Origin of the sequence: Mucilaginibacter psychrotolerans, assembly GCF_004519315.1 — a bacterium.
Taxonomy (GTDB): Bacteria; Bacteroidota; Bacteroidia; order Sphingobacteriales; family Sphingobacteriaceae; genus Mucilaginibacter; species Mucilaginibacter psychrotolerans.
The window spans coordinates 1-57,671 of the sequence record NZ_SOZE01000016.1; the positions used below are offsets into that span (position 1 = coordinate 1).

Genomic DNA, 57,671 nt, shown 5'->3' on the forward strand with positions numbered 1-57,671 from the left:
ACTTCCTTAATAGGCCCTCATTAAAAACCTCATTACTAATAGATTGTAGTAAATTTCCCAACTTTTGTGTCTCGATTCTTGCGCTAAAATCATTTTTTTACCCTTAAGTTGACGGCTATGCTCTCAAGAGGGGATCTAAGAAAACTTCCGCGTACTCTTGATGTAAACGCAGGGTGATATTGCCATTACATCTGCGTTAAGGCTTTTTTATATGCCGTTTTTTTCGTTTCTTGCTGATGACGCAACATTTTAGCCCCTGCTTATGAATTTTTTGTCGCATTATTACTTCGACCGCGATGCTACGGACTGCTACTTTACCCTTGGTACCGTATTGCCCGATCTGTTGAAGAATGCCGATAAAACCATCGTACTGCATCCCGAAAAGCTAACGCACACAAACCCCAAAGTAAACTCCATTATCACGGGCTGGAACAAACATTTGCTGGTTGATAAATACTTCCATTCCTCGGAATTTTTCCTGCACCATTCGCATGCTTTGAAGAACTTGCTCAGGCCGGCTATTGAAGGTTCGCCGGTAAAGCCCTTCTTCCTGGGGCACATCGGGGTGGAGCTCATCTTAGATAGCCTGCTCATCACCACAAACAGAATCAGCGTCGACGATTTTTACGACCATTTAGATAGTTGCGACCTAGGCATCATCAACGAGTTCCTGGCTTTTGCAGGGATGAAGAACACGGAGGTATTCGGGAAATTTTACGAAGGGTTTAAAAAAAGCCGCTATCTGCATTCCTACGCCAACCTTGAGCAAGTTACCTATGCCCTCAAACGCATCTGCATGCGCGTATGGCGCGACCCATTTACGCCAGTGCACGAAACTGCAATGACGGAGGTTGTATTGTCTTACCGCCTTTTGCTGTTGGACAGCTTTATGGAGATTTATGAGGAGATAGGAGAGAAGTTAGGTAGTTGAAGTTTGATCGCGAGATGGATTATTCAGCGCAATCATTTAATCATTAAAATCAACGGTTCAGACAAATTTCCTGCGTTAGCGATAGTAGTGGAAACCCCGGAATGAAGCCCCGCTTCTATCAGCGGTACGGAATGAGGAGTTGCAACGAATAGCGCGGGCCGAAGGTAACGCCCTAATGCTCATAAATCTTGGTTGTAATAATAACTCGCTCAAACAAGAAGGCTTTGATTGTCAAACTGATTCGTTTCGAAATTCCGCTTGCAGATTCCTAACCCCCTCAAAATCTACCGAAAATTGGTGCCATCGTTATAATACTGTCTGTATCACGTCCCCTCCATCTTAATTCCCCACAAAAACCGCCTAAAAATCAATATTTAACACTAAAAATATTTTTATCTATAAAATTTATATCCGTACCTTTGCAGTCCCAAACGAGTGTTGGGAAAAAGGAGTAAAATTTATTAATGGCAAAAAAACAAGAAGCAGAAAAAGAATTAAAAGCTAAAGAAGCTGAACTGGGTACAGTATCGGCCTCGGCAGAAAAAGAAACTATTGAATCAGAAGCTGATTCGATATCAATCGAAGAGATCAAATCAAAGATCGCAGTTGCACCTCTGGAGGATTTTGACTGGGATGCAGATGACAAAAAATTTGGTAACTACAGCGATAGCGACCGTGAGAAATTAGAGAAATTGTATGATGGTACTTTCAGTTCTATCACCAAAGGCGAAATTATCACAGGTACTGTTGTAAACATCAACAGCAAAGACGTTGTATTGAACATCGGCTTCAAATCTGATGGTTTGGTATCTGTTTCTGAATTCCGTGATACGCCTGATCTGAAGATCGGCGATACGGTTGAAGTATTTGTTGAGTCGCAGGAAGATGCTAACGGTCAGTTAGTATTATCGCGCAAACGTGCTAAAACACAAAAATCATGGGAGCGTATTAATTCGGCTCTGGATAACGATGAAATCATCACCGGTTTTGTAAAAAGCCGTACCAAAGGTGGTTTAATTGTTGACATAATGGGCGTTGAAGCCTTTTTACCAGGTTCACAAATCGACATCAAACCTATCAGGGATTATGATGTTTACGTGGGCAAAACAATGGAATTCAAAGTTGTTAAGATAAACCACGAGTTTAAAAACGTTGTGGTATCGCACAAAGTGCTTATCGAAGACGATTTGGAAAACCAGAAAACAGAAATTGTTGCTAAGCTTGAAAAAGGCCAGGTATTGGAAGGTACCGTTAAAAACATTACCGATTTCGGTGTATTCATCGACCTTGGTGGCGTAGACGGCTTGCTGCACATTACCGATATATCATGGGGCCGCATAGAGCATCCACGCGAAGTATTGGCATTGGATCAAAAAATCAACGTTGTTGTGCTTGATTTCGATGACGAGAAAAAACGTATCGCTTTAGGCTTGAAACAACTTACACCGCATCCTTGGCAATCGCTTGATACCGATTTAGTAATCGGTTCTAAAGTAAAAGGCAGGATTGTTACCGTTGCTGATTACGGCGCGTTCCTGGAAATTATCCCGGGTGTTGAAGGTTTGATCCACGTTTCAGAAATGTCGTGGTCGCAAAACCTGCGCAACCCTCAGGAATTCCTGAAAGTGGGCGACGAAGTTGAGGCTCAGGTATTGACCCTTGATCGCGACGACCGCAAAATGAGCTTAGGTATCAAACAATTAACTCCTGATCCTTGGCAAAATGCCGGTACCAGGTATGCAATTGGTACTACTCACGTTGCTACAGTTAAAAACATGACCAACTTTGGTGTGTTTGTTGAACTGGAAGACGGCATCGACGGTTTAATCCACATCTCTGATCTTTCATGGTCTAAAAAAGTAAACCACCCTAACGAATTTACTAAGGTTGGCGAAAAATTGAACGTGGTTGTATTAGAGCTTGACATTGATAACCGCAAACTGAGCTTAGGCCACAAACAGCTGGAAGAAAACCCTTGGGATACTTTTGAAACTATCTTCACTATCGATTCGATACACGAAGGTACCGTGATCAAAGTAACCGATAAAGGCGCTATCGTAGCTTTACCTTACGGTGTTGAAGGCTTTGCCCCAACCAAGCATTTGGTAAAAGAAGACGGCAAACCTGTAAAAGCGGAAGAAGCTGCTGAATTCAAGATCATCGAATTCAACAAAGAGAACAAACGTATCGTTATTTCACACTCACGTATATGGGAAGAAGCTCGTGCTGACGCTCGTGTGCAGGAATTTGAAAACCGTAAGAAAGAAGCAAAATCTGCTAACAACGCGGTGAAGAAAGTGAAAGAATCTGTAGAGAAATCAACTTTAGGTGATCTTAGCGTATTGGCTCAGTTAAAAGAGCAAATGGAAGGCGCAGAAAGCAAAGCGGCTAAAAAAGCCCCTGCTGCTGCACCGGCTAAAAAAGCTGAACCTGAAGCTGCTGCCGAAACAGAAGAAACCGAAGAAGTTTAATCCTTCTGAACGTTTAAATACATTGAGCCCTCCCGAGCAATCGGGAGGGCTTTTTTTGTTAATAGAAATTCTATCTTCGAATTAAGAATGAAAAAGGAAAGTGAAATAAGCAGGTTGACAAGTTATTGGCTGCGACATAAGCCAACTGACGGAAATTTAGCTATAGATGAGTTAGGATGGGTGGAAATAGGTGAATTACTGGATGCCTTAACGCGTAGAGGACATGTAGTATCAACCGATGAGCTTTTTATTTTAAGCACTTCATTCGATAAAATACGATGGGAGTTTGACGGATCTAAAAAAAAAATAAGAGCTACCCACGGACATTCAATTCCAGTTACCATCGAAAAAACTGCTACACCACCCAGTGTTCTTTATCACGGTACCGCATTAAAAAGTTTGAAAGCTATAATAGATGGCGGCTTAAAGGCGATGAACCGTCAGTTTGTACATCTATCTTCTCAATATGATGCCGCCTTAGTCGTGGGCCAAAGGCATGGCAAAGCCCTTGTGCTGGAGGTTGATGCAGAGGGGCTACACCAGGATGGATGTACCTTTTATCAAACAAGTGATAATGTTTGGCTGATTAACGAAGTGCCCGCTAAGTATTTACAATTTGGCCCTTGGTATAGCACAAGCCCGGATGAGCCTGAACTGGTCAACGAACTAAAACGGGAGGTGGGACAGGGTCACTTGCTTTTTGGGAAGACCGAAAACCTAAAGGCCATCATGCGGCGGGTGGACCGGGATGATTGTTTGTTCATTGATAAACAGAGCCAGGAAATTTATGAAGTGCATTTAACGTGGAGCAAGGGAATAGAAAGTGATGCTCGCTTGCCGTCTATCACATATCATAAAAATTTGGACGATTGGCTAGCGACGGGCTTTTTGGAAGATTATCGCGATTTCTAAGTTTTCTTGCCGGGATATTCCTACTTGCCGAAATTAGTTTTATCAGCCCTAGCAGGTTTAGATATTACTACCTTACTCGTTTGATATCCAAAATTGCCATTCATATCCGTCCCTTCAATGGTAACCGTGTATGTCCCCGGCTTATCTGCTGCGTAGAAGGAAAGCGTAGCTTTGCCGTCTTTATCGGTGATTAAGTTTGGCTCCCAATGGATGGTTGGTCGTGGTTCAACCGGCGTGGTGCTGTTTACGGTATAGCGGGGCCGGTAAAATTGCCTCGGCAAGCAATAAGGAATTGGCCTGTAAGTCACTACATTGGGTGATATGCGGGTAAAATAGCTATTACCGCTGCGTGTGGTAACGGTAATGAATGTCCTCATCCCGTCGGCTATTTTAATATCCTTCACGTCATCTGCACCTAGGTAGCGCATCAGGTCTATCATGCTTTGCGGGTCGCCTATGGGGATGTCTGTCGTGGAAGGTGAGCCGACGGTCATCACATTGCTGCCTATTCCATCTACTATTATATCATATATCATATCCATGCCCTTCACAAGAGCCGGTTGGTCGTGCATGGTAGGTTTTCCGAATAAGCTTACTTTGTAAAGGAAACCTAGGCCAAAACCTTTTAATTTGCGCGATAATAGGTCATACAAACTCATCTTGCCGGCCTCCACCAGTTCAACTTCGGTAATCTCTTTTACCAGGGATCCCGTCATCCCTCCCGCACTTACATTGGGTTTTCGTTCTTTTATCTGGACTTCTTTCAATAGCTTTCCTTTTACCTCTTTCATATCTATGCCGGGCACACGCTCGGGTTGCGGGCGGTTAAAGTAGCCCAGCATCAGGCTATCGGTAAGGTGCACAAACCAGGGCATCGGGCGGATAGGGCTATCCTCAATTTTTGCGGACGTAAACGTGTTTAAATGGATATCAGCAGTAGATGCTTTATCTTTTTTGTTGTTAACCCTTAGGGTGTATGTTATGGTATCAAACACAGGCAGGTTGCGAAAGGTGAATTCGCCTTGCGCGTTGCTAACAGTGTCGTATAAAACAAGGCCGTGTTTTTTGCTTACCGAAAATAAATTGAGTTTAGCATCTTTCGCGGGTTTATTAAACAAAGCGCGTAGGTTACCTGTAAGGTTGTTATCGGGCTCGGCTGAATACTTAATCGGTTTGGTAGATGGTAGCATACTTACCCAGTCGTAAGCCGCCCAACCTTGGGCAAGCATTAAATTATCCATCGCCGCTGCTTTGCCGTCATCGGTAGCTGTAAAGTACCAGGCCGCGTCCTCCACGTAACCTTTCAGTTCCGAGGTAAGCAGCAAATGGCTTATAATATTGTCTGTACCAGCCTTACTATTAATATAGGCATCATCCGTTACCGAAACCGCGAAGCTGCCGATAATTGGAGCGCCCTGGGTATCGCAGGAATTCAGTGTGATGGAGACACTGTCTTTTGGCTGATGTATCGGCTGGCTGCTGGTAACATCCAGGTTAAGGCGGTCGTGATTATCGATAAAAACCCTTCGTTGGCATAATGGCATGCCTGCGTCATCCAGTATGGTAAAGCTGATAATTCCCGAGCTTAGCCCGTCCCTTGGCGAATGGATATTGCAATACCCTTTATTAAGATTAAACGGTACCGCAGCATATGTTTCGGTTGCCGACTGCACCATTAATTTGTATAACTTATTTTGTGCCGCAAGGCCAGCCGTTGCTCTTACAGAGATTAAAATAGAATCGGGAATTGACAAATTATCTACCCTTAGTGTTAGGCCCACAGGTGCAACCAATGGCAACATGGCTGTGTGGGCAATTCCATTTACCTGGTATTTTGCTGAATAGGTTTCATTTGCTACCGGCACCAGCATAAAAACACCCATGCCTTTATGCTTGCTGGTAAAGGCACTCACTTCACTGCCGTGGCTATCAACTATGGTGCCTTTAATATCTACAGCCAAACCGTCTTCGCCGATAGCTTTAAATGCCACACGCGATGCAAGCCCAGCAACCAACTGGCCGCCTTCGGGCATAAATTGCAAATCGATGCTTTGCATTGGGCCGCCGGGATAAAAAGGGAAATGGTATCTGTTTTTGGTGGTTTTATCGGTAATGATAAGTTCGAGTTTACGCGTATCTGCTTTAGCCGGCAGGATGAAATTAGCCGTGGTTTTCCCGCCATCAGATGTAAGGAAATTATTCTTGAATAAGGTTTTCTTGCCCTCGGTTAGCTTGATTTCAATATCCCGGTAGGGAATAATGGCCCGGGCTAGGGTGCTCAATTGTAATGCGAGGTTAACCTCGTTGCTTTTTGCGGTTTGTGTAATGGTATGCTGCTCGTTTACCAGCCAGCCGCCCTGGGTAGTTGGCTTGCCCACATAAAATTGCTTGCTGAAAAACACCTCACTGCCAAAATTCTGCATCCAGTTGCTGTAGGCGCGTATGGTGTAAAGTCCATCGCTTATGGCTTCGTTAAGGGCGATATGGCCCAACCCCAATCCCGATACCAGGGGGATAGTAAAGCGATTGACCACCTTACTGCTATCGTTAATGAGTTCGATATATATTTTACTGCTTAAGCGCGATGGCGTATAGGTTGCTGCGTTAAATAAATTGGCCTTAAACCAAATAGTATCAAAGGTGGTGTAATGCGGCCTGTCTAACTGGAGGTAAAGTTTTTCAACCTGGTTAAGCGTGCCTGTGGTATCTGTCGATTTAGCAGACTGTGCAAAAACTGCCGTGCTGCCGAAAATAGTGCACAGGCAAAACACGGCCCAAAACGCGGCTTTAATTGTATTAAGAAAATTAACCGTTTTTAGCATGGGCTTAGGCAGATGGTTTAGGTAAATATAGGCAATCGCATTTGAAAATCAATACTTGACTTTTTTCCTCAAAGCCGACAGTTTAAAAAACACAAAGGGCACAAAGTATAATCTCTGTGCCCTTATGCGGTTTGTAGTTGCGCAATTCCTTTGCGTACTTTGCTTAAATTATCCAGCTGTTACTTCAAAGCCGGGAATTTCGCCGCATCGAAGATGCTTTTCTGTAGTGCTACCTTCTCTATCTCCTGCCAGCTGCGCGGCGCATCTGCTGATAGGTTGATGCCTTTATCTTTGCCTATCTGTATATCGTCTTCTATGCGTACGCCTATGTTCCACCATTTGCGGTCGCATGGGCTGCCTGCGGGGATGTAAATGCCCGGCTCAACGGTAATTACCATACCTTCTAGAAGAGGACCGCCATATGAGCCTTTATCATGCACATCAAGCCCGATGTGGTGCGATACGCCGTGCGGATAGTATTTGCCTACTTCGGCGGCTGTTTTTATCAGCCCCAGTTTTATTAATCCGGCAGCAAGAACCTCGCGGGTTTTTACCTCCAATTGCGCGTAAGGTACGCCTGCTTTACACATCGCGAACACCGCTTCCTGCGCATCATAAACAATTTGGTAAATAGCTTTTTGCTCCACTGTAAACTTGCCGTTTGCCGGGAAGGTACGGGTAACGTCGGCGCTGTAACCATGGTATTCAGCGCCCACATCCATCAGCACCAGCTGGTTTTGCACGGCTGTGGCGTTGTTTTCTTCGTAGTGTAAAATACAGCCGTTACCGCCTGCGCCCACAATAGGTGGGTATCCTTCATCTTCGGCACCGTATTTCTTATGCACGTACAGCATAATGCCTTCCAGTTCACGCTCGCCCATTGCGGGGGTTACGGCGCGCATGGCTTCGGCATGTGCAATACTGCTAATCTGCACGGCTTTTTTGATCAGGGCCAGTTCTTCCGGGGTCTTTACGCCGCGCAATTCGGTTAAGGCATCATCGTAAAGTACGGTGCCGCCCATATCGGCTGCTACTTTAGCTTTAAAATCGGCCAGGGTTGCAGAATCGGGTTTGGCCACTAATGCCTGTATCAGGGTATTGTTTTTATAAGCATCCTGATCTAATTTGGGTTTTAGGTAGGCTAAAATTCGGTCGATATTTTTTGGCGTGCCGCGTTGGGCAATCAGGGTAAGGTCGGCAAGTAAGCCTTTATCTGCATCCTTAATGCCGGCCTTGCTTTTGAAAGTGCTTACCAAATCGCTCAGGCTACCTTTTGATATATCTGCGCCCACATCTCCGGGGATACCATCATATAAAATGGCACCGAATTTTTTAAAGTCGATAGCGAAAGCCGCAAATTCTGCACTGTTATAGGCATCCTTAAAACCAAGTTTGTTTTTTGCGCCTTCCACGCCTAATCGTTTTCCTGTCCATTGCTCACGGGCGGCATCGCGTTTCTGCACAAACAGTACCTCGTTGTAGGCATTGCTTCCGCTGCCCTGCATGTCCTTAAATACCAACAGCATAGCGTTCGGCTCTTTGTAGCCGCTAAGGTAATAAAGGTCGGGGTTTTGGTGGTACACGTAGTTTACGTCGTTAGAGAAAACCTGCTCGGGGAAGGCGAATATTACCGCTACAGAATTGGCGGGCATTTTATCGCGAAGGGCCTGTCGCCTGCCGGCGTGGAACTCCTTGCTCAGGTAATCGGTAGGGAGCTTTTCGATAACTTCGGTTTGCGAAAAGGCAGGTGCAATAGCAGTGCAGGTAAGCGCGGTCACCAGCGAAATTTTATAAAGCAGTTTCATTTGATTGTGAAAGATTAAAAATAACGGTTGAAGATAAAAATTAAATCCGAAAGCCCCACCCAACCCTCCCCGGAAGGGAGGGCTTTTTTTTAAGTCTCCCCTTCTGGGGGAGATTATTCACATTTTTCATTTTTTCTTTAGATGAGTTCATGAAGGCTGTGCCATTTAGAGGGGGCGTATTAATTTATTTTTTATCTTTGCCTAAATCCACCCAAACGATGCAAAATCTAACGCTGCTCGACGGTCAGAAATTTCAAATAACTATACAGCGTTTATGTCGTCAGTTAATCGAAAATCATAATGATTTTTCGGATTCGGTACTGATTGGTATACAGCCGCGGGGCATTTATTTAGCCTATCGCGTAGCCGAAGAACTCAGGAAAATACTTCCCGGAAGCAAAATACTGCAGGGCGATCTCGACATAACCTTTTACCGCGACGATTTCCGCAGGCGCGAAACACAGCTGGTACCCAATCAAACCAAGATAGATTTTATCATCGAAGGCAAGAAGGTGATTATGATGGACGATGTACTGTGGACCGGTCGCACTATCCGCGCCGCCATGGATGCCATGCAAGCCTTTGGCCGCCCCGAAAAGGTAGAGCTGCTGGCACTGGTTGACCGTAGGTACTCGCGCCACATACCCGTTGCGCCGGATTATGTGGGTATAGAAGTAGACAGCATCGCATCGCAAAAGGTTGTGGTAAGCTGGAAAGAAACCGATGGCGAGGATAGGATTGTGCTGGTATCTGAAACGAAGGAATAAAAGAAATAATATCGAATACCGAATTTTGAACTCCGAATAATGAAGTGTTTGAAGAGAAGGAAAGAACAAAAAAATGGCTAATAGCAAATACGATTTAGAGGAAAGGCTGATTGATTTTGCTGTTATGGTTGCTGACGTTGTTGAGAAGTTACCCACCACAAGACTCGGTAATTACATTGCAGGGCAATTGGTAAGGTCAGGTTGCTCGCCGGCCCTAAATTACGGCGAAGCACAATCGGCAGAATCCCGGAATGATTTCATCCACAAAATGAAAATCATCCTAAAAGAATTAAGAGAGTCGTTGATTTCACTTAAAATAATAGAAAGAAAAGCACTATACGATTTGGATAAGGTGATGCCTGTGAAAGATGAATGTAATCAGCTGGTGGCGATTTTTGTTAAAAGCTTAGATACAGCCAAGAAAAACATTGGTAAATAGAGTAGATTTTTTTTTCACTTCATCATTCGGAATTCAGCATTCATTATTCGATATTTTAGAAATTTATGGCATTAAGCACCCGTCATCTACTTGGTATAAAAGATTTGAACCTTTCGGATATCGAAAAGATATTTGAAACTGCTGACAATTTTAAAACGGTGCTTAACCGGCCCATCAAAAAGGTGCCTTCGTTGCGCGATGTAACCATCGCCAATATATTTTTCGAGAACTCCACCCGTACGCGTTTGTCATTCGAACTGGCAGAGAAAAGGCTTTCTGCAGATGTGGTGAATTTTTCGGCATCTTCCTCATCTGTTAGCAAGGGCGAAACGCTGGTTGATACCGTGAACAACATCCTGGCCATGAAAGTGGATATGGTGGTAATGCGCCACCCTTACGCAGGGGCAGGGGTGTTTTTGGCCAAACATGTGAAGGCCCAGATTGTAAACGCCGGCGATGGCGCGCATGAGCACCCTACCCAGGCCCTGTTGGATGCTTTTTCCATCCGCGAACGCTATGGCGAAGTGGCGGGTAAAAAGGTGGTCATCGTTGGCGATATTTTGCATTCGCGCGTGGCGCTATCCAATATTCTTTGCCTGAAGCAATTAGGTGCCGAGGTAATGGTTTGCGGGCCAACTACACTTATACCGAAATATATCCGCTCATTAGGTGTATTAGTGGAACATAACCTGATCAAGGCCCTCAACTGGTGCGACGTGGCCAATATGCTGCGCATCCAGTTAGAAAGGCAAGACATTCGCTACTTCCCCTCACAGCGCGAATACACCATGCTGTACGGTTTGAACAAACAAATCCTCGATTCGCTGGATAAAGAGATCACCATTATGCACCCGGGCCCCATCAACCGAGGCGTGGAAATTACCAGCGATGTTGCCGACAGCAAGCAATCTATTATCCTCGATCAAGTAGAAAACGGCGTGGCCATCCGCATGGCGGTGCTTTATTTGCTGGCAGGGCAGGGGTCGTAAAATTTGTTATGAATACGGAACGATTGGCGAAATATTGGAGCTACGCTCACAAAACGCTCTTGATTTCCATTATCGTTGCTTCGGCTTTTTCCTATTTTTTTGGCGCAGGTGTATTTGTTTATTTTTTATTGTTAAACCTGCGCGATTATTATCATTTTGATGCCAGGCTTTTTGAAATTAACCGGCTCAAATCAAGAGGGTTAACTGAAGAAGATGCGGAGAATATTCGTTTCGTAAAAAAATGGGAACAAACCCGTATCGAAGGAAAGATCAGTTATTGTTTGTTTGATGGCGGTGTAATACAGGGCGGCATAATTGCCGTGTTTTTATGTTTGATGGCTATTGGTATCTATGGCGTACAAAAACTCTTTGCCCAACCTTCTTATATGTTTATCGTAACCGGCGGTGCTTACCTTTTTAGCGGGTTAATTGCTTCGCTGTTTTACCGGTATCTGTGGAAACAAAACGAGAAACGATTTAGGCGGCTTACACAATTTGAACATCTTATTTCTTAATAATTTACTTCTTTGCAGTGCCGGTATCAGGCTTGCTCAGTTTACGACTTGTAATTATTATAGTTATATATTTACACTTTCGAATATCACAAGGGCATTCCGATGAACATCTTCCTTATTACCTTTTCAGTCTTATTGCTCACGTTTACGCTGCTCTCTGTCATCAAACACCAGTATTGGATATTCCGTGTGTTTGATTATCCACGCCTGCAAAAATTGGGGTTGTCCGTAATATGCTTAGCCTTGTTCGTGTTTTTCTTTAAAGGCAGTGCTGTCTTGCTTTACATATTTTTGGTGTTGCTTTTGGCCAATATCATCTACCTGTCTTCGCAGATTATTCCGTTCACGCCCTTAGGACGTAAGCAGGTATTGAGGGCTCATCAGGATGTTCCGGAGCAGTCGATTTGCATCATGATTGCCAATGTTTTTCAGTACAATACCAATTTTAAAGGATGCCTTAAAGAGATTGGCAAATACAAACCCGATGTAGTGTTGTTGCTGGAGACAGATAAACGCTGGGACAACGAAACTGCCGCGCTTGCCAAGGCTTATCCCTACGAGGTAAAGGTGCCGCTGGAGAATACCTACGGGATGCTGCTATACTCCAAACTTAAACTGGAAGATGCCGAAGTAAAATATCTGGTGCAGGATGGCATACCCTCCATCCATACAGTAGTAGTGCTGGAAAGTGGAACTAAAATTAAGTTGTTTGCTGTACACCCCACACCGCCGGTACCTGGTGAAAATCCGCGCTCTACCGAACGCGATAAAGAGCTATTACTGGTTGCCGATTTGGCTAAAGCATCTCATTTGCCGGTTATTGTGATAGGCGATTTGAACGATGTGGCCTGGAGCTATACCACCGAATTATTCCTGAAAATGAGCGGTTTGATAGATCCGCGCCGGGGCAGGGGATTTTACAATTCATTCCATGCGCATTACCCGGTAATCAGGTTCCCTTTAGATCATGCTTTTATTTCTACCGACTTTAAACTGAAGGGGATAAAACGGTTATCAAATTTCGATTCGGACCATTTTCCGATCTATATCCATTTGCAATACGAGAAAAAAGCGTCGGCAGAACAGGAATCAATGGAGCCTGATGATGAGGACATAGCGATTGCAGCCGAAAAGAAAGAGGCGGTTTAAGACAAGTAATTACTAACAGAATAGCAAGATTGTTAAAACGGCTTGCTGCGTTATCGCTCTACTTTTACGGTCTCCATATCAGCAAGCTCAAGAAAGCCCCTGTCATTACGCTGGCGCGGATAACATGGTCATTGACTAAGGATACAGGGATATTCTTATAGGCCTCGTTGGAAGCTGTCGATGCAGCCAGGTTAATAATGGTAAGTGCTCCAGGATTCGTCATAATTACTGAGCATCTTTTTCGCCACATCCGCCCCACTGCTTAGCGCGGCTTCTACCGTGCCCATTGCCGTACCATCGTACAAATATTCGCCGCAGAAATAGATGGTGTCGTCCACTGGTGTGCATAATACTTTGCGGGCTTCGGGGGCTTCCACGGTATCGTAGCCGTAGGAACCACGGGTGAATGGGTCGGTGGTCCAGTTCATGATGCGGCTGGCGAGTAGCTTATCTTTCAGTTCGGCCACATCCTGTTTAAAAATATTGGCCAGGGATTGCAGCGCCTGTTGGCTGATTACCTCATCAGGCAGCGTTGCTTTTTCTGCTGCTGCCGGGCCGCCTATCCAGCCCGTGAGTACGTTCGATTGCTCGGGCATCTGTGTCCACCAGGTGGGTATTTCCTCGTCAGAAAACAAGTAGCCCATTTCCTTAATGCTCTTACCCGCAATGTCTTCGCTGCGGCTATCCAACCAAAACGGTTCCGTAAACTCGAATAATATCTTGATAACTGAGCCGAATCCCATCTGCTGCATGGCCTGGCTATGTGCGGGTATCGCAGGTGAGAAGCTGATCGCGCCTAACTCGCCCGCCGCAGCTTTCAGTACGCCAAGTGGCATGGCAATCAACAACTGAGCGCCTTGATATTCGTCTCCATCGGTGGCGATGGCTGTGACCTTTCCCGCTTCCCAACGGATTTCTTTTACTACGGCATTCAATATTATTTCTCCGCCATTGGCTTTGCAGTTGCTTGCCAAATAATTCATGAGCCGGCCATAGCCGCCATCTATGCGGTGCTGGGCATCCATCTCGTCGTGTTCCCATTCGTTGCGGAGCGCAAAGGCGCTGGCCAGGCACGGGTCGGCAGTATCGTAGCCGCTCACAAAATTCCACACACTGGTGCGCAAGTCCTGGTATTTATCGCCGGGGAACTCCTGCAATAGGAAATCGTTTATACTGATATCGGTTTGCAGTTGGCTTAGTTTATCAATGAGCAGATCCCAATCTTCTATGATACCCTGGCCGCCGTCGAAGCTGCCGTTTTCGTAGCGCATCATCTCGGCACTGGCCGGGCGGTAGGGGAGGTTAGCCTCTTTTAACAGCGCGAGGGTAACGGGTAAATCGCCGTGGATAAACTCGGCGCCAAGTTCGGTATGTTTAAAAAAGGATTCATCGCTAAGTGTGTGGATGCGACCGCCAATGCGTTTGCGGGCCTCAAGTACGGTGACTTTTTTGCCGGCCTTGGCTAAAGCGTGTGCGGCCATTAGCCCGGCTGCGCCGGCGCCAATAATCAATACGGTGTTTTTCATCATAGATTAATGCAAGGTAGAGATGATATATTTGTTGTGCAAGAACAACGCTGCCGATTCAAGGTAAAGGGGAGAAATAAAAAAATCCTCTCCTTTTGGAGTGGATTGAGGTGAGGCCAAATGTTTATATTAATTTAGCGCAGCTTAACAAAAGCCGGTTATGAAAGATTATTTTAAAGTTGACGAGTGGAAAATCGTCGAAGAAGGGTTCGACCCGCACTACAATAAAGTGGCAGAAAGCGTGTTCAGCCTGGGCAATGGGCGTATGGGGCAGCGCGCCAATTTCGAGGAAGCTTACAGCGGCGAAACGCTGCAGGGCAATTACGTAGCTGGGGTATATTACCCCGATAAAACCCGCGTAGGCTGGTGGAAGAACGGTTATCCCGAATATTTTGCAAAAGTTTTGAACGCTGCCAATTGGATAGGCATAGATGTTTGGATAGGCAACGAACAACTCGACCTGGCTAAAGGCGAAGTAATAAGCTTTAGCAGGGAATTGAATATGAAAGAAGGCTATCTTAAAAGAAGCTTCCGCGCCAAAACAGCCGGCGGCAAAGAAGTTGAGGTAGTGGCTACCCGTTTTTGTAGTATGGTAGATGATGAATGCGGTGCCATTAAATACACCATCACCCCGCTCAATTTCGATGATATCATTACGATTACGCCATTTATTGACGGTGACATAGCCAACAAAGACTCCAACTACGACGAGAAATTTTGGGATGAAGTGCAGAAAGGCATTGCCGAAGGTATAAGCTCGGTTCAGCTCCGCACTAAAAAGACAGGATTTGAGGTGCTTACCGCCATGAAGTGTGTCCTTTTTAACGGCGATACCCAGGTTGATTATCAGTCGACCCCAATTCTTAAAGAGAAATACGTTGCGACCGAAATTAAGGTAGATGCTCAACAAGGCGAACCAGTTACGCTGATAAAATATGCGGTAAATCTTTCTTCGCAAAATTACAAAGCGGAGGAACTGGCTGCCAGGGCAACAGCATTACTTGCCGCTATCTCCGCAAAAGGTTTCGATACCATGCTGGCCGAACAAGCCGCTGCCTGGGCCGAAAAATGGAAGCACAACGATATCATCATCGAAGGCGATGCGAAAGCACAGCAGGGCATACGTTTCAATATCTTCCAACTGAACCAAACCTATACAGGTGAAGATGACCGACTGAACATTGGCCCCAAAGGTTTTACCGGCGAAAAGTACGGCGGCAGCACCTATTGGGATACCGAAGCGTATTGCGTGCCCTTTTACCTGGCTACTGCCGAACAAAAAGTTGCCCGCAATCTGCTGCTCTACCGCTACAAACAGCTGGGCAAGGCTATAGAGAACGCAAAACTCCTTGGTTTTAAAAACGGCGCGGCGCTTTACCCCATGGTAACCATGGATGGTACCGAATGCCATAACGAATGGGAGATAACCTTTGAAGAGATACACCGTAACGGTGCTATTGCCTTTGCCATTTACAATTACGTGCGCTACACCGGCAACGAAGCCTACCTGGCCGATTACGGGCTGGAGGTGTTGATCGCCATTTCGCGTTTCTGGTCGCAAAGAATTACTTTTTCGGAAGATAAACAGCAGTACGTCATGTTGGGGGTAACAGGGCCTAACGAGTATGAGAACAATGTAAACAACAACTGGTACACCAGCACCATAGCGGTTTGGTGTATGAAATATACGCTGGAAGTTATTGGCAAAGTAAAACACACTGATCCAGCAAAATACGATGCGCTTGCCACTAAAATAGCATTTGATGAGGCAACCGAAACAGGTCGCTTCGCAGATATCATCGCCAAAATGTATTTCCCGCATGACGAGAAACTAGGTATCTATTTGCAACAGGACGGCTACCTGGACAAAGAACAAATACTGGTTAAAGATTTGCCAAAATCCGAACTACCACTGGTGAAAAAGTGGAGTTGGGACAGGATCCTGCGGTCGATATATATCAAACAGGCAGATGTGTTGCAGGGGCTTTATTTTTTTGAGGAGGATTATGATCTCGATACCATCCGTCGCAATTATGATTTTTACGAACCGAGGACGGTGCACGAGTCGTCGCTTTCGCCCTGCGTACACGCTATATTAGCCGCCAAGCTGGGCGATGTGGAGCGCGCTTACCAGTTTTACCTCCGCACTTCGCGGTTGGATATAGACGATTATAACGACGATACCGATGATGGTTGCCACATCACCTCGATGGCCGGCACCTGGATGGCTATCGTAGAAGGTTTTGGCGGTATGCGGGTAAAGGATGACATGCTATCGTTCAATCCGCTGTTGCCCGGCGAGTGGAAAGCCTTGTCGTTCCAGATAGGGTTCCGCGGAAGTTTGCTGAACATCAGGATAGCCCATGACGGGGTAACGGTTAAGAACTTATCAGAGAAGGCGATAACGGTATTGCTAAATGGTGATAGCCAATTGGTGAGCGGTAATGGCGAGGTGCTTGTGAATGTTTAACCTTTCAGCCGGAAATGAAATATCAACAAGGCCAGCCCTAAAATAATGGTAGGTAGCTAAAACATGAATGAAAATTCTGCTAATTTACTCACGAAATTATTTAGCGGCTGGCCTTTGTAGCTAAACATCGAACCACCAAAAATAAACATGCCTATTCAGGCAAGCTGCACAAGCAGGCTAATGATAAGGAGCGCGTGTTTTTTCAATGATATTGCGCTATTGAAAGTTTAGATGCCTCGCGGCCATTTTTGCACTAATACATGTGCTACATGGAGGGCGTAGTTAAAGCGTTTTTATTTCCTCTACCGATAACCCGGTGAATTTTGAGATTTGTTCTACCGGAAGCCCGTCTTTCATCATTTCCCTGGCTATGTTCAGTGCTTTTTGCTGTTCTCCTTTCTCTATCCCTTTCTCTATCCCTTTTTCTATCCCTTTTTCAATGCCCTTAGCTTCCGCCTCCTGCACTGCATAATCAAGCACATTTTTATTGTCCCATTTGTATTTTAAGCTGCTATCGTACATGGTTAAAGCTTTTCTATTTCTTCGATGGAGAGCTTAGTAGTTTTTGCAATGAATTCAAAAGCTAAGCCCTCGTATTTCAACTCCCGGGCTATATCCAAAGCTTTTTGATACTCTCCTTTTTCTATTCCTTTTTCTATTCCTTTTTCTATGCCCTTAGCTTCCGCCTCCTGCACTGCATAATCAAGCACATTCTTATTGTCCCATTTGTATTTTAAGCTGCTATCGTACATCGTTTTTTCCTCCTTAGTAAGGTTAGTATATTCAGCAATACTGAACAGTTTTTCAAATATGGGTTTCCGCAAATACGTTGGGATTTTATCAAACTGCTTCATATTTTTTAATACATGCAACCATTTGTCCAAATCCGTAACTAATTCGGGTTCTCCCTTAACAAATTTACTTAATTCTATATAAGTATAACCCAGTTTATCGTAAAATATTTCCCCGGTTTTGGTATTACAAAGTCCTATATTATGGAAGTAGGAGTCGGTTGGCGTATTATCGAGCGTGAAATCTTCAAGTAAGGCAACAAAGTAAACTTCGGTAATATTGTAGGCCCACTCGCTGCGTTTGCCTTTGGGGGCCTGTTCGCTGATGAGGCGGGATGTATAAAACAAAGCGCGTTCTTTAAAATAGCCTTGCCTGGCTCTTTGTATTTCTATTAAGAAACGTTCGCCTTTATCGCCGGTACAGAGCAAATCAAATACAGCTATTCCTTCCTCTTTCAAATCGCCGTGATGCTCGTTTTTATTGTACACCAAATCAACGATGTGTTTGCGCCCCCTAAACACTTCGTTTAAAAAGGAGATTAATAAATCCCTGTTAGGCTCTGTACCGAAGATTTTTTTAAAAGAAAAGTCGACCATCAAGTCGATGTATCTACCGGGAGCAGGTGGTTTGGCATCAGGCATAATCCAAATATAAAAGTTTAATGTTTATTTTCGCGCAATAACATTCAGGTATGCAATCATCCATCCCCAATCATAAGCTCATCATCTACCAGCTGCTTCCGCGCTTATTCGGCAATGCTAACAGCACCAATAAATTCTATGGTTCTATTGAAGAGAACGGATGCGGTAAGCTGAACGATATAACCGACATGGCCCTGCAAGAAATAGCTAAGATGGGCTTTAGCCATGTTTGGTACACCGGCGTAATTGAGCACGCCACCATGACGGATTATTCGGCGTACGGTATTAAAAACGATGACCCCGATGTGGTGAAGGGCCGTGCCGGTTCGCCTTATGCCATTAAAGATTATTATGATATCGCGCCTGATTTGGCGGTGGATGTGCCCAATCGTATCAACGAATTCCAGGATCTGGTTATCCGCACGCATCTCAACGGCTTAAAGGTGATCATCGATTTTGTGCCTAACCATGTGGCGCGAACCTATGCATCGGATATGCGCCCCAAAGCCGTGCGCGATTTTGGAGAGGACGACGATACCAGCAATGCCTTCACCTCCGAAAATGACTTTTACTACATACCCGGTCAGCATTTTAAAGTGCCTGCGGGCTATAACCCGGGCGGCGATGCATTTACCTCACCCCTAAAAGACGGGCATTTTGAGGAGTATCCTGCCAAAGCCACTGGTAACGATGTCTTTAACGCCGCACCCTCTATCAATGATTGGTTCGAAACGGTGAAGCTTAATTATGGCGTTTACTACCTGGATGGGCACAAAACCTATTTTGGCCACGTGCCACCGTTGTGGTACAAAATGCACCATATACTTACCTATTGGGCGGAGATGGGGGTTGATGGTTTCCGTTGCGATATGATCGAGATGGTGCCCGTGGAATTTTGGGCATGGATAATACCCAAATTAAAGTCGACCCACCCCGAACTGATATTCATTGGCGAAGCTTACGATAAAAACCAGTATTACAATTATATCCACAACGGTAAATTCGATTACCTGTACGATAAGGTGGGCCTGTATGATGCTATTCGAAAATTAACCTGTAACGACGATTGGAGCAGTACCTGGGATATTAACGCGGTTTGGAACACCCACAGCCAGGGCATAGACGAGCATATGCTGCGCTTTATGGAAAACCACGACGAGCAACGCATTGCCAGCCGTTTCTTTGCAGGTGATGCCTGGTACGCCGTGCCGGGAATGATCGTAAGTGCTACACTTTCAACCGGCCCGGTGATGATATACAGCGGGCAGGAGGTAGGCGAACCTGCCGAAGGTGCTCAGGGCTTTAGCGGCGATGACGGCCGTACTACCATATTCGATTACTGGGGCGTTCCCTCGCACCAAAAATGGCTCAACAACGGTAAGTTTGATGGGGGAGGGTTGAGTGAACAGGAAACCAGCCTGCGTAATTTTTACAACACACTGCTCAACACCGTAAAAGATAACGAAGCCCTGCGAAACGGCGAGTTTTATGAGCTGATGATAGCCAACGAGCATCAGCCCGGCTTCGATACCAAAATGTATTTTTACCTTCGTTATACCAAAGAACAACGCGTTCTGGTGGCCGTGAATTTTAACCGCGCAGAAAGGAATATCACCCTTAGGCTGCCCGACGATCTGCTAAAACAATTTAACCTGAACGGGAATACGAATTTTACGGATTTGTTAACAAGAAAGGTTTACAAAACAGCTGATATCCACTCCGGAGTAGAAATCAATATAAAATCTGCAAGCGGGATGCTGTTAAATTTTTAAAATCATATTGTCTATTCGACACTTTGGCTCAATTATGGCTTGAATATTCAGTAATAAATCGTTTATTAGCTGATAAGAAGATTAGCTGATGTGCTATATACACTTTGTTTAAGTAATAATTAATCAAAGTATCGGAATATTAAAGTTTTATGAAAGAAAATATACCTGACCCCAACCCCGAATTACTGACGGCCAGATTACTCGTTGCAGAGGAAAATATGATTGTGGATGACGAAGAGTTTCACCACCTGAATAACCCTGCCGATGGCATAAAGCCCATCGTAAAAAAATATCTTGGCGTGCCTAACAGTGCCGAGCAAAAAGGCAATAAAGTATTCTTTACCGATGGCGATGCCAGCGTAGAAGTAACCATTGTAAATAAAGACATTATCCGTGTGCGTTTAGCGCCGCATACCGTGTTTTTAGATGAATTTAGCTATGCTGTGCCCGAATTACCTACCAAAGCAACGCCATTTAACCTAACGGAGACCGAATTGGAATTCAAGGTATCCACCGCTGCGGTGAATTGCCACATCCGCAAGCAGGATTTCTTTATCTCTTTCTCTGATAGCAACGGCATTACCACCAGCAGCGATGCTGCACCAATGCACTGGGAAGAGAACGTAAAGTTTGGCGGCTACTACGTGTTCTGCACCAAAACCTGCGCGCCCCAGGAAAGTTTCTTCGGTCTTGGCGATAAAGCTACCGAGTTTAACCTGCGCGGCAAGCGCTTAAAGAACTGGAACACCGATGCCTACTCTTACGGCTGGAACCAGGATCCGCTTTATCGTTCCATTCCATTTTATATCAGCGTAAATGAGGGTATTGCTCACGGTATTTTCTTTGACAATACCTTTAAGGCCCATTTCGATTTCGGCTGTGAGGATGCAACCAAAACCAGCTTTTGGGCAGATGGCGGCGAATTGCAGTATTATTATATCCACGGACCGCACATGATGGATGTGGTAAAGAATTACCATATTTTAACGGGTACGCACCCTATGCCACCGCTTTGGGCACTGGGTTACCACCAATGCCGCTGGAGCTACTATCCCGAAAATAAAGTGAGGGTAATTGCCAACGGCTTCCGTCAGAATAAAATCCCCTGCGATGGTATCTACCTCGATATCGATTACATGGATGGCTACCGCTGCTTTACCTGGAACCCCAAGTATTTCCCAAATCCCCGCAAAATGATTGAGGATTTGAATGCAAATGGCTTTAAAACCGTGGTGATCATAGACCCCGGCATCCGTGTAGATGATAACTATTGGGTATTTAAAGAAGGTAAAGAGAAACGCTACTTCTGCCGCCGCAGCGACGATTACTTTATGGAGGGCCACGTATGGCCGGGCCGTTGCCAGTTTCCCGATTTTACAAACCCTGAGGTGCGCACCTGGTGGGGAGACTTGTTTGACGACCTGGTTGACCTTGGCGTGGCCGGCGTTTGGAACGATATGAATGAACCTGCCGTTTTTGGTGCGGGTACCTTCCCCGATGATGTGCGCCACCAGTACGATGGTTTCCGCGGCAGCCACCGCAAGGCACACAATGTGTACGGTATGCAAATGGTACGTGCCACTTACGAAGGCTTGCGCAAGCAAATGAAAAACAAGCGCCCCTTCACCATAACCCGCGCGGGTTATGCCGGCGTACAACGTTATTCTTCGGTATGGACGGGCGACAACGTAGCCTCCTGGGAGCACCTTAAAATAGGTAACGTGCAATTGCAACGTTTATCGGTATCCGGCATCTCCTTCTGCGGAACGGATATCGGCGGTTTTAGCGGTGAGCCCGATGGCGAATTGTTTACCCGCTGGATACAGCTGGGTACCTTCTCGCCATTTATGCGCGCGCACTCTGCCGGTGATACCAAAGAGCGCGAGCCTTGGAGCTTTGGTGAGCCATTCACCAGCATCAACCGTAAATTTATCGAACTGCGTTACAGGTTGATACCGTATCTGTACTCTACTTTCTGGGAGCATCACCGTTACGGCTTCCCGATCTTACGGCCGGTAGTGATGCACGAGCAGGAGACGCTGGCAAACCACTTCAGGCAGGATGAGTTTACCTATGGCGATAAGATATTGATATGCCCGGTATTGGAACCCGGCCAGCAAAGCCGCACCCTTTACCTGCCAAAAGGTAAATGGTACAATTTCTGGACCCTGGAAAGCGTAGACGGTGGTCAGGAAATAACGGTTGCAACACCGCTGGACACTATCCCCATCTTCGTAAAAGCAGGATCCGTAATACCGGAGTATCCCGTAATGCAGTACACCAACGAAAAGCCAATAGAAGAGGTGAAGCTGAATATCTATTACAGCGACTATGAAGTGAATTCTTTCTACTTTGAAGATTATGGCGAAACCTTTGCTTACGAGCAGGATATTTACCTGGAGAAGAAGTTTATTGTAAATGGTACATCAAAAACTTTAAGCATCAAACAAAGCATGGAGGGTTTGTACACGCCGCGTTACGATGGCTACCACATCAAAATAAACGGCTTGCCGTTCAAGCCATCAAAAATAATAGCCGATGGCAAAGAGATAAAGGAAGTATCGGTAAATGCCGACAAAACCTACGAGTTTAAGTTCAGCAAAAACTTTAAGCAGATAGAGATACTGAAATAGTGAAAGGCCCCGAAAGGGGCCTTTTTGGTTATGTCGGTAAAGGGAAATTAGGTGATTTTTATACGATGAGAGTAAAACTATTTTGCTCTTTTAATAATACTATCTAATTCAGCCATAAAATCATCTGCATCTTTTTTCGACCTGATAACCTGCAATAGACTATCCGTTGAAGATGCGAAATGTGTTTTAGGCACAATATTACTATCGCCTTTCGCCATTTTTTCCGGCCCGGCCATTAATCCCCGGTGGCTTACGCGTTGTTTATTTAGTTGGATGTTGGCTTCGGTTTGCTGTTCGGGCGTAAGTTTTACTGGGAAAACAAAAGCTTCAGCTAATTCATCGGGCGTGTACTGGTCAACTGTTTTTTTTCTGCTCATTGTAAATACTTCTTAATTAGCCATAGTAACGGCGCGTCTTACGGATACAATGTAAGTTTATTTTCCCTTCGAAAGGGCTTCTTGGTCAATTATTTCTTCGGCCCATAAAATGTAGTGCCGCCTACTTTTGTTTTTACTTCAAAAGTTTCGGTAGTAACCGTTTTTTCTTTTTTGGCAAGTTCCAGATAGGTGCGCAATAGTCTTTTTTGCAGCGGTGTGCCGATCTTAATAGTGGTGTCGATATGGCTGCGGTAAGCTTTAACAAAGAGGCTATCGTTGCCAAAATCGCCAAAGCAGGCTATTTTTTCGGCCGTTAGGTCAGTGGCTTCGTTTTTATAGGGCTCTATTTCGAGTTTGTATTTGTGGACTTTAGCATCATACCGGTACGATACATTATCTTCCCCATTAATGAGCGGCGAATCTTCATGCGCGCACCAGGAGCAATCGGTTTCGTACACCATGCCGGGGAAAAAGTTATAAGTATATTCTACCCCTAAAATATCTTCCGAGTCCCCGCTAAAATCAAAGCTGGATTTTACCTTTTGGTTCATGAAAAGCCCCCAGCCGTAAATGTGCGCATCATTCACAATGTCCAGGCATTTATAAACTTTGCCATCAACCAATTTGTAAAAGCTATACCCATCTATGTAAACGCCCGAGCCATGGTCATACACGCGCCGCAGATAGAAGGTTTTATTTTTAGAAAAGTTATTCGCTACGTACAATGTAGGTGCGCCGTAAAAGGTATTTATTTCTTCCTTGTAAACCAGATACCAGTCGTTATTGACCTGCTTAAATACGCATAAGTAGGGGATAGCAACATCCCAGCCCTGCAAACACAATATCTCATCCTGGTGGTCGCCATCCAGGTCTACAAAAACGGGGTTGAAAACAAATCCGTAATCCTCACTAACATGTTAGGCATGCGGGTTGTACATAGTATCAGGTTTTATGATGCGCGTAAACGCTGTTAGCAGGCTGGTATCCGGCTTCTTATTGTAGCCAAACTTCTGAAGCTTTGCTATCCAGCTGCCGGGGATTTTCTTCCAGGTCGGGTCAACTTTGGCTAATGTATTCTGGTGCTTGCAAGATGACAAAGCCAATAAAAAGGTAAGCGCGATAAGGTAAGGTAAACGGATCATTTGAATGAGATGGTGCGTTCAATTTAAGCATATTAAAAGAATCGTGCATCAATTTAGGGCTATATTTTTTGCTCAGGAAAAATCCGCAATTTTCAACAATCAACCTATCGGCCAATCTCCTACATTCGCTTAAAAAAAGAAATGCTCAGGAAAATCCTATCGGTCGTAGCTGGTTATATGGTGTTTGCCATCAGTTCGGTTTTGTTGTTCAATTTATCGCACCATCATCCGCACCAGGATGCACCGTTGAATTTTAAACTGATAACCGTTGCCTACGGCGTTTTCTTTTCAATGCTTGCCGGCCTGGTGGTGCAGCTTATCGCGAAGCAGAAAAATCTTAACCTGAATTATATTCTGACCTTGTTGATGTTCCTTTTGGCAGGTATCTCTATGGCTTTATCGTCCGGCAGCCACTGGACGCAAATTTTTGCCATGTTTATCTTCGCGCCCGTATCAGTTGTGGGAGGATACTTTAAAATTAAAAGTGTAGTTGATAAATAAGATTTTACCACAAAGAGCACGAAGTTTTCACAAAGGGCACAAAGCTTTGCGCACGAATTGGTAGTCTGACGCAATTTTATCTTCGTGTTCTTTGTGCCGTCAACGTTTAGCAGGTCTTTGTGAACTTTGTGGTTAAAATTGCCCGCCGTTCTTTTTTGTTTTAAATAAACATCCGATGCTATTGTATGTTCAATAATTATATATTTGAACAACTGGAATTATTCCTGCAACCAATTAACCCGGGCGCCTGGCGCGCTACCCTACTATGGCAAAGAAAAAAGAAACTCCCGGAGCCGAATTATCGGAATCGAAACCTATAAAGGCAGCCAAAACAAAGGCGGCCAAAAAAACTGAAGCAGCCCCGGCTTTGCCGCAAGCCGAAGAACCGGTAGCTAAAAAGCCTAAGGCAGCATCAAAAAAAGCGGAAGTTGCGGCAACCAAACTTGCCGATATAAACAACATAGACGATTTCATCAACACAAATATTGATACGGAAATAAAGGCGGTAGAGCCCTACAGCCGCTTCACCGAATTCGATATCAACCTGTTTAAAGCGGGTACGCACTATAAACTTTACGAAAAATTTGGCTCCCATGTGCTGGAGTATAAAGGCGTGGTGGGTACATACTTTTCTGTTTGGGCACCAAACGCCGAGTACGTTGCCGTAATTGGCAATTTTAACGGATGGAACAGGGGTTCGCATGCGCTCAACTACCGTTGGGACGCTTCTGGTATTTGGGAAGGCTGGATACCCAATGTGGGCGTTGGCGAAACCTATAAATACTTCATCAAATCGCATAATGGTGCCGAGCTGGAAAAAAGCGACCCCTTTGCCCTGCGTTGGGAATTGCCGCCACATACCGCATCCATCGTAGCGGATACTTTTTATGAATGGAAAGACCAGAACTGGATGCGCAACCGCTACGAGCATACCGCTTTAGACAGGCCGTATTCGGTTTACGAAATGCACGTTGGCTCCTGGGCGCGCAACCCGGAGAGTCCCGACGAATTCCTGAGCTATCGCGAACTGGCTGCTAAACTGGTGCCTTATGTAAAGGACATGGGCTTCACCCACGTGGAGTTTATGCCGATAATGGAGCATCCGTATTACCCAAGCTGGGGCTACCAGATAACCGGTTTCTTTGCCGCATCCAGCCGTTACGGAACGCCGCAGGATCTGATGTACCTGGTAGAGGAGTTCCACGCCAATGGCATTGGTGTTATTCTGGATTGGGTGCCTTCGCACTTCCCGGGCGACAAGCACGGGCTTTACGATTTTGATGGCACACATCTTTACGAGCATGAGGACCTGCGCAAGGGCTTCCACCCGGATTGGAAATCGTACATATTTAACTATGGCCGCAACGAGGTACGCGCCTTTTTAATCAGCAACGCCATCTTCTGGTTGGAGCGTTACCATATCGACGGCCTGCGTGTAGATGCTGTTGCATCGATGCTTTACCTTGATTACTCGCGCAACCATGGAGAATGGGAACCTAACGCTTTCGGTGGCAACGAAAACCTGGAAGCGATTGCTTTCCTGAAAGAATTCAATACGGCCGTTTACAGGCACTTCCCCGATGTACAGACCATAGCCGAAGAATCTACCTCGTTCAGCGGCGTAAGCAGGCCGGTTTATACCGGCGGACTCGGCTTCGGTATGAAATGGATGATGGGCTGGATGCACGATACGCTCGACTACTTCGAACACGACCCAATACACCGCAAATACCACCAGGACCAGCTTACCTTTAGCATGGTGTATGCCTTTACGGAGAACTTTATGCTGCCTTTTTCGCACGATGAGGTAGTTTATGGCAAGGGCAGCATGCTTAACAAAATGCCGGGCGACGATTGGCAGAAGTTTGCCAACCTGCGCCTGCTATACAGCTTTATGTTTACCCATCCCGGTACCAAGCTGCTGTTTATGGGCGGCGAATTTGGCCAGGTTGGCGAGTGGAACTTCCAGCGCTCTTTAGACTGGCACCTGCTGGAACATGCCAGCCATAACGGTATCAAAGAAGCGGTAAAGGCCATCAATAACCTATACAAATCAGAACCTGCGCTTTATGAAAAGGGTTTCGATTGGACGGGTTTTGAATGGATAGATGCCAGCAACATGGCTGATTCTGTTATCGTGTATCAACGTAAAGGCATAGACCCCGTTAACGATTTGGTTGTGGTGTTGAACATGACCCCTGTACCGCATCAAAACTACCGCATAGGCGTGCCGGCGGCAGGAGAGTGGCAGGAGATTTTCAATTCTGACCAGCAACAGTATTGGGGTAGTGGCATGATCAACTTTGATCCGATAAAAACCGATGCAGAAGCATGGCATGGCAAAGAAAACTCGATACAGCTAACCGTACCGCCGTTGGGGGCAGCTATATTTAAACGGCTTGCAACAGCAAAATAGCAAACGCAGATGAAGTTCTTTTATTTATATCTCTTTGGTGGCATAGCTGCACTGGCTTTGTTAGTGTACCAACTGATAACCACCTATCCAAATATCAAGTACGGTGGCGCGCTCTTTTATATTATCCCAACGGTGCTGCTGTTTTACATGGCCAATAAAGCGTATCATGTTAAAAAAGATAAGGAGTTGATGTAGATAACGATATGATTTGACAACTCGTTGAAGTTGTTAAACTTGATTCTTAATGATTTTACCTAAAGATGGCTGTCCCTGCAGCCATCTTTTTTAATTTTATGCCATGCCTGTGTTAACCGCTCCCGAAAAGAATGTTATTGCAAATTACCCGCTGTTAGGAGATAATGGCGCACCCGCGATGATACAGGTGCGCGAGTCTGACGGTGTAGAACCGATAATAGACCCCGGCTTTTTGCAGCCGCACCGCAAGCAGTTTTTTATGTTTGTATTGGTAGAGCAGGGCAGTAGCCGCCATTGGATAGATGATGTACCTTACACGGTAAAACCCGGCCATTTCTACTTTACTGTGCCCCAACAGATACAATTAAAAGAAGAGATTTGCCCGATGGAGGGCCTGGTGATTACGTTTACCGAGGAGTTTTTGCTGTTGGAAGAGAACCTGATGCTGCGCCGCCTCCCCATCATCCAAAATCCGGCTGCTGCGCATGAATTGGTGCTTGCGCCCGAAGAGTTTGCCTACGTGCAGGACATTATGCGCAAGATGAACGCCGAGTATAGGGCCAACAGCAGCTGGCGCAACCAAATGCTGGCCTCCTGGTTACAGGTGTTGGTAATATACCTCAGCAGGCTGTATGCCGAACAATATGGCGAAGGCTGCAAGATAACCCAGGGCCAATGCCTGCTCAAAAGCTTCCAGCAGTTGATTACTGAGCACCATACCCACCAGCACGAAGTTGCCGGTTACGCCAGTCTTCTCAACCTCACTCCCGGTTATTTTAACGATGTTATCAAACAGCAAAGTGGCAAAACGGCCATCAGCCATATACACAGCCGCCTGGTAATGGAGGCCAAACGCCGTTTGCTGCATACCGAGCTATCGGTAAAGCAAATTGCCGATGAGCTGGGATTTGAGGATGCCACCTACTTCAACCGCTTCTTTAAACGCCTTGCCGATGCCACCCCAATGGCTTATCGCCAGCAAATCCGCGAAATGTACAGTTAATGCCCTGCTATGTGCAGCGATGTATTGCTGTAGTAGGTATAGCTTTGCAATATGAAAAAACAAACCGTATTAATTACCGGCGCCAATAAAGGTATTGGCCTGGAAACCGCGCGGCAACTGGCAAAAGCCGACTACCACATCTACCTGGCTGCCCGCGATAAAGATAGGGGCGACGCTGCCGTTGCCCAATTACACGCCGAAGGCTTAATCGATGTTGAATTTATACAGTTGGAGGTAACCAGCGAAGAATCTGTGCAGGCGGCTTATGCCGAGCTTAGCGGGAAAATAGATTATTTGGACGTGTTGATAAACAATGCCGGTATCCTTGGTGGCTTCCAGCAATCTGCAACCAACACGCCTAACCATATATTCACCGAGGTTTTTGAAGTGAATGTGTTTGGCATAGCCCGAATGGTGAGGGTGTTTTTGCCGCTGGTGTTAAAATCGCCAAACCCGCGCATCGTAAACGTAACATCAGACCTGGGTTCGCTTACCCTGCATAACGACCCCAACTGGGAGCATTACCAGGTAAAAACTGCCGTGTACGGGCCATCCAAATCGGCACTGAACGCTTATACCATTGCTCTGGCCTACGAACTAAAAGGCAAGGCCAAGGTAAACATGGTGAACCCCGGTTATACCAATACCGAGTTCAATAACAACATGGGGCCAAAATCGGTAGAAGACGGTGCAAAACCCATAGTAGAATATGCCATGCTTGATGCCGACGGCCCAACAGGCAAGTATATGAGCGATACCGGCGAATCGCCTTGGTAGATTATGTAACAGAGGGGCGGGGCTATCTGTGGTCCCGCCTTTCTTTTAGAATTTTTATGCCCTTAGTTTCTGAAGTTTTGGGTAATCATCAATCCGTATAGTCCACCGTCTAAAATGCCTATGCCCACCCGTCCGTATGCCGGGTGTAGTATGTTGGCGCGGTGGCCAGGCGAGTTCATCAAACCGGTATGCGCTAAAGGCAGCGTTTGCGCCAGCGCGATGTTTTCGCCGGCGGTAAGGAAGGTAATATTGCCTTTTTTCATACGCGCGTATGGGTCGGCACCCTCTGGCGTGTAATGCGAAAAGTAGCTACGGGCAAACATATCTGCAGAATGCTTCCTGGCTACAACAGCCAGTTCAGCGTCGGCTTTTAAAGGGTGCAGGCCATATTCCTTACGTTCTTTATTGATCAATATCAGCATTTCGGCTTCGAGGTCGGGCCGTTCGGTGGCATCGGTTACTTTAAACGGGAGTTTGATAACCTCCTCGCCGCCTATTTTGGTGTCTTTTGTGGGTTCTGTATGGTTAAGTATATCGCTAAATACGGGCGATAGCGAGTCATCCATCCAGCTTACCCGGGCAATCAGTTTTTTGGCCACGCCGCTTTCCCTGGTTTCTTTAGAAAGGCCATTGGTAAAAGGCACCAGCAGCAGTATGCCTGATATAAGTACGGCCCAGATAAACCCGTTAGCGAACCCGGGGATAGCGCCTAAAAGCCTGTTTGTTCTGCTGATATGCCTATGGGAGGGTATGCGGTCGAGGGTTCGGTCCATAATCATATCCAATACAAACTTGCCGATAAAGATACCCGCAATGAATGATAAGGGTGCCACCCAAAAACCTGCCGAGGGCATCATCATATGCAAAAAACCCGCAACCGGGTGGTATATTAAAAAGCCGATGATGAGGCTACCCACCCAGGCAACCAACGACAGTGCCGACAGGATAAATCCCTGTTTAATGCCCGTGCGGATACAAATGATGAGGATGAGGATGAGTAGGAGGTCGATGTAGTTCACAGGGTGCTGTTTGGGGAACGATATTTTCTAAATTTAACTTTTCCATTTAAATTTTAAAATTTATCCGCTGATAGAAAAATCGTTTTTATTGTTCGTTTATATCTACTCCCGGCACCGGTGTTCCAATATTCAGCCGATAGAAACGGATACTTAATATCGCTACAAGTACATTAGGGACAACCATCAGTAAAATATTACCCAGTGAATACCCGACGACACTACGGATGATGTGGAAATACACATAAAATAGAGGGATCGAAACGAAGAAGGTAGAAATCGTAATCTGCGACTTTTTATTATATACACCGGGTGTAGACTTCATGGCCCTATAAATTGCAAAAGGTAACACCACCGTAATTATGCTGGTGAGCACAGCAATATCATAAAAATCGATACTAGCAGCAAATCCCCAATTAGTTGGTTTTATCAAGTAAACCAACGCCATAAAAGAGTACATAATGATTAAGCTTAATATAGGCGATACCAATAGTGTGGTAAAGCCCACTTTTAAGGAATAGGTTAATATTTTTTTCATGGTGATGATGTAAAAATAGGCCTTATAAAGCATTTAAAATGCTTTAAAAACACAAAGGCCTTAAATCTTTCGATGCAGGCCAAAAGCAAGAGTTTAATTATGCAGGGATTAAATACACAATATATGCAACCGGCTATAAAAGAAATGGTTACATATGCAATTTTCAATTATATATAATGGCAAAAGTTAAGGGGAACAATATTAATCAACTTATAAGGTCACTTGGTAACGATGTAGCACTACACCATGGTAATGATGCTGTCGACAATATATTTATAGATTTTATAGGTGATATTGACGGGGATAAAATTCCGGACATAATTATTAGCGACGCCGGGTATGCTTTTGGAAGTACTTCGCTTTATTTATCTAAGCCGGCTGGGGATGGGGCAATATTGAAGCGAGCCGCTGACTTCGGGCAATCTAATTAACAATTATAAACATTTCCAACACACAAAAGCCTTAAATCTTTCGACTTAAGGCTTCGGGCTTTTCTTGATGTGAACCCCATTGGATTATTTTCGAACCAATTCATGAAAGAATTGAAAGTTATAGGTGATTTCAAATAACCGGTTCGAGCCCAGTATGGGGATGAGAAGATTAAATAATCCTTAGGTTTCGAGTCACTTTCCATCAGAAAAAGCCGGCATAGCGTCTAAAGACCTATGGGGCATTTTAAAGAAACCTGGAAAGATTGGACTTTTATTGCGTACAAGATATTGCATGTATATAGTTTTCCTGTAAGTATCGGGCAGAACCTGACGAAGAGGCCTCGCTCATTCAATCCTGGTTTTTTTGCCTGGCACGATCTTCCACATAAACGACGGTTCCTTACCTGTCGTTAATTAAAAGCCGCCCGGAACTCCAGCGGCGACTGATTGGTCTTCTTTTTAAATAAGGTGCTGAAAGACTGGGCATGCTCAAAACCCAAAGCATAAGCAATCTCGCTAACCGAAAGACTGGTCGTGGAAAGCCTTTCCTTGGCTTTCCCGATCAGCTTTTCATGAATATGCTGCTGGGTGCTTTGCCCTGTATGTACCCGTAACAGATCACTTAAATAATTTGGAGATAGATTCATTTTATCAGCAATATATTGTACTGTCAACAAACCATGTACATCACTGTTGAAATACTCATCAACGAGCTGCTCAAACTTCCCCAGCAACGCAGAATTATTATTCCTGCGCGTAATGAACTGACGCTCATAAAAACGGTCGGAATAATTTAACAACAATTCGATCTGCGTTAAAATAATCTCCTGGGTATGCTTATCGATATGAGAACATTCTTTATCAATTTTATTCAAAATGGCAATCAAGTCATCTTCCTCTTCGGCTGACAGGTGCAGCGCTTCATTCACTGCATAAGAGAAAAATCCATAGCTGCCTATACTGTTCGCTAAAGAATGCTGCAGCAAAAAATCAGGATGGAAAATCAGCAAGTAGCCCGAGCCGCACTCCATATTCTGCAGATCGAGATACTGTACTTGGTTAGGCGCCGTAAAGCTTAACACGCCCTTATCAAAATCATAGTGCTGTTGCCCGTACTTGATCTTACCCTTTGCCTCCCGTTTCAAAGCCACGCAATAAAACCGGTTGACAAAACCCTTCCAGACTTCATCTTCCAAAAAGATGCTATCGGCCAGATTGATCACGCTCACCAGGGGATGCAGTGGTTCCGGCAAAGACAACAAACGGTGAAATTCAGATATGGAGTTAATGGCGTTCATAAACAAAATTAGTCAATTAAGCTCATACTGAATTCATCATATGGTGCGCCGGTATCTGTACCCAGAGGTATGATACTTTCCAGATGTGCCAGTTCTGCATCGCTCAAATTAAGTGCTGTTGCCGCGATATTTTGCTCTACAAACTTCCGGCGCTTTGTTCCCGGAATCGGCAAAATACCTTTACTCATGATCCAGGCCAAAGCCAATTGTGACGAGGTCACGTTCTTTTCTTCAGCCATCGCTTCAATCGCTTTCACCAATTCGATGTTCTTGTCAAATTGTGCACCCTGAAAACGCGGAATAGCCCTGCGAAAATCTTTCTCCGGCAGATCATTCAGGCTTTTGATCTGTCCCGATAAAAACCCACGGCCCAGTGGCGAATAGGCGACAAAACCAATGCCCAGCTCATTTAAAGTTCCCAAAACCCCGCGTTCCTCTACTGTCCGCTCGAACAAAGAGTACTCGCTTTGTACTGCCGTTATCGGATGTACCGCATGCGCACGCTTAACCGTTTCAGACGAAACTTCCGACAAACCAATATAACCCACTTTTCCTTCTTTAACCAGTACACTCATGGCTTCTACTGTTTCCTCTATCGGCGTGTTTTTATCCAGGCGGTGCAGATAATATAGATCGATATAATCGGTATTCAGATTTTTAAGTGACCGCTCCAATGCTTTCTTTACATAATCTTTCTTCCCATTGATCGCCCAAATAACCTTATTCTCATCATTGATCTCCCAGCCAAACTTGGTCGCCAAAATATATTGGCCACGGTTACTGCCGATTGCTTTCGCGATCAGTTGCTCATTCTTCAGCGGCCCATACAGGTCGGCTGTATCTAAAAAGTTGCCGCCCAGTTCCAGCGAACGATGAATCGTGGCAATTGCTTCCTGCTCATCCGCCGGGCCATACATGTGCCCCTCTTCAAAACCGGTCATGCCCATACAACCCAACCCAATCATCGGGACAACCAAACCTTGGCTGCCCAATGCAATTTGTTTTATTTCCATAACTCAAAGGTCGCTCAATGCAATTTGGCGGATGTATGCAAACCTCTGAAGCTTGTAAGCAAATCAGGGACGATGGCATTCCGGATGTAATAATATATTTCGTAGGTGAACTTTCCAAACGAAGGTGTATTTCTCCTAAGGCGTTTAGAATCAATCAATCTGATAGTATCGCCCCGGTATCTCTAGTTCGTTTATTTTTTTCAATTGGTCAATCAAGCGGTTCGAATTCTGCCCAGGCTGGGGAGCAACAGCCGTGGGGAGCAACATCAACGAATTCGTCCTGAGGCTGGACTTGAATCAATCCACTCATCAAAATATCAATGACGCCTACCTCCTTAAGCAATACATAATCCTGTTACTAATATTTAAAAATGGTTCTAATTCGAGGTATTTGGCTTGCTATTTATGTGGTGTATTTAAGTTTTATGAAAATTATATTTCCTTTCTCGCAACTCGACCACATTTCACAAACTGATATACAACAATGTAGAAGCTTTATTTCGGGAACGTTTTGTTCCTAAATTGGCTTAAAAAATTATAAACTTTTAGATATGCGCTTTAGCAACCTATACTGCGCAGCTATTAAAGCAATTCGTTGTCTTTTTTTTTCCTGTAAAATGGACGCTGTAAAGCCATACCACTATCTAATGAAAAGTAACTTGTATTGGCGAAGGCTGACTTATAATAGATTGAAGCAGTAATAGCCAAAACAATAAATGCACTTGTAACCACCTATAATAACATAGTTAAATCATGAAAAAGGCACTTTATTTACTCATGGGCGCCGTGCTGGTGTCCGTTTATTCGTGTAAGCGCGACGATCAACTGAAACCTGTGCCAGATACGGAAATGGCCGCAAGCAAGGCGCAGGAAAGCCTGGCCATAAATGCTGTGCCGTTGTTAATCGCGGGGAAAAAGAACACACCCGGATTTACCAACGGCACAGGCGGTGCCGCACGTTTCAATACGCCTTCAGGGATATTTGTTGATGGGGACGGTGTGCTTTATGTTTGCGATTTCAGTAATTCTGCCGTGCGGAAAATCAGCACCCAAAACAAAGTAACTACGCTCAATATCGATCCGGACTTATTTGGCAGCGTCGAGGTATCAGGCGGGCCACAAAATGTAGCGGTTTTAAACAACGGCGTAGTAGGGGTACAAAGCTCCAATAACATACTCCTTTATCAGAACGGCGCCGTGTTTAAAAACTTCGACCATTTTACAGATTTTAGCTACGGCAACTTTGGAGGTATTGATGAAGGGTACGATGGCACGTTTTTTAACTTCATCACCAATTACGTCGATTTGCCAAATGAGGTTTACAACAGCAAACTCGGAGTAATCAAAAACAATGCATACCTGGGCGGGCTTACTGTAATTTCGAACGATAGCAATGCTAACAACCTCGAGGCCAATTCTGCCACTACAAAATACGTGGTTATAAACGCGCGGTTAAACAAGCTTACCTCCGCAGGTGCAACGGTGGTGTATAGCAATCTTATCCCAAGCGCAACCGTTTATGACGTTGCAGTTAGCAAGGCGGGCACCGAAATTTACGTTATCGACTCCGGCAACATCAAGCGGATAAAAAACAATGCTATCCTAACCATTATTTCCGGCGTTAAAGCATCTTCCATTGCGCTGGCAAACAGCGAAAGGTATATATATTACACCAGTGCTGATGAGCAAACCGTTAGCAGGATTGCTTTACCGTAATTGGCAAACAATCACAAGAATGTATCCAACTGATTAATAGGTGGTTTATGTGATAATCGATATAGAAGATTTAACTATTTAAAGTTAATAAGCAAGAAAAAAAAGCATCTGGATTGTATAATCATCTAATAAACATGCAGAATTACAGCCTGATACTGTTATGTGCGAGCGTAGTGAAACGCTGGAATTGGACGGCTCAGTTATGCGCAATACCTTAATGACGATTGCAGGGTCAACTAACAACGCGGGGTTTATAAATGGGCCGCCAACTAGAGCACTCTTTTACCATCGTGAAGGGATATAGATAATGTCTGATGAAACGCTTTACATCGTCGACGAAAATAGTAGCGCTATCCGTAGATTGACTATTGGCGGAACTGTCAGCACGTTACCATTGAGGCCCCCCTCTCCGGTAATCCTGACGGCTTAAGGCCTGCATTTGTAGGGCCAAATTCAGCAAGCCGCCATGGTAGGGATAGCGTATGAAAAGCAGACGTAAACGCTTTTTCTTTAGCGCTTGGAGATAATGAAACAACATTTATTTTCATGTACCAAAACAAACACCACAGGTAAATATTTTCTTAAATAAAAAGTTACCCCGTTTTTTATAGCGGATTGAGAAAATATAGCATCGAGTTGCGTGTGTTGGAAGGAGCTATTTCTCCTTACTTCGGGAGGGCTAGCCGTTGTTGGCGAATCCTCAAATACGTCCGGAATTTATGATAGGACTTGTTAGACCAATAGCGGTCACCTGAAATACTTAATAATAGTGATCTCAACAGGATTCGAACCTGTGACCGACAGATTAGAAATCTGTTGCTCTATCCAGCTGAGCTATGAGACCTTGTAAAATTTTGCGATGCAAATATACCAATTTATACGCATAACGGCAATATCTGCTTTTTTGATTTAATACGAAATTTTAACTATATCATTAATAAAACTTCTTTAAACGTAATAAAACCTATATTTACACCCGAATAACGTGAATATGGGATTACCGCTGCGGATTACTTTTGATGATAAAGATTATGTTTACCAGATTGTTAACAGCAAACTGATAGGCCAAAATACCACTGAACTGGAACTGTTGCTAAACGGCGAAAAAGTTGAACTGATTAAAGATGCCCGCCGGGTTTGGACGCTAAAAGATGGCAACACCACACTCGATCCTGAATTGGTGCAGGCGCTTGGTAGGTCGGTTTCGCTAAGAATGCGGATGTAGTTACTTGAAGTTTACAAATAGTTTAAAGTACATCGAAAGCGCGATGCAGAATATTAAAAAAAATACAAACCATGCGCTGCGCTTTATCTTCTCATCAAAAAAAGTGCTTGTGCGTATTTTATAAAAGCACCATATCAATGTCGCTATCAATAATACACCGGCAATACTCACTACAATTTTATTATTGACTATATACACCGTTGCCATTAGGCCCAGTATTGCCAATATAAAAGCTGTGCTGTATTTTTGTAAAAAGCCTTTCGGCCCCTCAGTTGTTATTGGTTTGATGGATTGTAGTATAGCCCTTATCTCCTCGTAATCTTCTACATAGCTGTAGATATATATTAAATCTTCTTTGCTGGCCCCTCTAATATACAAATTACGCCGTTTATCTTCCGTAATAGAATTTACTGCATTAAAGGATATCGTTTTATCTGCCAGGCTGCTTTGTTTGCGCTGTAAATAATCGTCGCCAATGATCAATTGGTAGCTATCGAAAATGGTCCTTTGCCGTTTTGAACCCCTAAAAAAACTGTAGGTAAAGTAAGCTACAATGATAAAAGTGTACACCAGGGTTGATTGTATGCCCGCCTCGGTACTGTTTTCAGAAAAATAAGCTATGGTTAGCCCAACCAGTACTGCGCCCAACATCAGCGGGATTGTTTTGGCTAGTACTTGTTTACGAAAATCACCAAAGTATTCCGGGTTGTTTTTATATAGCTGCATATAAGGTAAAGTATTGCAGTGCTAATATAACTTATTTACCAAAGCACCGCAGCAATAAAAGTAGCCTTGTACCTAATCCATCGTTTTTGTAGCCTTTTGTTAATCGGGCAGTAATTCTTGCATCAATAGTTGCCAAAATATTTCTATAATTGCAGTTATTACCATACTGTGAAATAGCCCCGGAATGCGTTTTTATCTGTTAAACTGACAGATAAAAACGCTGTTAAAAATGTTAGCAAAAGCTTAAAAAAGTTTAATTTTTCGCATAAAAACGCATTTTATGATGTGCATTTAGCAAAAAACAGCATTAAAATAACCAAGTGTTTTTTTTACAATAAGTTAATCATACTTTTAACACAATTTTTTTAAAACTCTTAACTATATGATCATAATTGCTGACGGTGGCTCGACCAAAACAAACTGGTGCCTGGTTACTGAAGAAGGTAAAAAAGTGTATTTTAATACCGAAGGTTACAACCCGTATTTTGCTCCGAAAGATTACATCATACAATCCTTAAAGGAAAGTTTACCAAACGACCTGGAGAAAGACAACATTACCGAAGTGAACTACTACGGCGCGGGTTGTTCTACTCCCGAGATGCGTAAGGTTGTGGAAGAAGCGATGTCGGCAGTTTTCACTAAATCAAAAGTAAACATCGGTCACGATTTGTTGGCTGCAGCACGCGCATTGTTGGGTAACAACGAGGGCTTCGCCGCTATTTTAGGTACCGGCACCAACACTTGCCTTTACGATGGCAAGGATGTAGTACAAAATATCGACTCGGGCGCATACATCCTGGGCGATGAAGGCAGCGGTTGCTACATCGGCAAAAAGCTTTTAACGGACTACCTGCGCGGCTACATGCCCGAAGCAGTACGCAAAGCATTTTGGGAAGAGTTTAAATACACGCCAGATGATATCAACGAAATAGTTTACACGCAGCCGCGCGCAAACCGTTTCTGCGCAAGCTTCAGCAAATTCGTTTACGATAACAACGTCAACATCGAATATTCGCGCAATCTTGTACGTACTTCGTTTGAAGATTTTTTCAAGAACCTTGTTACCCATTATCCCGATTATCAAAAATATACCTTCAATTGCATCGGCTCGGTAGGCTATAACTTCCGCAACGTGCTCGAAGAAGTTTGTACCGAAAACGGCATGACCGTTGGCAACATCATCCGCTCGCCTATAGATAACTTGGTGAAATTCCACCTGGAGTTGGCGCCAAGCCAATTGTAGAGGTTAGAGACCGGAGATTAGAGGTTAGATAAGAACCAAAAAGGGGTTCGAAAGCATTGCTTTCGAACCCCTTTTTTATAACCACATCGTCGCTACGAGGAGCGACGCGGGTTGAGCGGTGGGGCCTCGCGGCAACCATTGGCGAGTATAAACGGAATGCCAAGCGACGCTGGACCGTTTCCATCCCATAAATGGAGTTGCAACGAAGGTGCATGGTTCATCCATCTTCATTGCCGTCGGTTTTAACCGACGGTTGGTGTCGCGAGCTATCGTCTCTAATGATTGCTAAAATGCTAACTGCCCACCGGCAACTGCAAACTGGTTACCGCAAACTGGTTACTGCACCAGGTTCAACTCATTCTGAAAAATCTTGGCGTATTTTCGCCTGTCGAACTTGTAGAGTTTGGCTGCGCGGTACGATACGCCTTTCTGCTTCTCATCCAGTTCCTTTAAAAAGCCATAGCTCAGCATTTTTTTGCGGAAATTACGCTTATCCAGCTTTTTATTCAGCACAGCTTCGTAGAGCGACTGTAGCTGCGTAAGCGTAAATTTCTCAGGCAGCAGCTCGAATGCAATGGGCTGATAGTTCAGCCTGCGGCGTATCTTGTTGAAACCGGTATTGAAGATGTCGCTATGATCAAAGGCTAGCTTAGGCAAATCGTTTACCGGGTGCCAAAACGCCGATTTTGCGTATTGCGTAACCGGCTTAAGTTCTTTTTGCCCGTTTATACGTATAAGCGCGTAATAAGCAACGGTTATAACGCGCCCCTGCGGGTGGCGCTTTACCTCGCCAAACGTGTGGAATTGCTGCATATGCAGATCGCGGAGACCGGTGAGCTCATATAATATACGCTCAGCGGCATCATCAATACTTTCATCCTGTGATACAATGTATCCCGGCAAAGCCAGCCAATCCTTAAAGGGTTCCTCATTTCGTTCAATGAGCAATATCTTTAATTCACCGGCTTCAAAGCCAAAAATTACACAGTCGATGGAAAATACCGAATCAAATGTTGGTAACTTTACTTCCAAAAGTGGTTGTATTAGGTTAATTGGTTAAATATATACCTTAAAATTCATTACAAAAATAATAAATTAAATTTAATGGTGTAATTTCGACACCTTATATTCGTGGCACAAATTTACTTGGGTAAAAATGGGTAAAATCTCAAAAATAGCAGTCCTCACCTCAGGCGGCGATGCACCGGGCATGAATCCCTGTATACGTGCCGTAGTGCGTACTGCCATATATAATAAGCTTGAAGTTGTTGGCGTAAGGCAGGGTTACCAGGGCCTTATAGATAATAATATGTACGATATGCAAACCCGATCGGTGAGCAATATCCTTAACCTGGGTGGTACCATATTAAAAACTGCACGCTGCCTGCCTTTCCGTACCGATGAAGGTATGGAATTGGCTTATAATAATATAAAGGCGCAGGGGATAGATGGCCTGGTAGTGATAGGGGGCGATGGCACCTTTACCGGCGCACTGCGTTTCTCTAAACGTTTCCCGGATATTGCCGTAATGGGCGTGCCCGGCACTATTGATAACGATTTATACGGCTCTACCTATACGCTTGGTTTTGATACTGCTACCAATACGGTTATAGAAGCCATTGATAAGATACGCGATACTGCCGATGCGCACGACCGCCTGTTCTTTATAGAAGTAATGGGTCGCGATTCGGGCGCTATTGCCCTGCGCGCAGGTATTTCCTGTGGTGCGGAGGCTATTTTGTTGCCGGAACGTGCTACTGCTATTGATGATTTGATAGAAAGCCTGAAGGCGGGTCAGTTCAACAAAAAATCATCCAGTATCGTAATCGTTGCCGAAGGCGATAAAACCGGCGGCGTGTATGATTTAGCCGAACGTGTGCGTGCGCAGGTTAAATTCTACGATATTAAAGTTACCATATTGGGCCACTTGCAACGCGGCGGAAGTCCTTCTGCATTTGATAGGGTGCTGGGCAGCCGCTTAGGCTTCGCAGCCGTAAACGCTTTACTGGCCGGTAAGTCGCAAATGATGGTAGGGTTGGAGGCCAATCATATTAAGTTAACCACTTTAGAGGAAGCGCTTACACAGCACACGTATAAACTGGAAGATGATTTGATGCAAATGTCTGAAATCTTATCTATCTGATGTTAGCTGTCGTTTATAGTGGGTCTAACAATGCGGGTTGGCGCTTAGCCGATAAGGAGAGGACTATTGCCTCTTTCAACACCAATGCCATTAACCCCTATTTTAACGACGAAGCCTACATCAGGGGCCTGCTTAACCGCAATATTAACCTCATACACCACGCCGAGGGGATAAAACGTATCTACTTTTTTGGTGCGGGTGCATCTTCAGACGAGCGGAAGCTGGTGGTGAAAAATGCACTCGAGGCTTTTTTTAAAAATGCGAAAGTAGTGGTAGAGCATGATATTGCCGCCGCTGCCATAGCTTGCTGCAGAAATAGCCCCGGTATTGTAAGCATCTGCGCCAGCGGTAGCAATGCAGCCTGGTACGACGGCAAAAAGGTGAAGCCCAACAACTATGGCCTGGGTTACATCCTGGCCGACGAAGGTAGCGGCAACTGGCTGGGCAGGCAGTTGATCAAAAGCTTTATGAATGAGACACTTCCGGCACATTTGCGCAAGAAATTCATTCACACTTACGATGCAGATCGCAAAACATTGCTGGAGAAAGTGTACCGCCAGCAGCAGCCCGCGCTGTACCTCAGTTCGTTCAGCGATTTCTTTTCGGAGAACAAAAACGATGTTTATCTTCGCAATATCATTAAAACAGGTTTTACTAAGCTGATTGACACCTATTTGTTACCTTTGCAAAAAGAACATCCGGGTGCGCCTGTACATTTTGCGGGAACGGTAGCATCCAACTTTCAGGAATATCTGGCCGAGGCGGCAGAAGCCAGCGGCATGAAGATAGCCAGCATAGTAAAAGAACCGATAAACAATTTATTGACGTATTATTCAAACAAAAATTAAAAAATCATGAAAATAGGAATTAACGGCTTTGGCCGTATTGGCCGTTTAGCTTTCAGGGCTGCAATTGAACGCGAAGGTGTTGAAATTGTTGGTATTAACGACTTGGTTGAGCCTGATTATATGGCTTACATGTTGAAATACGATTCAACTCACGGTCAGTTCAAAGGCACCATTGCTGTTGAAGGCGGCCATTTGGTAGTAAACGGTAAAACTATCCGCGTTACTGCCGAAAAAGACCCTGCAAACCTTAAATGGGATGAAGTAGGTGCAGAAGTTATTATCGAATCTACAGGTTTATTCTTAACCCTGGAGACTGCACAAAAACATATCGATGCCGGTGCTAAGAAAGTAGTAATGAGCGCCCCTGCAAAGGATGATACCCCTACATTTGTAATGGGTGTAAACCATAAGCTGTTAAAAGCTGAACAAACTATCGTTTCTAACGCATCATGTACCACCAACTGTTTAGCACCTATCGCTAAAGTATTGGATGATAAATTCGGTATAGAAGAAGGCTTAATGACTACCGTACACGCAGTAACCGCTACTCAAAAAACAGTTGACGGCCCATCGGCTAAAGACTGGAGAGGCGGCCGTGGCGCTTACCAAAACATCATCCCTTCATCAACAGGTGCTGCTAAAGCAGTAGGTTTGGTATTGCCACAACTGAAAGGTAAATTAACAGGCATGAGCTTCCGTGTTCCGGTTGCCGACGTTTCTGTTGTTGACTTAGTTGTGCGTTTAAAAACCCCAACTTCATACGAAGGCATCAAAGCTGCCATGAAAGAAGCCTCTGAAGGCGAATTGAAAGGCATCCTGGGTTACACTGAAGACGAAGTAGTATCTGAAGATTTCAAAGGTGATGCACGCACATCGATATTCGATGCAAAAGCAGGTATCGCTTTGAATGACAACTTTGTTAAAGTAGTATCATGGTACGATAACGAGTGGGGTTACTCAAACAAACTGATCGACCTTGTACAAGAAATTGGCAAACTGTAAGGTTTAGTCATTTCTTAAGATAAAGCAAAAGCCTCCCAACGGAGGCTTTTTGCGTTTTATAAATCTCTATTTTGACGTTCCCGCAGGGGCTCTCGACGGAGTATCCTGCAGTTTTAGCAGCACGAGTGTGTAAGTATATTGCTGACATCTGGGATTGTTGGTTCTGAGTTGATTCTTCTTGGGGACTGCATCCGTGCCGCAGGGTCCTCTATCGAGAGACCCTACGTGGACAACAGCCACTCATAGTATCCATATATGTTTGTTTTCTTTATTTTTTTGGATTGTAAATGAGCTTATTGCGTCTGGGGGACACGATATACTTGACAAGACCTTTTCGATGTAATATATTTGTTACATCTATTGGGCATTCGCCTATTGTGATAAGGTTTAGGTTTAAGTCCCCAAAGAGCGAGTCTAAGGGGACTTTATTTTTTTGTGCAGTTTCGGCTATCCTTATTGAGTATAGGCGACAACACACAACAACAGCACAGAATATCCTTACCTTTGCGTATATACCTCAACCATGAAGATCCAGTTCTTTTCTGCCAAGCCCTACGATAAAACATTTTTTGCCAGCCATAACGAAGCCTATGGCTTCGAGCTTGATTTTTTGGAGACCCACCTGGGGCCGCATATTGTAAACGCTGTCGACGATGGTACCTTTGCGGTTTGCGCCTTTGTTAATGATAAACTCACGGCCGAAGTAATCGCTGCCCTTGCCGCAAAAGGCGTAAAGGTGATAGCGCTGCGTTGTGCCGGCTTTAATAATGTAGACCTGGATGCGGCAAAGCAATATGGCATCCGCGTATGCCGTGTGCCTGCGTACTCGCCCGAGGCCGTTGCCGAACATGCTATGGCGATGCTGCTTACGCTTAACCGAAAAACGCATAAGGCCTATAACAGGGTTCGCGAGCAAAATTTCTCGCTGAATGGCTTATTGGGCTTTAACCTGCATGGCAAAACGGTGGGCGTAATTGGTACCGGGAAAATAGGCAAAGCTTTTTGCCGCATTGCTTTGGGCTTTGGCTGCAAGGTAGTAGCGTACGACCTTTTTGAGGATGAAGAACTAAAATTGCTCGGCGTTGGCTACACCTCGTTTGAAAACGTATTGCGGCAGGCAGATATCCTGTCGCTGCATTGCCCTTTAACGCCCGACAATAAATACCTGATTGGCAAGGAAACACTGGCCATCATGAAGCCCGGCATCAGCATCATCAATACCAGCCGCGGCGGGCTCATCCATACCGGCGACGTGATAGAGGCTTTAAAAACCGGCCACATCGCTTATTTAGGGATAGATGTGTATGAGCAGGAAGAAAAGCTATTCTTTAAAGACCTTTCGGGCAGTATTATAGAAGATGACACCATCCAGCGGCTCATGAGCTTTCCAAACGTACTGGTTACCGGGCACCAGGCCTTCTTTACACAAGAGGCCCTCTCGCAAATAGCAGAAATTACGCTCCACAGCGTACAACAGCTAAGCGACGGCATAGAGCCCGATGCGGCAGTGATGTTGGTGTAGGGGTTGGCGGAAGGGGAGTATTTTGCTGGTTTAGCCTTCCATGGGCCAGCGCTGCATATCAGCGCCAGGCCGGGGTTTGTCCGGAAAAGGCGAGCGGAACTATCCGGCTCGCTCTGTCAGAAAAGCCACCAGATTTTCTTCCAGTAACGCTGTATTATAATCCGTTTCTGTCGCTAATAAAGTCACGGTCAGTTCCAAATCCGTCACGGTAATGTTCAGTGCCGGACCTTCGATCACTTCCGGAAATAGCACATTGATCTCGTCGTATACGTGTGCGTAATCGATGGCCAGGTTAGAACCCAATTTTCCATTGATATAATCTGCAAATTCTGTTTTCAGTAGAGCAAACAGCTTTTCTGCGCTTAGAGGTTGAATATTTTTGATAGTTGCCATAGAACTACACAAGCGTTGGGAGGACATTAAGTTTCATTCCGCAACAATTATATATTTCAAGGCTTATTTTTTTGATCAGATTAATAGCCCTGCTCCACTTGTTATATATTGCTATCGGTTTTGGATAACCGGATAATTCGTATTTCCACGGCATCTCTTTACGTTGTCGCCCTTTGTTGGTCTTGTGACCAACCAACCGACTGTACACAACAGCAACGGCGAAGATTGCCGGTTACACATCAATAAGGGGCAAAGAAATATTTAGGGCAGTCCCCGCTGGTAGAAGCGGGGCCGGGCTTTGTCGGGCTACGCTGCGCTTCGGCCTGCCTGCCGGTAGGTAGGCCGCCCAGCCTGCCACTCAATCCCCGCGCGGGCGGCTTCCCCTTTCAATCAGTGAAAAAGAACAATCGACGATCTATAGTACTTGTTGGAAGACGTTTAGAACTAAAATTTCGTAGCTCGTTCCATAGGGTTTTTTCTAACGACATTTGGACATATTTACTATATTTACAAAGAGCTGCGAATTAGTTTTAACTCTATTCCCGGTAGATAAAAGACACTAAACTTTTTACAATGAAACCCAATGCCAGCCTTTTTTTCGGCTTTTCTGCTTTCGGCTTATTGATTGGCTCCATAGCCGGAATTACTTCAGCTCCAGTCACCAATACTATACTGGTATCCCTTTTTGCACTTATCGGCGGAAAAACGCTTTTTGACAGCATTAAGCAAGGTGCTGATATTCAAAAGAAAGTTGGCCTTATTTTATCTGGGTTGTCTATTTTCTGTCTGGTGGGATTTACTTTAGGAATATCCATTAAAGTAAATCGTTCGTTTACGCAGTCGCCTATCCGGCATTCACCTATTGATACCCTAACATACTTAAGAAATCACGAAACGGATATTATCGAAAGTAAGTGGCGAAACGGCGAAATAACCGGCGACTCGGCAATGAAGTTAATTATTAAATATAAGGAAAATGAAAATTAACCGGATTTTGACCAGCCTACTTCTCGTCACTTTACTTAACTGCTGTATAGTCAAGGCCCAGGATTATAATTCGGCCATTGTCAGGATATACACAACTAAAATTAATAGAGCGACGGGAAAAAGTAATTCTTTCATAGGGACAGGTTTTTTTGTTAAGATAAATAATAATATTTATATCAGTACTGCTTACCATTTGATAGTAAGTAGCCGGATTATAGATGCTCATTGTGTAAGAGGCCAGCTTTCTAATATAACAGTAGCGGCTTACAACGAAGAAAAAGATATTGCACTGCTGAATTTTGAGGTGCCGACTAATCGTTTGCCTATAAATCCGTTGATCGTTTTATCAGTACTACCTAAACAATTATCTTCGTTAAAAGGAGTGTTGATAGGTAATCCTATGGGAATCGAGCGGTATAAAGTAGAAGTTGATTTTAACAAAGATGAACTCGTTCCTTCAAAAAACTATAAAATTCTGTCAGCAGATGTCAGCTTAAATCTGCTACCAGCTACAGCGACAGTTTATAACGGCATGAGCGGAGGTCCACTCATCCTTAATGGAAAAGTTATAGGGTTCTTGTCTGGTTCGTTTAATCAGGGTGGATCTATACTTGTGGTTGTTCCGGTATCCTATCTGATTAATGACCAGAAGATCAGCGGCCAGTTGAAACAAGGCTTACAACTAATACTTAGAAATGGCAGTGAACTACCGCCGTTAAAACTTTATAGGCCAGGCAGCGACTATAACGAATTGGTTAGAAACGAGGAAGCTGAAAATGTGCCCCCGGTGATATATGATCAATTTCATACTGCCGCATTAGGCTTCCAGTCAGATAACTTGGAATTTGCGCGCTTACTTCGCGAACGTATACAATTATTTTCCGTTTATCGCAATGCGATAAAACGGGCTCCCGATGTTGCTGATTTCATCCAACAATCCATCCGGTACAATTTTTTACAGAGAATCAACGATTCTTTACTATTGAAAGCAGTAGCGTTGATGAAGGAAAATAGCAATGCGACAAGTGCGCTTTTCAGCAAAATAAGTAATGAAAATAAGGACAACAAAGTATATAAGGAGTATGTCGTGCGGGAAGCCGTCCCGATTTTGTTCCGCTTGGATTCGATTAGCCAGGCGATAACGGTTATCGACCAATCAGTGGCGGCTAACTCACAAAAGAATTTTGAGGTGGAGCGTGCTTTAAAAAAATTCGCTGGCAATAATGATTTTCTTCGTACAAGGGAAACACGTGGGGAATGGTTAAATTTAAATATTGAATGGTGCAGGCTGACACTGGAGAAACTAAGGTCATTAAACTTGTTATTTGATAGTGAGTTGCTTCTAAAAGACTTGATGGTTGAATCTTTAGTATACACGGACAAGTAATTGGCTGTTCCCAAATAAGGAGTAAGCAAGCAACTGGGGGTAAAAAATGCTATGCCTTGTTGCATTACGCAATATAACGAATTGTTTGTTTTCGAAGTGATCTGTCAGTGGTGCGGTGATAACGCCGACCACAGGCTGAATGGGTTAACCAATCAAGCTGCTGTGCTTGTAAATGAGTGTAAACGGGTGTTCCGTCGATTAAGTGCAGAGAGTACATGGTGACAAACCAACAACGGCAAAATAGAATCCGTGCTTAAAAATGAAATATCTGTAGATGAAGCTCCCAGTTGTAAATATTGGCCAACTTGGCTTCACGTTCATACTTATCAAAAAATTTGCGCGCGTTTTCCTTTACCGTGGTTCCGGTGGCGGGGTCGATAAAAATAAAATCAGTTTTATCGTAAGTGCCATCGCCGTCAATCCCGGTTAATAAGCGAGCATGCCGACCCCTTAACCCCCCGGTAACTATCCATACAGGTCCATGTTGCTTTAACCAATCGGCGTATGCTATTAACATATAGCTTGCGGGCGGCTCCGATTTTAACCCCCCTTGCTTCATGAATTTTTGCTCGTCATCGGGCGGCAGGCCGGTATCGGTTTTGAAATAAGTGAGCCAAGGTTCTCCCAATGCATCTGCTGTTTGCGCAACCGTGGCACTTTTACCATCCTTCCAGTTTGTCATTATGGTGTAAACGGTTATCCAGCAGGCCATTTCGGTTGGTTGCTTTATCCCCGCCATTTTGCCTGGCACATTGTAGGGTTTAATATGTTCCTGCGCCATGCAACTTATGTCGCAAGCTAAGGCAACAAATAAGGTAAGGGCAAAACGAATCATTTTTCTAAATTTTCTATCCCGATATTCAGTTTAGCATAAGCGTCTTTATACAGGGCGGTGCTTTTTTGATAAAGTTTCTTCATCTCTTTAGCTGCGGGCATAGGTTTTAGATAGTAAACCTTATTTGCGACAAATTCAGTATACTGATGGATACTCGCTACGGCTGATGGATCAATAGCGTAACTATGCCTGCCAAGCGCATTAAGTTGGCTGAGCTTATTTTGAATTATCTCCTCCGTAGCAGAATCTGGCCCCAGCTCACAATAGGTATGTATGGCCTCGTCGAGCGAATCTATCGAAGCTATGTTATCTCCGTAAAAATTAACAGCTAAAGTCGCCCGCAATTCGGCCACTTTTTCCTGTACTTTATTATGGTACAAATCTGCATTGTTATAATTCCGTTGCAGCAGGTAGTTACCGCCGGTGAGTAGAGCCCCTACAAAGGCTAAAACAACAGGCAATACCCATGGCGCCGACAGCTTTTTTTCAATGGCTTCAAGTTTTTTTGAAAGGGCCTTGTATTCTTCGCCATCCGCAATATCTTCACCCGTTTCAATTATTATTCGCTTTCGTTCCATAACTCTTCCAGTAAGGCATTCAGTTTTTGGTTGTCAGAAGTATACTTTGTACCGTCTCCGCAAATCCAAACGTTATCAGCAATCTTTTTTCGTTTTGGCGGGCATACAACACCTTTCTCCCTCAATTTTTGGCCGAGTGTAGTAAGTAGGTTAGACTTATTAATACCACCCGTGTTGCCCGGGCCCACTGGGAACAGTATTTTAAAATGGATGATTTTAGTGTGCCCTTTAACATCTGTAACATTAAGGGCAACATTGTCGGCTTTAGGCTGTGCAGCACTTTGCGCGCAGGCAACTCCGCAGCTGAGCGAAAAGCAAAGTGCCAGTAAGATCTTAAAATTTGCAGGCATAGGGATAGCGATAAGTGGTTATAAATTACCTTTGAAATTACAAACTCTTTAATTTGAAACCAAAAATATTTTGAATTCGCAATTCAACAAGATGCTACACTCAAACCGGGGACTTAATACTGTGAAGAAAAGGGTTGAGTATCGTATCTAGCATTCGTGGGGTGTTATCACCAACGAATCGAAATGCTTTTGGAAAACGCGTTGACTCAACAAGCCGCGATCAATGTTCCGAATTCGTTGGGTGTTGTCACCAACGAACCGGGGTGCTTGTGGTAAGGGGTTAATCCATCGACCCCCAATACTTTAAATAGCACTACCCTCACACACATGTCAGCGTCCCGCTGACGTAAGTTGCATGGTATTAAATATGCGGATGTTTCCTGACATTGCAAAGTTGTTGTTAGGGGCGCTTACATTTGCTTCGGCCCAAGCGGGACGCTTGAGCCAAAGGGGGGATAAAAATCAGGCTGGCGACAATTAATAGAATAAATTTCATACCCACATGATTAAGTTTGATCTAATTCGTGGTTGCCCTTGTTAACATGGCGTAATTGTCTTTTAAAAAAGCCTTTAACACAATTGATGCGTTGGGGCTGCCAATCAGTGCGTCGATAAAATTTTTCTTACTGGCTGTGTCAAGATCTAAGAACGACTCCTGGTTGCCCATAATTAATTGAAGCTCATAGTTATTTGACATTAATTGTAAGATCTCCAATTGGTACATTTCCATTTTGCTTTCATCACTTGCTGCTTTTGCCATGAATAACACCTGGAATAATGGAAAACTTACTTTGTCGACGGGAGACATTGCAAGTTTAGTTAGATCAGGAGCGATATCCAACGCATCTTTTGCCTTTAGAATTCCTTGTCCAAAATATTTAAATGAATCTGCGCCTGTGTTATTAATATCATTGGCTGCGGTAAAAAGCGCGTATCTTACAGCTTCAACTTTTCGCCAGCCGGTAAAATATTTCAGTTCTTTTTTATAATGATTGATGTAAAGTGCGGCAGCAGCAGCAATTTGCGGAGTTGCAGATGACGTGCCTGCGCCGTCCATGTCAAAAATATCCTTTACATCGCAGCAACCCTTGGCCCATGGAATATTGGGTGTGTAAGCAGCCATCGCGGTATGCATAAGCCGGTCCGGCCCGAAATTCCCCATCATTTCAAAACCGAGTATGTTCCGGTAATATTGATCTTGATTGTAGGTTACACCACAGGCAGCCACTACTCTGTTAAAGCGTGCCGGGTACACAAGGTGGGTCGGCGTTTTGCCTCCCATATTGTTCCCGGCGGCAGTTACCATAAAAATACCTTTATCATATATCTGGTTCACTGCGCGTGCCCATTCCTTGGAAGCTAAACCGCCCATGCTCATCGAAATAACATCAGCCACCAGCCCCTTATCTGAATCAGCCAGTTTCAGGATATAATCCAGGGCGCGCACTAATGCGCTGGTCTTCAGTAATACAACTGTCGGAGAAATTCTGATAGGAAGAATTTTTGCTTCGGGAGCTCCGCCTAAGATGATTTCCTTACCATTAAGTATAAGTTTATTGCCGGCCAAAATACAGATCGTGCCTGTGCCATGGGCGACCTGGTTACCAAATCCATCATTACAAATATCGACGGCACTATTGATCTGCCCTTCGTCATCAGCAAAATTCACCTCATACTGTTTTAAAATATTAAGTGGTAACAAGCTGTGCCCCTCAGTATAGCCAGTATCCAAATGAACTATGACTACGTCGTTCTCTGGAATAAAACTTGCGCGCGCAGAACCGAGTTGCGAAAAATCATCGCCTAAATGCCAGACCATTGGTTTATCTGGTTTTGGCCAAAAGTTATCATATGCAGTAGATGGGGTGCAACGATTAGAACCGGTACCCTTAAAAAGGGTTTCAGGACTGCTTTTTTTTGCTCCCGGAGCCTGAGCTTTCATTATTAGGTCTGGTTCTACAAACGAAATAGCCGGATCAGCATTTTTAGCGGCATGCGCGAGGTCCCAAGGGTTAAAAGTATCCAAATGTGCTTGGTCTGCCTCCATCAGGACAGTACCCTGACTTGCACCGGCTTTAAATAAACCGCTTGGTAAATCGGCCCCAAAAGTGTGACTCACCTGAAAATCGAGGCCCTCAATTTTTTTTGATGACGTAGCCTTAAAAAGATCGGAAGAACCCGCTTTGTGGGTTACAATCAGACCTGCGTAATTTTTAGTGTAGTTGTTCTTTGCCATTGCGTTTAAGAATAGGTTTATTTTACATTTATATCGGTGAATGCATTTGTATCTACCCAAGCTTTTTTGATGATCGACCACCAGTCAACGGCAAGTCGGTCAATCACATATTGATAGGGTAACCAGCCGTACCCTTTATCCCCCCACTCTTCGCCCCACGAATTTTTAAACAATAAAGCTCCTGTAGTTACCGAGTCGTTTCCACCTGCCTTATTGGCGATCACTTTATTGTCATCGTAACCAAATATGGCTACTGCATGTCCGCCAGCCTGTGAATCATAGAGGCAGGGATAGGGAATAGCACCCTTGTTAACAGGGTCTTGCTCGTATTGGCGGTAACTTGAAAATAATGTAAATCCACACATCAGCGGAATACCATTTAAAAGGCTTTCCTTGATCGATTTTAATACTTCTTCCCGGGGTTTCCCATTTTTATCATATCTGAAAAACTTAAGTGTTTTATAGTTTTGAGCAAAAGAATAAAGGAATGCTGGCGGCTCCTCATCAAACTTCGTTTCATCATATTCCCAGTAATCTTCTGGAGGAACACCGAACAGTACCATGGCTGCCATTGTGTTGCGCGGGTTAGCCCCATTATCGCCGGTCATTTTCATATAGTTCCTGGTTACCTTATATAAAAACAGCCTGGAACATGCATTGTAAGAGCCATAATTTCGGTTCTCATAATATTCGATAAGTGCGGACGCTGCATTTGCTGTGCAGGAGCCCAAATTACCCTGATTGGCAACAGTAGAACAATATTCCCGCAGGTCAACCATTGCCGGGGCACTTTCGTCGGATTTTTTAACAAGACTAAACTCCAGCGCCTCGACGTCTCTTCCCGTCTCAACTTTCTGCTGGGTCTTGATTTTTTCTTTATCGTCAGATGTAAATACCTCAATGGTAAAGTCTCTGAAATCAGGGAAGTCAGGCTGCCAGCCAAATTTTTGTTTGAATTTTTGCATGGTCTTTTGTCTAAATTTTGTTTAAAAAACGCTCAAGATAAATCGGGCATATGCTCCCGAAGTAAAAGCAGAATCGAAAGAAAAATGGTAGCATGGCAAAGTGCTGGTCTGTAAAAAGAAGGAATCTCATTTTGGTAATCATAGCGCGAAAAGTTTAGGTACATCCTCCGCCTTTTGGATGCGGATGCAGATAATTAAATATGTTTTAAATTTAAAAAAAACTTATTTTTAAAACAAAGGGTATTTTTACGGTATTTTTCGATCGGCTGGTAATATAGGTTTGTTTTTTATTGGTTTTAGATCGGATATTTCTCGTTAATAACCAATGGTTAAAATAATATAGTAAACCCTCGGCGGTTCAAGTGTCTCGCTTGAACCCACACACAGTCAGCGTCCCGCTGACGTAAGTTGCATGGTAATGATATGCAAATGTTCCCTGACATGGCAAAATTATTGTTTTAAGCGGGAAGCTTACATTTGCTTTGGCTCAAGTTGGACGCTCGACCGGCGGTCTCATTTCACCCTCTGGTTGGTGTTATCACAAAACCACTAACGGATTATGTTATTAAACCTAAATTCGCGGTAGGGATAGAAAGGGTTTGCCACGGTGCGGTGGCCTTGGGGCGCGGCGTGGCCGTAGCGCAGCGAAGCCCTGCATAGCCCGGCCTGCCTGGCCGGTAGGCAGGGCCGCAGGCACCGCCATAATTAGTTGAACAGCTGACAGGCAAGAAATCTCCCGAATTCGGGTGAGTGCCGTAGGGCAGGCCATAACGCTTATTTGAAACGAATTTCATATTTCAGATGTGCAGATTTCAAATGAAAAACTACATTTCAGTATTAAACCTGCTAGCAGCGAAAATCTCCGTCATCTGCACATTTGAAATCTGCCCATCATGAACTCACCCTTTTTATCACCCTAAACACCGTTGTTTGCGCACAATTTAGCCGACCGGCTATCTGCCGCACGCTGTGTCCTTCGGCGTGTAGTTGGTGGATCTGCTCATCCGTCGCTTTGCGCTGCCGGGATGTTTGGGTTTGCAGGTGAGGGGTTTCGCTGCCCTGGCCCTCGAACGCGAAGTGGAGCAGGCTGCCCTGTTTTACGATGCGGCAAAATTTTACCATGCCGGCGCTGAAAGCCATGCCGCTGCTGCGTTGTTTTACCTGCTTAAGGTAGCGCAGGCCGGGGCTGCTTTGGCTTTCGCCGATGGCGAAGGCGCTGTCGGCAAAGTTCATGAGCATTTTGCTGCCTTGCAGGTCGTTGCGGGTGATGGGCCGGGCGGGGTTACGCTTGGGCGTATGCGCCAGCACCAGTATGGATAGCCCCCAGTGGTTTTTGATGTGGTTGAGGCTGCGCATGAGTTTTACGGCGGCGGCGGTGCTTTCGGTACTGCTGCGCAGGGCGGTAATGTTATCGATGATGATGGTGCGCGAGCCGGTGCTGACGATGATATTCTCGAAGGAGTTGATGAGGTAATCGTGGTAACTGGCAAACTTGCGTTCGCGGCTGGCGGCGGGGTTGATGATAACGCGGTAAAAATTTGGCGAGAAGCGATGCATTTGGCCATCGGGCCCGGTGTAGCGTTTGGCAAACTGCGCGGCGCTCAGCTCAAAATCGAAATACAGCACCGGTTGGGGCTGCTGCTGCACCGGCATATCGCCCAAGCCCTCGCCGCGACTGATGGCATCGCCCAGTTGCACCGCCAGGATGGATTTCCCCGCATTGGTATCGGCAAAAAGGATGCATAGTTCGCCTTTAAACCACAGATCGCCAAAAAGCATATCGCCTGCTGGGTTTTGGTCGGGAGGGAGGTATAGCCAGTCGTCGGCTTTTTTGATGATAAAGGCCTCGTCGCCGGTTATTGCCTGCTCCTCCTGTTGTTGCAGTAGTTTGCGCTGTTTAGCGGTAAGTTTTACGCCCCGCGCCAGCGAACGGATCAGTTCGATCTCCGGCGGGCGTTCAAATGGTAGTTCGACCGTTGGTTTAATGCTCATAAAAATTTGATTATGATGCAAGTTAGCCAAACAAGGGCAGGCAAATGGTGACACAACTGTGTCAGTAGTGAGCCCCCTAACCCCCTGAAGGGGGAACCCAATCAAAGGAATGCAAATGGTGACACTACAGTGTTAGCCCCCTAACCCCCTGAAGGGGGAACCCGATCAAAGGGATGCAAATGGTGACACTACTGTGTCACCAGGTATTTTTTAGTGTTCCACAAAACGTTTTTTGGAACACTAATAAGACCAAAACGCTCCGGTTTTCCGTCTAAATCAGTCAAAAAAACCGCTCCGAAAACGGACGATTTAAACCGTTTTTTGGATTAAAAACCAATGAAAATCGAAGAAAAACGCAGAAAAACGAAGGGGAAGTTATGAGTAGATCTTATCGCTCGCAGATTTAACTCACCCCGACTACGCTATCGCTGGTCGACCCTCTCTGCTGCGCAAAGAGGGTGAAGAAAAGAAAAAAAGCCCCAATTTCTCCCCCTCTTTACGCAGTAGAGAGGGGGCGGGGGGTGAGTCGACTTGCCACGCGGACACGGCCGTCGTGTTTCGAACACCTCAGGTCCTAAACCATACTTTGCCCCACCGTCAGCAAATTATTGTCCGGGTCGTGTATGGCAAATTCACGCTGCATCCAGGGTTTGTATTCCAGGGCGGTAACGTTGGCGCCATTGGCTTTGGCCAGATCGTAAAACGCCTCGATATCGTCGGTACGGATGTACACTTGTCCGTAGTTATCTTTAGGGTCGAGGTCGGTAAATTCGAAGAAGTGTATCTGGATATGGTCTTTCTCTACCATCAGGTAGCCCGGGTAATCGCCGCCGAACTGCGTAAAACCAAGCTTTTCGATATAAAATTGGCGCGTGATGGCTTTATTGCGCATAGGTAGTTTCGGGTTGATGGCGGTAAGCATGGCGGGTTGGGTTTATGGGTTTACGATGTGCGAAGATACTTATCCTTTTAAAAGTCATGGTCCAGGTACCTGAGGTGGGCGGCATGGGTATCGGAATAATCCCTATCCAAAGAAACCCGAATTTAAATCTCCACTGGCCGCTGATGCTCATCCCATCGGCTGATAGCTTGCCGGCGTAGTAGATTTTGCGGTGTTTTTTATTAAATGTTTGGCGTGTACCATCGGCGCGGAGCACCGTCATCACGGGCATTTGCTTAATGAACTCAACTTCGTCGCCATCAACGGTACCTGTAATTTCGCCTATACCTTCGGTGCCGCCGCTTGCAAGATCGTCCTGCACCGTGCCGCTGAACCTGTTATCGGCAATGTTAACGATAGCAATCCCGAAGTAGGTGTGCTTGTGGCCCCGCATGCTCTCGTGGCGCTTATTGTCGAATTGATAGTAGCCTTGCCAGTTGCCTTTAGCAATCATTGTAGTTAATTGGATTGGTTTATGCAATATGCACAATCTTTACCACGGATGATAATCTTCCGTATTGTTTTTGAAGCTCTTTGCCAATTTGTTCCACTTTCGTCCCAAAGTGCTTAGTGTTTTTTGTTAAATTCCTAATAAAGAATTTGTTGTATAGGTTTGCTTGAACAATGAGGGTGTTCCAACGTGTTCCGCTAAAAATGTAATTAATTGATAATCAATTACTATTTGGAAAATGGTGTTTCACATTCAAAAATGGAACACTTGCATGCTTGGGGATATCCTATTAGCCCGGCGCCGCTTTGTAACAAGCAAGCTATATAAGGTGCAACATGTAATTAGTTGTAACCATTTCTCGTTATTCGCGGTATAAATACTTTACACGATAAAAACTTTCCGGTTATTGGCGGTTTAGCCTTTATAATGAATGTTTTTTGTTGAATGTTTTGATAAATTAGCGTTTAAGTTAACGCCCGCTACTGTCAACCCTAACTGACTCTTATGGATGCTCAAATACCTTTTTTGAATTTCTCCCTAAAAAAGGTATTAGCGCGGCAGCCCGATACTTTGAAAAAGGCGCGGATAAAAATCGTTTACACCATCTTGCTGTTATCTATCGTAAAGATACTGGTGTTACTCCCCCTGGTATTGACACGCATACACGAACATCAGCTTTACCGAATGCTTTTCATATTGGTATTTTATCTTGCTCTTGCTAAATACCTGCTTTATAAACCGAACAGCATCAATATTATTTCGCATTTTATCGTAGTTACCGGTATAGGCGCAGTATGGACCAACGTATTCTTTTTCCAGCAAAGCATCAACATGGTTACCATACAGTTTGCTTTTATGGTAACGTTTGTGGGGTATTATCTTATCGATAGTCGTTTCGCGGTGATTTATAGCATACTGGCTATTGCGCCGTTGCTGTATTACCTTGCAGCTAGCGGTCGCGGTAACTGGCACATGGATGTTATCCCCCAGGAGCTCCCTTCGCCAGGTTTTGAAGCTATAGTAGCCATGAACTTTATCACCATGCTGCTGATCCATTATCTGTTTTACTGCGCATTTAGGGATAATGTAAGCGAAAAGGAGGAATTGAACAGGCAATTGCAAGCCACAGTAGCCGAAACCAAGGCACTTGCCGATTCGCGCTCTGTGTTCTTATCTACCATGTCGCACGAGTTGCGCACCCCGCTAAACGCTGTAATGGGGATGGCCAGCCTGGTGCGCGATACGGCCACGGCCGAGCAAACCGAGAACCTCGATATCCTGGAATTTTCGGCGCAGAGCCTGCTTACGATGGTTAACGATATACTGGATTATAACAAAAGCGAGAACGACCGCATAGAGCTTGAAACTATACCTGTTAACCTGCCTGTGTTGATGCACCGCGTGTGCCTTGGCCTGCAGCAAAAGGCCACCGAAAAGGGCCTAACGCTTACTATGGATGTAGACGATCAACTGAAAGATAAATGGCTAGTTACCGACCCCACCCGCCTTACCCAAATTATCCATAACCTGGTGGGCAATGCGCTTAAATTTACCGAGCGCGGCGGCGTGAGTGTTAAACTGCATGTTACCCAAGCCGATGAGCATAGCGTATCTACACATTTTTCGGTTACGGATACCGGCATAGGCATAGCCGACAATCGGCAGGAAGCCATCTTCGACCCATTTACCCAAGCATCGGCAGATACCACGCGCCACTACGGCGGTACCGGCCTAGGCCTGGCTATCGTAAAACGACTGCTTAAACTTTTTAATAGTAACATAGTGCTGAAGAGTATTGCAGGCGAGGGTTCCGAGTTTTCGTTCGCTATAGATTTTAACCTACACAAAGGCATTGTAGTGCCCGCATCTATCCATACTGGCATGAACAGCAGTCTGGAAGGGCTCAAGATACTGATAGCCGAGGATAACCCTATCAATGCTTTGTTATTGGTTAAATTGCTTACCAAATGGAAGGCGCGCTCCGTACTGGCACGCAACGGTAGCGAGGCCATTGAAAAGTTAATGACCGAAGATTTCGATGTAGTACTGATGGATTTGCACATGCCTATTATGGATGGCTACGAAGCAACTGAGCGCATCAGGCAGATGGCACATCCGGCTAAATCGTCCGTGGTGATAATTGCCTTAACAGCATCTGTATCGCATAATATCCACAGCAAGATAAAAGCGGCCGGCATGCACGATTATTTGTCGAAGCCTTTTCAGCCTACGCTATTATTCCAAAAGCTCGAGCCACTGCAGAATGCCCTTGCTCCACGCGAGATACTTTCAAATCATTAACAAGAATAAAATACCTGCGGCTTCTTTATTCAATATCATTTACCTTTACGCTAAATTATATCAACAGATATGGCAAACCCCACGCAGATAACCGTAGAAGCAACCGTAAACGCACCCGTAGAAATAGTTTGGAGCTTGTGGACCGACCCTGAGCACGTTGTAAACTGGAACGCAGCAAGCGATGACTGGCACACCCCCAAAGCATCTAACGACCTGCAAGTCGGCGGTAAATTCACCTCCACCATGGCCGCTAAAGATGGTAGCATGAGCTTCGATTTCGAGGGCGTTTATTCCGTTGTTGACGAGTATAAGCTTATTGCATATGAAATTGGCGATGGCCGTAAGGTAAGCGTTACGTTTACAGACGAGGATGAGGTCACCAAAATAGTAGAGACGTTCGAGGCAGAAGGCATGAACCCGGTAGAAATGCAGCGCAGTGGCTGGCAGGCCATCCTGAATAACTTCAAGAAGTACGCAGAGGAGAATTAGT

General features: G+C 44.8%; 52 protein-coding genes and 1 tRNA gene. 28 read left to right on the forward strand and 25 right to left on the reverse strand.

All coding sequences use genetic code 11. The features are described from left to right. The first annotated feature begins 262 nt into the window (after window positions 1-262). The 3 genes from E2R66_RS15685 to E2R66_RS15695 all read left to right on the forward strand — a co-directional run bounded on the left by E2R66_RS15685 (window position 263) and on the right by E2R66_RS15695 (window position 4,314). A complete protein-coding gene (locus tag E2R66_RS15685; RefSeq protein WP_133232414.1) occupies window positions 263-931 on the forward strand; it encodes a hypothetical protein in 669 nt (222 codons plus the stop codon). Between the two features lie 464 nt (window positions 932-1,395). Beyond that, window positions 1,396-3,402, forward strand: a complete 2,007-nt coding sequence (rpsA, locus tag E2R66_RS15690) for a 30S ribosomal protein S1 (RefSeq protein ID WP_133232412.1) — start codon at window positions 1,396-1,398, stop codon at window positions 3,400-3,402. An 87-nt stretch (window positions 3,403-3,489) separates the two neighbouring features. Then, a complete protein-coding gene (locus E2R66_RS15695; RefSeq protein WP_133232410.1) occupies window positions 3,490-4,314 on the forward strand; it encodes an RNA 2'-phosphotransferase in 825 nt (274 codons plus the stop codon). A 20-nt stretch (window positions 4,315-4,334) separates the two neighbouring features. Here the strand turns inward: E2R66_RS15695 and E2R66_RS15700 are convergent, their stop codons facing one another. Both E2R66_RS15700 and E2R66_RS15705 read right to left on the reverse strand, forming a co-directional pair. Then, window positions 4,335-7,136, reverse strand: coding sequence for a hypothetical protein (locus E2R66_RS15700; protein ID WP_133232408.1), 2,802 nt, complete (start codon window positions 7,134-7,136; stop codon window positions 4,335-4,337). 179 nt (window positions 7,137-7,315) lie between these two features. Next, window positions 7,316-8,941 carry an aminopeptidase P family protein gene (locus E2R66_RS15705; protein ID WP_133232406.1) on the reverse strand — a complete coding sequence of 542 codons (1,626 nt, stop codon included), beginning with the start codon at window positions 8,939-8,941 and terminating at the stop codon, window positions 7,316-7,318. Between the two features lie 218 nt (window positions 8,942-9,159). On the opposite strand from E2R66_RS15705, the gene pyrR reads away from it, so the two are divergent. From pyrR to E2R66_RS15730, 5 genes are all read left to right on the forward strand, one after another. Continuing rightward, window positions 9,160-9,708, forward strand: coding sequence for a bifunctional pyr operon transcriptional regulator/uracil phosphoribosyltransferase PyrR (gene pyrR / locus E2R66_RS15710; RefSeq protein ID WP_133232404.1), 549 nt, complete (start codon window positions 9,160-9,162; stop codon window positions 9,706-9,708). Between the two features lie 73 nt (window positions 9,709-9,781). Continuing rightward, entirely contained in the window at window positions 9,782-10,147 is a 366-nt protein-coding gene (locus E2R66_RS15715; RefSeq protein ID WP_133232402.1) for a four helix bundle protein, read from the forward strand. 65 nt (window positions 10,148-10,212) lie between these two features. Further along, window positions 10,213-11,136, forward strand: a complete 924-nt coding sequence (locus E2R66_RS15720) for an aspartate carbamoyltransferase catalytic subunit (protein WP_133232400.1) — start codon at window positions 10,213-10,215, stop codon at window positions 11,134-11,136. An 8-nt stretch (window positions 11,137-11,144) separates the two neighbouring features. Beyond that, complete coding sequence (locus E2R66_RS15725) at window positions 11,145-11,651, forward strand: hypothetical protein (protein ID WP_133232398.1); 507 nt, start codon at window positions 11,145-11,147, stop codon at window positions 11,649-11,651. A 102-nt stretch (window positions 11,652-11,753) separates the two neighbouring features. Further along, window positions 11,754-12,800, forward strand: coding sequence for an endonuclease/exonuclease/phosphatase family protein (locus tag E2R66_RS15730; RefSeq protein ID WP_133232396.1), 1,047 nt, complete (start codon window positions 11,754-11,756; stop codon window positions 12,798-12,800). Window positions 12,801-12,991: 191 nt separating this feature from the next. Here E2R66_RS15730 and E2R66_RS15735 read toward each other — a convergent pair whose 3' ends face one another. Next, the gene (locus E2R66_RS15735; protein WP_133232394.1) at window positions 12,992-14,329 is read right to left on the reverse strand and encodes a flavin monoamine oxidase family protein; all 1,338 of its coding nucleotides are present in this window, start codon (window positions 14,327-14,329) and stop codon (window positions 12,992-12,994) included. Window positions 14,330-14,486: 157 nt separating this feature from the next. Here E2R66_RS15735 and E2R66_RS15740 point away from each other — a divergent pair, with 157 nt between their 5' ends. Then, window positions 14,487-16,796 carry a family 65 glycosyl hydrolase domain-containing protein gene (locus tag E2R66_RS15740; RefSeq protein ID WP_133232392.1) on the forward strand — a complete coding sequence of 770 codons (2,310 nt, stop codon included), beginning with the start codon at window positions 14,487-14,489 and terminating at the stop codon, window positions 16,794-16,796. 282 nt (window positions 16,797-17,078) lie between these two features. Here E2R66_RS15740 and E2R66_RS15745 read toward each other — a convergent pair whose 3' ends face one another. Then, window positions 17,079-17,318, reverse strand: coding sequence for a hypothetical protein (locus E2R66_RS15745; protein ID WP_133232390.1), 240 nt, complete (start codon window positions 17,316-17,318; stop codon window positions 17,079-17,081). A 2-nt stretch (window positions 17,319-17,320) separates the two neighbouring features. Further along, complete coding sequence (locus tag E2R66_RS15750) at window positions 17,321-18,229, reverse strand: Rpn family recombination-promoting nuclease/putative transposase (protein WP_133232388.1); 909 nt, start codon at window positions 18,227-18,229, stop codon at window positions 17,321-17,323. A gap of 50 nt (window positions 18,230-18,279) precedes the next feature. Here E2R66_RS15750 and E2R66_RS15755 point away from each other — a divergent pair, with 50 nt between their 5' ends. Both E2R66_RS15755 and E2R66_RS15760 read left to right on the forward strand, forming a co-directional pair. Continuing rightward, a complete protein-coding gene (locus E2R66_RS15755; protein ID WP_133232386.1) occupies window positions 18,280-20,001 on the forward strand; it encodes an alpha-amylase family glycosyl hydrolase in 1,722 nt (573 codons plus the stop codon). A 218-nt stretch (window positions 20,002-20,219) separates the two neighbouring features. After that, a complete protein-coding gene (locus E2R66_RS15760; RefSeq protein ID WP_133232426.1) occupies window positions 20,220-22,634 on the forward strand; it encodes a glycoside hydrolase family 31 protein in 2,415 nt (804 codons plus the stop codon). Window positions 22,635-22,711: 77 nt separating this feature from the next. Here the strand turns inward: E2R66_RS15760 and E2R66_RS15765 are convergent, their stop codons facing one another. From E2R66_RS15765 to E2R66_RS15775, 3 genes are all read right to left on the reverse strand, one after another. Continuing rightward, complete coding sequence (locus E2R66_RS15765) at window positions 22,712-23,011, reverse strand: hypothetical protein (protein ID WP_133232384.1); 300 nt, start codon at window positions 23,009-23,011, stop codon at window positions 22,712-22,714. An 89-nt stretch (window positions 23,012-23,100) separates the two neighbouring features. Further along, window positions 23,101-23,853, reverse strand: a complete 753-nt coding sequence (locus E2R66_RS15770; RefSeq protein ID WP_134737937.1) for a hypothetical protein — start codon at window positions 23,851-23,853, stop codon at window positions 23,101-23,103. 75 nt (window positions 23,854-23,928) lie between these two features. Then, the gene (locus tag E2R66_RS15775; protein ID WP_133232380.1) at window positions 23,929-24,153 is read right to left on the reverse strand and encodes a hypothetical protein; all 225 of its coding nucleotides are present in this window, start codon (window positions 24,151-24,153) and stop codon (window positions 23,929-23,931) included. Window positions 24,154-24,294: 141 nt separating this feature from the next. On the opposite strand from E2R66_RS15775, the gene E2R66_RS15780 reads away from it, so the two are divergent. The 5 genes from E2R66_RS15780 to E2R66_RS15800 all read left to right on the forward strand — a co-directional run bounded on the left by E2R66_RS15780 (window position 24,295) and on the right by E2R66_RS15800 (window position 29,045). Continuing rightward, window positions 24,295-24,654: a hypothetical protein gene (locus E2R66_RS15780; protein WP_133232378.1), complete on the forward strand. Its 360-nt coding sequence runs from the start codon at window positions 24,295-24,297 to the stop codon at window positions 24,652-24,654. 265 nt (window positions 24,655-24,919) lie between these two features. Further along, window positions 24,920-27,070, forward strand: a complete 2,151-nt coding sequence (gene glgB / locus E2R66_RS15785) for a 1,4-alpha-glucan branching protein GlgB (protein ID WP_133232376.1) — start codon at window positions 24,920-24,922, stop codon at window positions 27,068-27,070. A 9-nt stretch (window positions 27,071-27,079) separates the two neighbouring features. After that, window positions 27,080-27,265 carry a hypothetical protein gene (locus tag E2R66_RS15790; RefSeq protein WP_133232374.1) on the forward strand — a complete coding sequence of 62 codons (186 nt, stop codon included), beginning with the start codon at window positions 27,080-27,082 and terminating at the stop codon, window positions 27,263-27,265. Window positions 27,266-27,368: 103 nt separating this feature from the next. Further along, on the forward strand, window positions 27,369-28,268 hold the full coding sequence (locus tag E2R66_RS15795) for a helix-turn-helix transcriptional regulator (RefSeq protein WP_133232372.1): 900 nt from the start codon (window positions 27,369-27,371) through the stop codon (window positions 28,266-28,268). A gap of 51 nt (window positions 28,269-28,319) precedes the next feature. Continuing rightward, a complete protein-coding gene (locus E2R66_RS15800; protein WP_133232370.1) occupies window positions 28,320-29,045 on the forward strand; it encodes an SDR family oxidoreductase in 726 nt (241 codons plus the stop codon). Between the two features lie 62 nt (window positions 29,046-29,107). Here E2R66_RS15800 and E2R66_RS15805 read toward each other — a convergent pair whose 3' ends face one another. Together E2R66_RS15805 and E2R66_RS15810 are read right to left on the reverse strand one after the other, a co-directional pair. Beyond that, window positions 29,108-30,064, reverse strand: a complete 957-nt coding sequence (locus tag E2R66_RS15805) for a CvpA family protein (protein ID WP_133232368.1) — start codon at window positions 30,062-30,064, stop codon at window positions 29,108-29,110. Between the two features lie 85 nt (window positions 30,065-30,149). Then, entirely contained in the window at window positions 30,150-30,599 is a 450-nt protein-coding gene (locus E2R66_RS15810; RefSeq protein WP_133232366.1) for a hypothetical protein, read from the reverse strand. A gap of 176 nt (window positions 30,600-30,775) precedes the next feature. Here E2R66_RS15810 and E2R66_RS15815 point away from each other — a divergent pair, with 176 nt between their 5' ends. Further along, entirely contained in the window at window positions 30,776-31,030 is a 255-nt protein-coding gene (locus E2R66_RS15815; RefSeq protein ID WP_133232364.1) for a hypothetical protein, read from the forward strand. 410 nt (window positions 31,031-31,440) lie between these two features. On the opposite strand, the gene E2R66_RS15820 is transcribed toward E2R66_RS15815, so the two are convergent. Together E2R66_RS15820 and E2R66_RS15825 are read right to left on the reverse strand one after the other, a co-directional pair. Then, window positions 31,441-32,328, reverse strand: coding sequence for a helix-turn-helix domain-containing protein (locus E2R66_RS15820; RefSeq protein WP_133232362.1), 888 nt, complete (start codon window positions 32,326-32,328; stop codon window positions 31,441-31,443). An 8-nt stretch (window positions 32,329-32,336) separates the two neighbouring features. After that, complete coding sequence (locus E2R66_RS15825) at window positions 32,337-33,341, reverse strand: aldo/keto reductase (RefSeq protein ID WP_133232360.1); 1,005 nt, start codon at window positions 33,339-33,341, stop codon at window positions 32,337-32,339. A gap of 753 nt (window positions 33,342-34,094) precedes the next feature. Between E2R66_RS15825 and E2R66_RS15830 the strand changes: the two genes are divergently transcribed. Next, window positions 34,095-35,057 carry an NHL repeat-containing protein gene (locus E2R66_RS15830; RefSeq protein WP_133232358.1) on the forward strand — a complete coding sequence of 321 codons (963 nt, stop codon included), beginning with the start codon at window positions 34,095-34,097 and terminating at the stop codon, window positions 35,055-35,057. Window positions 35,058-35,827: 770 nt separating this feature from the next. Here the strand turns inward: E2R66_RS15830 and E2R66_RS15835 are convergent. Continuing rightward, window positions 35,828-35,901 (reverse strand) — tRNA-Arg (locus E2R66_RS15835). Between the two features lie 147 nt (window positions 35,902-36,048). Between E2R66_RS15835 and E2R66_RS15840 the strand changes: the two genes are divergently transcribed. Further along, on the forward strand, window positions 36,049-36,282 hold the full coding sequence (locus E2R66_RS15840; RefSeq protein ID WP_133232356.1) for a hypothetical protein: 234 nt from the start codon (window positions 36,049-36,051) through the stop codon (window positions 36,280-36,282). Here the strand turns inward: E2R66_RS15840 and E2R66_RS15845 are convergent, their stop codons facing one another. Further along, window positions 36,283-37,008, reverse strand: coding sequence for a hypothetical protein (locus E2R66_RS15845; RefSeq protein ID WP_133232354.1), 726 nt, complete (start codon window positions 37,006-37,008; stop codon window positions 36,283-36,285). 382 nt (window positions 37,009-37,390) lie between these two features. Here E2R66_RS15845 and E2R66_RS15850 point away from each other — a divergent pair, with 382 nt between their 5' ends. After that, entirely contained in the window at window positions 37,391-38,251 is an 861-nt protein-coding gene (locus tag E2R66_RS15850) for an N-acetylglucosamine kinase (protein WP_133232352.1), read from the forward strand. Between the two features lie 336 nt (window positions 38,252-38,587). Here the strand turns inward: E2R66_RS15850 and E2R66_RS15855 are convergent, their stop codons facing one another. After that, a complete protein-coding gene (locus tag E2R66_RS15855) occupies window positions 38,588-39,283 on the reverse strand; it encodes an NUDIX hydrolase (RefSeq protein ID WP_133232350.1) in 696 nt (231 codons plus the stop codon). Window positions 39,284-39,407: 124 nt separating this feature from the next. Between E2R66_RS15855 and pfkA the strand changes: the two genes are divergently transcribed. The 4 genes from pfkA to E2R66_RS15875 all read left to right on the forward strand — a co-directional run bounded on the left by pfkA (window position 39,408) and on the right by E2R66_RS15875 (window position 43,766). Beyond that, window positions 39,408-40,394 carry a 6-phosphofructokinase gene (gene pfkA, locus E2R66_RS15860; protein WP_133232348.1) on the forward strand — a complete coding sequence of 329 codons (987 nt, stop codon included), beginning with the start codon at window positions 39,408-39,410 and terminating at the stop codon, window positions 40,392-40,394. Next, the gene (locus tag E2R66_RS15865) at window positions 40,394-41,242 is read left to right on the forward strand and encodes a hypothetical protein (protein WP_133232346.1); all 849 of its coding nucleotides are present in this window, start codon (window positions 40,394-40,396) and stop codon (window positions 41,240-41,242) included. The genes pfkA and E2R66_RS15865 overlap by 1 nt, the downstream gene beginning before the upstream one ends. A gap of 6 nt (window positions 41,243-41,248) precedes the next feature. After that, on the forward strand, window positions 41,249-42,244 hold the full coding sequence (gene gap / locus E2R66_RS15870; RefSeq protein WP_133232344.1) for a type I glyceraldehyde-3-phosphate dehydrogenase: 996 nt from the start codon (window positions 41,249-41,251) through the stop codon (window positions 42,242-42,244). 523 nt (window positions 42,245-42,767) lie between these two features. After that, window positions 42,768-43,766, forward strand: coding sequence for a 2-hydroxyacid dehydrogenase (locus tag E2R66_RS15875; RefSeq protein WP_133232342.1), 999 nt, complete (start codon window positions 42,768-42,770; stop codon window positions 43,764-43,766). A 99-nt stretch (window positions 43,767-43,865) separates the two neighbouring features. On the opposite strand, the gene E2R66_RS15880 is transcribed toward E2R66_RS15875, so the two are convergent. Continuing rightward, entirely contained in the window at window positions 43,866-44,159 is a 294-nt protein-coding gene (locus tag E2R66_RS15880; protein ID WP_133232340.1) for a hypothetical protein, read from the reverse strand. Between the two features lie 573 nt (window positions 44,160-44,732). Between E2R66_RS15880 and E2R66_RS15885 the strand changes: the two genes are divergently transcribed. Both E2R66_RS15885 and E2R66_RS15890 read left to right on the forward strand, forming a co-directional pair. Next, window positions 44,733-45,146 (forward strand): hypothetical protein, encoded by a 414-nt coding sequence (locus tag E2R66_RS15885; RefSeq protein ID WP_133232338.1) that lies wholly within the window; start codon window positions 44,733-44,735, stop codon window positions 45,144-45,146. Next, window positions 45,136-46,533 (forward strand): S1 family peptidase, encoded by a 1,398-nt coding sequence (locus E2R66_RS15890; RefSeq protein WP_133232336.1) that lies wholly within the window; start codon window positions 45,136-45,138, stop codon window positions 46,531-46,533. Before E2R66_RS15885 ends, E2R66_RS15890 begins: the two co-directional genes overlap by 11 nt. A gap of 253 nt (window positions 46,534-46,786) precedes the next feature. On the opposite strand, the gene E2R66_RS15895 is transcribed toward E2R66_RS15890, so the two are convergent. From E2R66_RS15895 to E2R66_RS15935, 9 genes are all read right to left on the reverse strand, one after another. After that, window positions 46,787-47,368, reverse strand: coding sequence for a papain-like cysteine protease family protein (locus E2R66_RS15895; protein WP_133232334.1), 582 nt, complete (start codon window positions 47,366-47,368; stop codon window positions 46,787-46,789). Further along, on the reverse strand, window positions 47,365-47,946 hold the full coding sequence (locus tag E2R66_RS15900; RefSeq protein ID WP_133232332.1) for a hypothetical protein: 582 nt from the start codon (window positions 47,944-47,946) through the stop codon (window positions 47,365-47,367). The genes E2R66_RS15895 and E2R66_RS15900 overlap by 4 nt, the downstream gene beginning before the upstream one ends. Next, window positions 47,928-48,296, reverse strand: coding sequence for a hypothetical protein (locus tag E2R66_RS15905; protein WP_133232330.1), 369 nt, complete (start codon window positions 48,294-48,296; stop codon window positions 47,928-47,930). Before E2R66_RS15905 ends, E2R66_RS15900 begins: the two co-directional genes overlap by 19 nt. Before the next feature lie 517 nt (window positions 48,297-48,813). Beyond that, window positions 48,814-50,532 carry a S8 family peptidase gene (locus E2R66_RS15910; RefSeq protein WP_133232328.1) on the reverse strand — a complete coding sequence of 573 codons (1,719 nt, stop codon included), beginning with the start codon at window positions 50,530-50,532 and terminating at the stop codon, window positions 48,814-48,816. A gap of 17 nt (window positions 50,533-50,549) precedes the next feature. Continuing rightward, window positions 50,550-51,497 (reverse strand): C1 family peptidase, encoded by a 948-nt coding sequence (locus tag E2R66_RS15915; protein ID WP_133232326.1) that lies wholly within the window; start codon window positions 51,495-51,497, stop codon window positions 50,550-50,552. Window positions 51,498-52,054: 557 nt separating this feature from the next. Further along, window positions 52,055-52,291: a hypothetical protein gene (locus E2R66_RS15920; protein WP_133232324.1), complete on the reverse strand. Its 237-nt coding sequence runs from the start codon at window positions 52,289-52,291 to the stop codon at window positions 52,055-52,057. A gap of 97 nt (window positions 52,292-52,388) precedes the next feature. Next, the gene (locus E2R66_RS15925) at window positions 52,389-53,489 is read right to left on the reverse strand and encodes an AAA family ATPase (protein ID WP_133232322.1); all 1,101 of its coding nucleotides are present in this window, start codon (window positions 53,487-53,489) and stop codon (window positions 52,389-52,391) included. Between the two features lie 574 nt (window positions 53,490-54,063). Next, window positions 54,064-54,411 (reverse strand): bleomycin resistance protein, encoded by a 348-nt coding sequence (locus E2R66_RS15930; protein ID WP_133232320.1) that lies wholly within the window; start codon window positions 54,409-54,411, stop codon window positions 54,064-54,066. After that, a complete protein-coding gene (locus tag E2R66_RS15935) occupies window positions 54,371-54,883 on the reverse strand; it encodes a hypothetical protein (protein ID WP_133232318.1) in 513 nt (170 codons plus the stop codon). Before E2R66_RS15935 ends, E2R66_RS15930 begins: the two co-directional genes overlap by 41 nt. A gap of 501 nt (window positions 54,884-55,384) precedes the next feature. On the opposite strand from E2R66_RS15935, the gene E2R66_RS15940 reads away from it, so the two are divergent. Continuing rightward, window positions 55,385-57,181, forward strand: a complete 1,797-nt coding sequence (locus E2R66_RS15940; protein ID WP_133232316.1) for an ATP-binding protein — start codon at window positions 55,385-55,387, stop codon at window positions 57,179-57,181. Window positions 57,182-57,250: 69 nt separating this feature from the next. Next, window positions 57,251-57,670, forward strand: a complete 420-nt coding sequence (locus E2R66_RS15945; protein WP_133232314.1) for an SRPBCC family protein — start codon at window positions 57,251-57,253, stop codon at window positions 57,668-57,670. Window position 57,671: the final 1 nt, after the last annotated feature.

Bases quoted from the DNA above. Each gene is read 5' to 3' on its own strand.
- E2R66_RS15685 (WP_133232414.1), top strand. From the start codon at position 263: ATGAATTTTTTGTCGCATTATTACTTCGACCGCGATGCTACGGACTGC.
- rpsA (WP_133232412.1), top strand. From the start codon at position 1,396: ATGGCAAAAAAACAAGAAGCAGAAAAAGAATTAAAAGCTAAAGAAGCT.
- E2R66_RS15695 (WP_133232410.1), top strand. From the start codon at position 3,490: ATGAAAAAGGAAAGTGAAATAAGCAGGTTGACAAGTTATTGGCTGCGA.
- E2R66_RS15700 (WP_133232408.1), bottom strand. From the start codon at position 7,136: ATGCTAAAAACGGTTAATTTTCTTAATACAATTAAAGCCGCGTTTTGG.
- E2R66_RS15705 (WP_133232406.1), bottom strand. From the start codon at position 8,941: ATGAAACTGCTTTATAAAATTTCGCTGGTGACCGCGCTTACCTGCACT.
- pyrR (WP_133232404.1), top strand. From the start codon at position 9,160: ATGCAAAATCTAACGCTGCTCGACGGTCAGAAATTTCAAATAACTATA.
- E2R66_RS15715 (WP_133232402.1), top strand. From the start codon at position 9,782: ATGGCTAATAGCAAATACGATTTAGAGGAAAGGCTGATTGATTTTGCT.
- E2R66_RS15720 (WP_133232400.1), top strand. From the start codon at position 10,213: ATGGCATTAAGCACCCGTCATCTACTTGGTATAAAAGATTTGAACCTT.
- E2R66_RS15725 (WP_133232398.1), top strand. From the start codon at position 11,145: ATGAATACGGAACGATTGGCGAAATATTGGAGCTACGCTCACAAAACG.
- E2R66_RS15730 (WP_133232396.1), top strand. From the start codon at position 11,754: ATGAACATCTTCCTTATTACCTTTTCAGTCTTATTGCTCACGTTTACG.
- E2R66_RS15735 (WP_133232394.1), bottom strand. From the start codon at position 14,329: ATGATGAAAAACACCGTATTGATTATTGGCGCCGGCGCAGCCGGGCTA.
- E2R66_RS15740 (WP_133232392.1), top strand. From the start codon at position 14,487: ATGAAAGATTATTTTAAAGTTGACGAGTGGAAAATCGTCGAAGAAGGG.
- E2R66_RS15745 (WP_133232390.1), bottom strand. From the start codon at position 17,318: ATGTACGATAGCAGCTTAAAATACAAATGGGACAATAAAAATGTGCTT.
- E2R66_RS15750 (WP_133232388.1), bottom strand. From the start codon at position 18,229: ATGCCTGATGCCAAACCACCTGCTCCCGGTAGATACATCGACTTGATG.
- E2R66_RS15755 (WP_133232386.1), top strand. From the start codon at position 18,280: ATGCAATCATCCATCCCCAATCATAAGCTCATCATCTACCAGCTGCTT.
- E2R66_RS15760 (WP_133232426.1), top strand. From the start codon at position 20,220: ATGATTGTGGATGACGAAGAGTTTCACCACCTGAATAACCCTGCCGAT.
- E2R66_RS15765 (WP_133232384.1), bottom strand. From the start codon at position 23,011: ATGAGCAGAAAAAAAACAGTTGACCAGTACACGCCCGATGAATTAGCT.
- E2R66_RS15775 (WP_133232380.1), bottom strand. From the start codon at position 24,153: ATGATCCGTTTACCTTACCTTATCGCGCTTACCTTTTTATTGGCTTTG.
- E2R66_RS15780 (WP_133232378.1), top strand. From the start codon at position 24,295: ATGCTCAGGAAAATCCTATCGGTCGTAGCTGGTTATATGGTGTTTGCC.
- glgB (WP_133232376.1), top strand. From the start codon at position 24,920: ATGGCAAAGAAAAAAGAAACTCCCGGAGCCGAATTATCGGAATCGAAA.
- E2R66_RS15790 (WP_133232374.1), top strand. From the start codon at position 27,080: ATGAAGTTCTTTTATTTATATCTCTTTGGTGGCATAGCTGCACTGGCT.
- E2R66_RS15795 (WP_133232372.1), top strand. From the start codon at position 27,369: ATGCCTGTGTTAACCGCTCCCGAAAAGAATGTTATTGCAAATTACCCG.
- E2R66_RS15800 (WP_133232370.1), top strand. From the start codon at position 28,320: ATGAAAAAACAAACCGTATTAATTACCGGCGCCAATAAAGGTATTGGC.
- E2R66_RS15810 (WP_133232366.1), bottom strand. From the start codon at position 30,599: ATGAAAAAAATATTAACCTATTCCTTAAAAGTGGGCTTTACCACACTA.
- E2R66_RS15815 (WP_133232364.1), top strand. From the start codon at position 30,776: ATGGCAAAAGTTAAGGGGAACAATATTAATCAACTTATAAGGTCACTT.
- E2R66_RS15820 (WP_133232362.1), bottom strand. From the start codon at position 32,328: ATGAACGCCATTAACTCCATATCTGAATTTCACCGTTTGTTGTCTTTG.
- E2R66_RS15825 (WP_133232360.1), bottom strand. From the start codon at position 33,341: ATGGAAATAAAACAAATTGCATTGGGCAGCCAAGGTTTGGTTGTCCCG.
- E2R66_RS15830 (WP_133232358.1), top strand. From the start codon at position 34,095: ATGAAAAAGGCACTTTATTTACTCATGGGCGCCGTGCTGGTGTCCGTT.
- E2R66_RS15840 (WP_133232356.1), top strand. From the start codon at position 36,049: ATGGGATTACCGCTGCGGATTACTTTTGATGATAAAGATTATGTTTAC.
- E2R66_RS15845 (WP_133232354.1), bottom strand. From the start codon at position 37,008: ATGCAGCTATATAAAAACAACCCGGAATACTTTGGTGATTTTCGTAAA.
- E2R66_RS15850 (WP_133232352.1), top strand. From the start codon at position 37,391: ATGATCATAATTGCTGACGGTGGCTCGACCAAAACAAACTGGTGCCTG.
- pfkA (WP_133232348.1), top strand. From the start codon at position 39,408: ATGGGTAAAATCTCAAAAATAGCAGTCCTCACCTCAGGCGGCGATGCA.
- E2R66_RS15865 (WP_133232346.1), top strand. From the start codon at position 40,394: ATGTTAGCTGTCGTTTATAGTGGGTCTAACAATGCGGGTTGGCGCTTA.
- gap (WP_133232344.1), top strand. From the start codon at position 41,249: ATGAAAATAGGAATTAACGGCTTTGGCCGTATTGGCCGTTTAGCTTTC.
- E2R66_RS15875 (WP_133232342.1), top strand. From the start codon at position 42,768: ATGAAGATCCAGTTCTTTTCTGCCAAGCCCTACGATAAAACATTTTTT.
- E2R66_RS15880 (WP_133232340.1), bottom strand. From the start codon at position 44,159: ATGGCAACTATCAAAAATATTCAACCTCTAAGCGCAGAAAAGCTGTTT.
- E2R66_RS15885 (WP_133232338.1), top strand. From the start codon at position 44,733: ATGAAACCCAATGCCAGCCTTTTTTTCGGCTTTTCTGCTTTCGGCTTA.
- E2R66_RS15890 (WP_133232336.1), top strand. From the start codon at position 45,136: ATGAAAATTAACCGGATTTTGACCAGCCTACTTCTCGTCACTTTACTT.
- E2R66_RS15895 (WP_133232334.1), bottom strand. From the start codon at position 47,368: ATGATTCGTTTTGCCCTTACCTTATTTGTTGCCTTAGCTTGCGACATA.
- E2R66_RS15900 (WP_133232332.1), bottom strand. From the start codon at position 47,946: ATGGAACGAAAGCGAATAATAATTGAAACGGGTGAAGATATTGCGGAT.
- E2R66_RS15905 (WP_133232330.1), bottom strand. From the start codon at position 48,296: ATGCCTGCAAATTTTAAGATCTTACTGGCACTTTGCTTTTCGCTCAGC.
- E2R66_RS15910 (WP_133232328.1), bottom strand. From the start codon at position 50,532: ATGGCAAAGAACAACTACACTAAAAATTACGCAGGTCTGATTGTAACC.
- E2R66_RS15915 (WP_133232326.1), bottom strand. From the start codon at position 51,497: ATGCAAAAATTCAAACAAAAATTTGGCTGGCAGCCTGACTTCCCTGAT.
- E2R66_RS15920 (WP_133232324.1), bottom strand. From the start codon at position 52,291: ATGAAATTCGTTTCAAATAAGCGTTATGGCCTGCCCTACGGCACTCAC.
- E2R66_RS15925 (WP_133232322.1), bottom strand. From the start codon at position 53,489: ATGAGCATTAAACCAACGGTCGAACTACCATTTGAACGCCCGCCGGAG.
- E2R66_RS15930 (WP_133232320.1), bottom strand. From the start codon at position 54,411: ATGCTTACCGCCATCAACCCGAAACTACCTATGCGCAATAAAGCCATC.
- E2R66_RS15935 (WP_133232318.1), bottom strand. From the start codon at position 54,883: ATGATTGCTAAAGGCAACTGGCAAGGCTACTATCAATTCGACAATAAG.
- E2R66_RS15940 (WP_133232316.1), top strand. From the start codon at position 55,385: ATGGATGCTCAAATACCTTTTTTGAATTTCTCCCTAAAAAAGGTATTA.
- E2R66_RS15945 (WP_133232314.1), top strand. From the start codon at position 57,251: ATGGCAAACCCCACGCAGATAACCGTAGAAGCAACCGTAAACGCACCC.